The 48362-nt window shown below is 34.7% G+C and carries 44 protein-coding genes, 1 pseudogene and 1 riboswitch; of the genes and pseudogenes, 3 read left to right on the top strand and 42 right to left on the bottom strand.

Annotated features, from left to right (window positions below; all coding sequences use genetic code 11):
* From LY60_RS17215 to LY60_RS17190, 6 genes and pseudogenes are all read right to left on the bottom strand, one after another.
* Positions 1–1456 (bottom strand): annotated as a pseudogene (locus LY60_RS17215) (InlB B-repeat-containing protein); the annotation flags it as partial.
* A gap of 191 nt (positions 1457–1647) precedes the next feature.
* A riboswitch (cyclic di-GMP riboswitch) is annotated at positions 1648–1731 on the bottom strand.
* Between the two features lie 88 nt (positions 1732–1819).
* The gene (locus LY60_RS17210; protein ID WP_145086810.1) at positions 1820–3262 is read right to left on the bottom strand and encodes an HD-GYP domain-containing protein; all 1443 of its coding nucleotides are present in this window, start codon (positions 3260–3262) and stop codon (positions 1820–1822) included.
* Positions 3263–3517: 255 nt separating this feature from the next.
* Complete coding sequence (locus LY60_RS17205) at positions 3518–5233, bottom strand: S-layer homology domain-containing protein (protein WP_145086807.1); 1716 nt, start codon at positions 5231–5233, stop codon at positions 3518–3520.
* 363 nt (positions 5234–5596) lie between these two features.
* Positions 5597–6805, bottom strand: a complete 1209-nt coding sequence (locus LY60_RS17200; RefSeq protein WP_145086804.1) for a bacterial transcriptional activator domain-containing protein — start codon at positions 6803–6805, stop codon at positions 5597–5599.
* A gap of 117 nt (positions 6806–6922) precedes the next feature.
* Positions 6923–8800: an ATP-dependent helicase gene (locus LY60_RS17195; protein ID WP_145086801.1), complete on the bottom strand. Its 1878-nt coding sequence runs from the start codon at positions 8798–8800 to the stop codon at positions 6923–6925.
* A gap of 9 nt (positions 8801–8809) precedes the next feature.
* Positions 8810–9232 (bottom strand): C-GCAxxG-C-C family protein, encoded by a 423-nt coding sequence (locus LY60_RS17190; protein ID WP_145086798.1) that lies wholly within the window; start codon positions 9230–9232, stop codon positions 8810–8812.
* A gap of 338 nt (positions 9233–9570) precedes the next feature.
* Between LY60_RS17190 and LY60_RS17185 the strand changes: the two genes are divergently transcribed.
* Positions 9571–10431 carry a hypothetical protein gene (locus LY60_RS17185; RefSeq protein WP_145086796.1) on the top strand — a complete coding sequence of 287 codons (861 nt, stop codon included), beginning with the start codon at positions 9571–9573 and terminating at the stop codon, positions 10429–10431.
* Positions 10432–10600: 169 nt separating this feature from the next.
* Here the strand turns inward: LY60_RS17185 and LY60_RS17180 are convergent, their stop codons facing one another.
* The 26 genes from LY60_RS17180 to LY60_RS17055 form a co-directional block, all read right to left on the bottom strand.
* On the bottom strand, positions 10601–10948 hold the full coding sequence (locus tag LY60_RS17180) for a CD1247 N-terminal domain-containing protein (RefSeq protein WP_145086793.1): 348 nt from the start codon (positions 10946–10948) through the stop codon (positions 10601–10603).
* A gap of 10 nt (positions 10949–10958) precedes the next feature.
* Positions 10959–11516 carry an elongation factor P gene (gene efp / locus LY60_RS17175; protein ID WP_019228931.1) on the bottom strand — a complete coding sequence of 186 codons (558 nt, stop codon included), beginning with the start codon at positions 11514–11516 and terminating at the stop codon, positions 10959–10961.
* A gap of 47 nt (positions 11517–11563) precedes the next feature.
* Positions 11564–11995 carry a prepilin-type N-terminal cleavage/methylation domain-containing protein gene (locus tag LY60_RS17170; RefSeq protein WP_170226288.1) on the bottom strand — a complete coding sequence of 144 codons (432 nt, stop codon included), beginning with the start codon at positions 11993–11995 and terminating at the stop codon, positions 11564–11566.
* A 7-nt stretch (positions 11996–12002) separates the two neighbouring features.
* Positions 12003–12683: a PilW family protein gene (locus LY60_RS17165; protein WP_145086787.1), complete on the bottom strand. Its 681-nt coding sequence runs from the start codon at positions 12681–12683 to the stop codon at positions 12003–12005.
* Between the two features lie 145 nt (positions 12684–12828).
* Positions 12829–13377: a hypothetical protein gene (locus tag LY60_RS17160; RefSeq protein WP_145086783.1), complete on the bottom strand. Its 549-nt coding sequence runs from the start codon at positions 13375–13377 to the stop codon at positions 12829–12831.
* 57 nt (positions 13378–13434) lie between these two features.
* Positions 13435–13824 carry a type IV pilus modification PilV family protein gene (locus LY60_RS17155; protein WP_212633506.1) on the bottom strand — a complete coding sequence of 130 codons (390 nt, stop codon included), beginning with the start codon at positions 13822–13824 and terminating at the stop codon, positions 13435–13437.
* Between the two features lies 1 nt (position 13825).
* The gene (locus LY60_RS17150) at positions 13826–14401 is read right to left on the bottom strand and encodes a hypothetical protein (RefSeq protein ID WP_145086777.1); all 576 of its coding nucleotides are present in this window, start codon (positions 14399–14401) and stop codon (positions 13826–13828) included.
* Positions 14388–15860, bottom strand: coding sequence for a pilus assembly protein PilM (pilM, locus tag LY60_RS17145; RefSeq protein WP_145086774.1), 1473 nt, complete (start codon positions 15858–15860; stop codon positions 14388–14390). The genes LY60_RS17150 and pilM overlap by 14 nt, the downstream gene beginning before the upstream one ends.
* A gap of 159 nt (positions 15861–16019) precedes the next feature.
* Complete coding sequence (locus LY60_RS17140; protein WP_145086771.1) at positions 16020–16763, bottom strand: prepilin peptidase; 744 nt, start codon at positions 16761–16763, stop codon at positions 16020–16022.
* 596 nt (positions 16764–17359) lie between these two features.
* Complete coding sequence (locus LY60_RS17135; protein WP_145086768.1) at positions 17360–17755, bottom strand: type II secretion system protein; 396 nt, start codon at positions 17753–17755, stop codon at positions 17360–17362.
* A 91-nt stretch (positions 17756–17846) separates the two neighbouring features.
* A complete protein-coding gene (locus tag LY60_RS17130; RefSeq protein WP_145086765.1) occupies positions 17847–19082 on the bottom strand; it encodes a type II secretion system F family protein in 1236 nt (411 codons plus the stop codon).
* Positions 19079–20755, bottom strand: coding sequence for a GspE/PulE family protein (locus tag LY60_RS17125; RefSeq protein WP_145086762.1), 1677 nt, complete (start codon positions 20753–20755; stop codon positions 19079–19081). The genes LY60_RS17130 and LY60_RS17125 overlap by 4 nt, the downstream gene beginning before the upstream one ends.
* A gap of 261 nt (positions 20756–21016) precedes the next feature.
* Positions 21017–21397: a 3-aminobutyryl-CoA ammonia lyase gene (gene kal, locus LY60_RS17120; RefSeq protein ID WP_145086759.1), complete on the bottom strand. Its 381-nt coding sequence runs from the start codon at positions 21395–21397 to the stop codon at positions 21017–21019.
* A gap of 112 nt (positions 21398–21509) precedes the next feature.
* A complete protein-coding gene (locus LY60_RS17115) occupies positions 21510–22574 on the bottom strand; it encodes a coiled-coil domain-containing protein (protein ID WP_145086756.1) in 1065 nt (354 codons plus the stop codon).
* A gap of 44 nt (positions 22575–22618) precedes the next feature.
* Positions 22619–22948: a DUF192 domain-containing protein gene (locus LY60_RS17110; RefSeq protein ID WP_145086753.1), complete on the bottom strand. Its 330-nt coding sequence runs from the start codon at positions 22946–22948 to the stop codon at positions 22619–22621.
* Positions 22948–23880: a type II secretion system F family protein gene (locus tag LY60_RS17105; RefSeq protein WP_145086750.1), complete on the bottom strand. Its 933-nt coding sequence runs from the start codon at positions 23878–23880 to the stop codon at positions 22948–22950. The genes LY60_RS17110 and LY60_RS17105 overlap by 1 nt, the downstream gene beginning before the upstream one ends.
* A 10-nt stretch (positions 23881–23890) precedes the next feature.
* A complete protein-coding gene (locus LY60_RS17100) occupies positions 23891–24835 on the bottom strand; it encodes a type II secretion system F family protein (protein WP_145086747.1) in 945 nt (314 codons plus the stop codon).
* Positions 24836–24844: 9 nt separating this feature from the next.
* Positions 24845–26206, bottom strand: a complete 1362-nt coding sequence (locus LY60_RS17095) for a TadA family conjugal transfer-associated ATPase (protein WP_145086745.1) — start codon at positions 26204–26206, stop codon at positions 24845–24847.
* Positions 26207–26227: 21 nt separating this feature from the next.
* Positions 26228–27439: a CpaE/TadZ family protein gene (locus tag LY60_RS18365; protein ID WP_145086742.1), complete on the bottom strand. Its 1212-nt coding sequence runs from the start codon at positions 27437–27439 to the stop codon at positions 26228–26230.
* A gap of 19 nt (positions 27440–27458) precedes the next feature.
* Positions 27459–28202 (bottom strand): Flp pilus assembly protein CpaB, encoded by a 744-nt coding sequence (gene cpaB / locus LY60_RS17085; RefSeq protein ID WP_145086739.1) that lies wholly within the window; start codon positions 28200–28202, stop codon positions 27459–27461.
* Between the two features lie 42 nt (positions 28203–28244).
* The gene (locus LY60_RS17080) at positions 28245–29303 is read right to left on the bottom strand and encodes a TadE/TadG family type IV pilus assembly protein (RefSeq protein ID WP_212633505.1); all 1059 of its coding nucleotides are present in this window, start codon (positions 29301–29303) and stop codon (positions 28245–28247) included.
* A gap of 41 nt (positions 29304–29344) precedes the next feature.
* Positions 29345–29752 (bottom strand): TadE/TadG family type IV pilus assembly protein, encoded by a 408-nt coding sequence (locus tag LY60_RS17075; RefSeq protein ID WP_145086733.1) that lies wholly within the window; start codon positions 29750–29752, stop codon positions 29345–29347.
* A 95-nt stretch (positions 29753–29847) separates the two neighbouring features.
* Entirely contained in the window at positions 29848–30009 is a 162-nt protein-coding gene (locus tag LY60_RS17070; protein WP_145086730.1) for a Flp family type IVb pilin, read from the bottom strand.
* A 444-nt stretch (positions 30010–30453) separates the two neighbouring features.
* On the bottom strand, positions 30454–31122 hold the full coding sequence (locus LY60_RS17065) for a prepilin peptidase (RefSeq protein ID WP_145086727.1): 669 nt from the start codon (positions 31120–31122) through the stop codon (positions 30454–30456).
* A gap of 104 nt (positions 31123–31226) precedes the next feature.
* A complete protein-coding gene (locus LY60_RS17060; RefSeq protein ID WP_145086724.1) occupies positions 31227–32693 on the bottom strand; it encodes a hypothetical protein in 1467 nt (488 codons plus the stop codon).
* Between the two features lie 18 nt (positions 32694–32711).
* Positions 32712–33620 (bottom strand): glycosyltransferase family 2 protein, encoded by a 909-nt coding sequence (locus LY60_RS17055; protein WP_145086721.1) that lies wholly within the window; start codon positions 33618–33620, stop codon positions 32712–32714.
* Between the two features lie 189 nt (positions 33621–33809).
* Here LY60_RS17055 and LY60_RS17050 point away from each other — a divergent pair, with 189 nt between their 5' ends.
* Positions 33810–35534, top strand: coding sequence for an LTA synthase family protein (locus LY60_RS17050; protein WP_145086718.1), 1725 nt, complete (start codon positions 33810–33812; stop codon positions 35532–35534).
* A gap of 51 nt (positions 35535–35585) precedes the next feature.
* On the opposite strand, the gene dnaJ is transcribed toward LY60_RS17050, so the two are convergent.
* The 10 genes from dnaJ to LY60_RS17000 all read right to left on the bottom strand — a co-directional run bounded on the left by dnaJ (position 35586) and on the right by LY60_RS17000 (position 47735).
* Complete coding sequence (dnaJ, locus tag LY60_RS17045) at positions 35586–36734, bottom strand: molecular chaperone DnaJ (protein ID WP_145086714.1); 1149 nt, start codon at positions 36732–36734, stop codon at positions 35586–35588.
* Between the two features lie 322 nt (positions 36735–37056).
* Entirely contained in the window at positions 37057–38904 is a 1848-nt protein-coding gene (gene dnaK / locus LY60_RS17040; RefSeq protein WP_145086711.1) for a molecular chaperone DnaK, read from the bottom strand.
* A 179-nt stretch (positions 38905–39083) separates the two neighbouring features.
* Complete coding sequence (grpE, locus tag LY60_RS17035) at positions 39084–39665, bottom strand: nucleotide exchange factor GrpE (RefSeq protein WP_170226287.1); 582 nt, start codon at positions 39663–39665, stop codon at positions 39084–39086.
* A 4-nt stretch (positions 39666–39669) separates the two neighbouring features.
* Complete coding sequence (gene hrcA / locus LY60_RS17030; RefSeq protein ID WP_019228899.1) at positions 39670–40728, bottom strand: heat-inducible transcriptional repressor HrcA; 1059 nt, start codon at positions 40726–40728, stop codon at positions 39670–39672.
* Positions 40729–40859: 131 nt separating this feature from the next.
* Complete coding sequence (gene hemW, locus LY60_RS17025; RefSeq protein WP_145086705.1) at positions 40860–41999, bottom strand: radical SAM family heme chaperone HemW; 1140 nt, start codon at positions 41997–41999, stop codon at positions 40860–40862.
* A gap of 316 nt (positions 42000–42315) precedes the next feature.
* A complete protein-coding gene (locus LY60_RS17020) occupies positions 42316–43566 on the bottom strand; it encodes a dicarboxylate/amino acid:cation symporter (protein WP_145086701.1) in 1251 nt (416 codons plus the stop codon).
* 238 nt (positions 43567–43804) lie between these two features.
* Positions 43805–45043, bottom strand: coding sequence for a dicarboxylate/amino acid:cation symporter (locus LY60_RS17015; protein ID WP_145086698.1), 1239 nt, complete (start codon positions 45041–45043; stop codon positions 43805–43807).
* Positions 45044–45571: 528 nt separating this feature from the next.
* The gene (locus tag LY60_RS17010) at positions 45572–46309 is read right to left on the bottom strand and encodes a 16S rRNA (uracil(1498)-N(3))-methyltransferase (RefSeq protein WP_145086692.1); all 738 of its coding nucleotides are present in this window, start codon (positions 46307–46309) and stop codon (positions 45572–45574) included.
* Between the two features lie 10 nt (positions 46310–46319).
* Entirely contained in the window at positions 46320–47294 is a 975-nt protein-coding gene (gene prmA / locus LY60_RS17005; protein WP_145086689.1) for a 50S ribosomal protein L11 methyltransferase, read from the bottom strand.
* A 21-nt stretch (positions 47295–47315) separates the two neighbouring features.
* Positions 47316–47735 (bottom strand): OsmC family protein, encoded by a 420-nt coding sequence (locus tag LY60_RS17000; protein ID WP_145086685.1) that lies wholly within the window; start codon positions 47733–47735, stop codon positions 47316–47318.
* A gap of 137 nt (positions 47736–47872) precedes the next feature.
* On the opposite strand from LY60_RS17000, the gene LY60_RS16995 reads away from it, so the two are divergent.
* A complete protein-coding gene (locus tag LY60_RS16995) occupies positions 47873–48232 on the top strand; it encodes a DUF6954 family protein (protein WP_145086682.1) in 360 nt (119 codons plus the stop codon).
* Positions 48233–48362 lie beyond the last annotated feature (130 nt).

The following is a 48362-nucleotide window of genomic DNA, read 5'->3' as shown; positions in this document are numbered from 1 at the left end:
ATGTCGGTGTTGCTGGATATGTTGTTCCGTCTGAATTTTGCAGATAATGTTCTACCGTAAAACCAACGCTATCCACTGTGTAATACAGTTTCAATTTTGTTGTTCCGTTCGGTGCTTCCACTACCGCTGATGTTACTCCGTCTACTGCTCCGCTAACATATGTCCAGCCTGGGTAACTATTTTCATAGGTATCGTCATATACTGTCGCTCCAGTATTTGCACTGTCTGTTTCTGTATATGTCGGTGTTGCTGGATATGTTGTTCCGTCTGAATTTTGCAGATAATGTTCTACCGTAAAACTATTTTGTGGTACCGTAGACCATATTGCATATAACTCAACATCATGGTTTGGCATTTGGAATTTCTGTCCAGGATAATAATTGTCTCCGCTACCATCGGGTAATGTATTCCACTTTACAAAATTATGATTTGTATAAGTAAACCCATTATCTAACACAGTAACCCAGTCGTATTGTTCGTAAGCAAAATTAGGATCTGATGTACTACCGCCGTCAGCACCATTAGCATGGTATTCGACTGTATAGTCCAATATTTCAATCCGTATTTTTTTGTCTCCCATAGCATCAAAACCATTTTCAGCATAGTCCAATCCAATATAAAATGGATCAGAAAACGTAATTTCCCCCAAATTTATAACCAACCAATTTGTAAATTCATATGGCATATTGGTGACAGGATCATTTGGGCCATATTGAACTCCATCAATATTAATCGGCCCGTGAATTTTTTCATAAATACCTGTTAATTCATCGTAGTAATATGATGTGTCATTCATAGCCCCATCATAATATATTACGCCTATAAGAGTCTTTAGATCTACAGCAGTATTACTGGCGTTGAAAGCAACATAGAGATTCTCTGTGCCTTCCTCAACCCAAGCTAAGTATCCTACAAGATGATTATTAGTCGATTGTCCCATTGCATCCATTACACCAGCTTCGGTAGTATAAACCCCTCCGTCTCCGATTCCTGCAAGCATAACGGGGATGTTCAATGCATCTAAATTGTAATACAGTTTTACTACTGAAGATTCATCTTCCAACACCATTACTGATGTTTCTCCGTCGACCAACCCGCTTACATACGTATATCCATCATACGTAGTTTTTTGATAATCATCATCATGTACAATCTTTTCAAATGTTCCAAACTTTTCGGTTTCACTTGCAATTTCCGGGAATGTACCATCCTCCAACTGCTTATAGTGTTCTACAGTAAAGGTGATTGCTGAACCAGTTGTCACTGTTGAAATACTATTATCCAATGGATTGTCTATAATTACTGGTTCTTCAGCTGCACTTACCAAGCTGCTCGGCATTGCTGGCATCATCATCATCAACGCAATTACTAAACAAACAACTTTTCTAAACATATTTTTATTCATATAATTTCCTCCTTTCTTTAAAATTCTTGTTTCTCCTTTTGAACTATGCAAAAATTTATTAATAAACATTTCAATTTTTACACCTCCTTTCTTCAAGTTATTAATAAGTCTTGTTTTATATAGAACAACCCCCCAAGTAAAAGCAGTTGTTGCTAACTAATTTAAAGATGAGATCCTTCGCTTCCTAGGATGTCATTAAAACTAATGAAACAAAAAAGCTGCAAAATAATTATTTAAAATTAATTTGCAGCTGAACGGTCATAGCATTATGCTTTAGACTTCTCGCTTTGCGTCCCTATCTTTCAATAGGTTTGCCAATATTCAATTTTGCTTCATACATCATAGATACCACAAATAGCTAGTCTTTAAACATAAATAACATTTATACTATATTATGTTTAAAATAATGAACTTTTATACAATTTGTTCCTCTTTTTCCATTAATTTTACAAATAACTGAGCTATGGCCGGGTCAAATTGACTGCCTGCTTTTTCACTTATTTCATTAAGAGCGTCTCTCTTAGTCATAATGTTTTTGTATGGTCTGTCATTAACCATTACATCGTAAGCATCAGCAATGGCAAATATCCTGGCTACAATTGGAATTTCCTCATTTTTGAATAGACCCGGGTATCCCTTTCCATCCCATCTCTCATGATGTATTAAAATCAATTCATCAATAGGTGAAGCGTCCCGAAATTCCCGCGCAATATAGTAACCGATTTCACTGTGCCTTTTCACAGTCTCCCATTCTTCATTGTTCAATGTTCCAACCTTTTGAAGAATGTTTCTTGACACACCTATTTTTCCTATATCATGGAATTCACACAATAATCTTAATTCTTCTTTTTCTGCTTCTGTCAACTCTAGGGCCTCTGCCATCAGCATAGTGAGACCCTTGAGGCGTTCGTAATGAGATTTGGTTTCGTATGTGATTTTTTCCAGCCTGCTCTTTAAAAACTTAATCATTGAAAGCTTTGCTTCCTTGCTTTCCTTTAGTTTTTTAAAGTACATTCTGTCTTCAGCTTTCTTAAGTACCTTTTGGATATCTTCATCCATTGTTTCCTTTGTAGCAACTCCAAAACTTATGTTGATTTTTACGTAATCCAGTGTGTTCTTGTCACATTTTTCTTTTATTCTTTCAACTATATCGACGGCAGTATCACCTGTGGTTTTCGGCAATAGTACTACAAATTCATCTCCACCGATTCTACTGATAATATCTTCATCCCTGAATGAGCTTGTCATAATTTCAGCTGCTTTTTTTAGAGCATTATCACCCATGTTGTGACCAAACGCATCGTTTATGAGCTTTAAACCATTTATGTCTCCCATTATAAGGCTTATTGGCAGCTGTCTTTTCGTATCCAGCCTCGCCAGCTCTTCTTCAAAGAAATTTTTATTATACAATCCTGTCAGACGATCCTTGTAGTATAATTTCTTTATGTCTTTAATATTATAAACATTTTGTTCATTATCAGATTGGCTGTAAGGATATTGAACATTCTGTTTAATATATGTTATATCAACGTAGTATATTACAAGCAGATCATCTTGACTGCTCTTATCTGAAAACATGTTGATTAGATACCATCTTTCAATTTCCTTGATATAAATTTCAAATTTAAATTTAGATTTTGGAATCATATAAAAATATAATTCCTTAAGGCCCAGTTCGTTTGAATAGTCCACAACAATCTCTGAAAATCTTCTGCCTAAAATTCTATCCGGAACGATGTTGGCAGCTTTATAAAATGTATCACTTATGTACACAAGCTCGTAGTCAATAAAATTTCCTTCTCTGTTATAAACGGCCTTGAACTTTAAATAAAAATCATTCTTTGAAGGGTATTCCATTTCATCACCCCTGTTTCAGGAAGTATTTTTGCTTATTTATTAATCAATATTATATATTAAGTCAATTACATTTCTATTATTTAGCGATTATATTTTTATTACATTTCAATTACATTCTAATTACACCATAATCATTTGTATAAAATCTAAAAAGGTCTAACTTCGATAATACCGAATTCAGACCTTTCATCTTAAAATTCATTTTATGTTGGCAGAGTACAATTAAATTCTTTGCTGTCTAATTTTTCAATATTTCTATGGCCATACTTTGTTTGCTTTCATTCCAGTCCACAGTTCATCCCCGTCATCTTCTAGCATGTAGTCATGGCTGTTTGTAGCCTCCATTATAGCTTTGTAATACCATTGATCATTTGTAATGTCCTGCCAGAACATTGCATTTGGATGAATATTTTCTTCTGGCACTGCTCTTCCTAATACATTATTAATCAACGTCATTGCTTCAGCTCTTGTTATATCTTGTTCAGGTCTGAATGTTAAATCCGGATAGCCTTTTATCCAACCTTTTATTTCAGATGATGTAATATATTTTTCTGCCCAATGTCCTAATATATCTGTAAAATTACTTGAGCTGCTCAAATCAAGATTATCAAATTTTGCTGCTATAGTTGCAAATTCTGCTCTTGAAATAGGTTCTGACGGTTTAAATGTCCCATCAGGATATCCTTTGATTATACCTGCATTGTTCAAAGTTGATATTGCACGATTTGACCATTCATGGTTCATTAAGTCTGTAAATGAGTTTTCATCGCTTAACAATTCATTTCTGCTTTCATCAGTCAAAAGTCTATAGAAAATCATTGCAACTTCTTCTCTTGTTATATTGTTTAGAGGTCTTACATCTCCTTCTGGATAACCAATTACATATGCAAAGTGATCTGTTTTCTCTAGATTAGCCAAAGGAATTTCTATGTCTTTAATGATGGTTCCGCCGCCACCATTGCCACTTCGTCCTGACTCTTCATCGTCATCTGAATCTACAGGATCTGATGGAACTGCTGGTGTTGCTGGTTCTACCGGATCAGTTGGTTTAACTGGATTAGTAGGATTTTCAGAGTTTTCTGGGTCTTCTGGATCTTCTGGGTCTTCTGGATCTTCTGGATCTTCAGGGTCTTCTGGGTCTTTTGGATCTTCAGGATCTTCAGGATCTTCAGGATCTTCTGGGTCATCTGGGTCTTCTGGATCTTCAGGGTCTTCTGGGTCTTCTGGGTCTTCTGGATTTTCTGGTTCTTCAGGATCTTCTGGGTCTTCTGGATCTTCAGGGTCTTCTGGGTCTTCTGGGTCTTCTGGATTTTCTGGTTCTTCAGGATCTTCTGGGTCTTCAGGATCTTCCGGATCTTCTGGGTCTTCTGGGTCTTCCGGATCTTCTGGATCTTCTGGGCCTTCTGGATCTTCTGGATCTTCTGGATCTATCGGATTTTCATTTGGTGTATCAACTGTTATACCTATAAATTCATGACCATTTCCATTTACATCAATTTGAATATTGAATGTATTATTTAATGTTAATTCTCCTAAATTTGCTATAACAAAATAATTTTTACCTGTAGAATCAGAATTCTTTTTTAAAGCATCGAATTCAAATCTTCCATGGTCATTTGTGAGTATGAGTTTAGTAATATTTACATTACCATAAATTGCTGAACCAGTTACAGTCTTACTAAAACCTGAATTTTCATAATATTCTACTGATTCAACCTTCTTTGGACTCATTACTGATACAGCTACATAGAGATCATCATCGTCATACCATATGGCATGCAGCTTTGATTGATTATTAGTTGAGCTAATTCCAAGTTCAGAATACACATCACCATCTACGTCAATTTCCATAGCTTCACTTGAAGAATCTCCATCTTTAGGTTTAGCACTAACTATACTGCTTGGCATTACAGGCATAATCATCATCAATGCTATTATTGCACAAATTATTCTGTATAGATTTTTGTTCATTTTATAACCCCCTCGTCCTAAGTGTCAGTTTTATGTTCATTTAAGCAACTAATTATAAATCATTAACCGTACTTATTTTCTTCCAGTCTGCATTTAAGTCTCCGTACAAGTTGCGTTTTTGTGTTTGCTTAATATTATTATATGTATTTGTAATTACATCTCAATTTTTTAGCAGTTTCATTTCAATTTCATTTCAATTACATTTTAATTACGCCAAAAAACGACAAAAAAACAGTCTTGAAAAAGACTGTTAGTTCATTGCTATTGTGATTGTGTGCATTAGTGAATAATATCCTAGCTTAAATATGAGATTCTTCGGGCTGCGCCCTCAGAATGACACGGCAGCCTTCAAAGAGGCTGCAATTATATCAAAGTATTTTCAGACACTAAGGGCTGAAAAATCATATTTATTTCATTTTCATTTATTTTCATATAACTTTTCATATTACTTGCAATTCTGTTTTCAATAATACTCACTCCGTCTCCCCTTACGTCATGGAGCATTATGAGTATCTGACTATCGTTCCAGAATGTAAACACATCGCCCTTTCTCAAAGTAGTCTTCAGAAGCATTGCCCACTCCCTTGAAATATTTGCCAGTGACTCATGGCTGTGCAAACCTCTTTTGTTGAAGTTAATAATGCAAAGATAGTCATACTCGTTATTTCTTATGGATTTTCTTTTCTGAAGATTGAACAGAAATTTAAAATACTCAAAATTACAGTGCATTGCACCATTTTCTGCAGCCTCTTCAAGCTGCATCTTTATAGAAGACAAATCAATATCTGTGTTTTTATGAGAATTATTATGTATTTTTTTCCGCAGATCTATAAACCTATTCGAAGGCTTTGCATCCATTTCTCTTTCTAACAGATTCAATGCATATTCATAATGGTTCATTGCAGCTTTTGATTGACCAAGATTTAGCATGGCTTCCATCAGATTGATGTGGATTTCTTCTTCATAAGGTTCAGAAAGAAGCGCCTTTTCACATAATGCTATGATTTCTTCATTTTCCCCTTTATCTTTTAAGAGTTCAAACAGCTTGGACAATGTTTTTAAATATAGCCTTTGATAATAGTTCCTTGTGGGAACCAGCCATACTTCATATGCATTGTCAGACAAATATAATCCCTTATAAAGGCTTATGGCTTCTTCATAATACTCAATAGCGCTGTTTGCATTTGTAGTTCGCTCTGCATCGCCCTTTAGAATCAGCCTTTCAAACTCGTCAATATCGACAACAGTATTTTCACCTATTTCAAGACAATAATACCCGTTGGTGAAATTGATGTTGATATATTCCTCTGCATCAATACCATCCGGCAGCAGCATCTTGATTATTTTTCTCAGTCTGAAAATCTGCGTTCTGAGCATGTTTTTAGGGTCGTCGGAATCGCTTTCAGACAACAAATTATCAATGATTGTATCCGGCAGCAGCTTTTTGTTTCTAAAAGTAAGAAAATATTCAAAAAGTTTGTATATTCTGTATGTGCGGCTGGATTCTTTTAGCATTGACTGTCCATTTGCTTTTATATCAAATTCTCCCAATGTATTAATGTAAAGTTTCATACCGTGTCCCCCAATTTTAGCCTTACAATATATTACATTATATAATTATTTATTAATATTTTCAATAAAAAATAATCAATAAATTTACTTTTTATGGAAATTTTTAGGCATTTTATGCTATGCATTGTTTTTTTTGTTTGATTGAATCAGTTCATTCACAAAAAGTGACGGCGCGCCTGGGACAATGATATTAAGCACTTTTTTTGCCCTTGTCATTCCCACGTAAAAAATTCGTCTTTCTTCTTCAAGAATTTTTTCATATTCTACTTCAGACATGTTTTTCTTCTCTGAAGGAAATTCACCGCTTATGTTGTCAATCATGTACACATGATCATATTCAAGTCCCTTGGCACTGTGAATAGTTGTAAGTGTCACATTGGCATTTTTGTTTTCAGAGGCATTTTTAATAACCTCCTGAAGGTTGTTGATTTTATCTATAAATTCCCTTATATTTTTGCAGTATGAACCTATCTCTTCAAGTATCTCCAAAATATGAAGAGAATTTGACATGTTATTTCGCCCTTCCTCCTGCATTCTCTCCAGATAATTTATATATTCCAGTTCCATTTTAATGAAGCGAATTGCATCCATTGGTCTCAATTTGTTCAAATAATTGATGTCAATTTTGAATTGATGTATTTTATCATATACGTAGTGATCAAAATACCTGTAGTTATCGAGAATATCAAAGACTGTAAGGTCCTCTCTAGGGCTGTCAGTTACAATCTTGCACATACCTTTTGAAAAGTATGTGTAGCTTTTATAGTATATCCTTGAAAAGGCATCTCTGTCTTTAGGATTTAGGGCCAGATTTAAGAATGCCATGACATCATATAAAACCGGGCTGCTGAAAAATTTTGTTTTGTCTTCCTTAATATAAAAGTCTATTTTATTTTCATTGAGATTGTTGGCCAAAATCATGGCAGACATATTATATCTGAACAAAATGCCAACTGTCTGGTCATTTGCTTGCAAAAGTGCTTCAGTTATTAGTTTTGCCTGTTCGGCTCTATTCTTGACACGAATTATATTTATTTCATTTATTCTTTCATTGTCTGTATTGATTGCTTTTGCATATCTTTTTTTATTTCTTTCTATGAAGTGCCTTGCACCTTCCACAATGTTCTTATCTGACCTGTAATTGTTGTTAAGATAAAAAACTTTGCCGTCCTTGTATATGTCCCTGAATTCTAACATGAAATCCGGATAACTGCCTCTGAATGAATAAATTGCCTGGTCGTCATCTCCTACCATGAACAAATTGTCATCTGTTATAAGCTTTATGAGTTCATGCTGTATCTTTGAAGTATCCTGCATTTCATCTATCTGCACATACTGGTAAGTATTTTTTATGTAATCCCTGTAATAATCTGAACCTTTGATAATTTTGTAAGCAAAAAGAAGCATATCATCAAAATCAATAAGCCTGTTTTTTGATTTGTACGTGCGGTATGTTTCGTAAATGGTGTCAAAACCTTTTATTTCTATGCCGTAGTCTTTGTATTCAGCTGGATTTATCATCATGTTGTTTACAAAACCAATGGCTGATGACAAATTTTCAATTTCTTCATCGCTTACATAATTGAAATAAGATTTTGAATAATGAGATTTGAGTATTTCTCCAAGGATGTGATAACTGTTGGTCAATAGTTCAAAATCAATGCCTTTTCTATTGTAAAAGCTCTTCACAATTTTATAAGAAAAGGCATGAATGGTTGAAAATTCGGTTTTTGATTTATACACGCTGCCAAAATAAGATTGAAACCTGTTTTTCATGTCATTGGCTGCCATTTTTGAAAATGTAATTGTCAAAACTTTTCTGCTGCATTTGTTTTCATACAGCAATCGTCCGGCCCTGGCAATTGTTACGGTAGTCTTTCCTGAACCAGCCGTTGAAAGCACAAGGGCGTTTCCCTTATCAAATGAAGCAGCTTCCATTTGCTGACTGTTCAGATTTACGCCGTTAATTTCTTTTAAATAGTCATAGTATTCCATATTCACCTGTTAATCATTGATTACTCTTTCAAACACTTCTGCAGTTCTTATCTTCACAGGAGCACATCCTTCTGTTTCACTTCTGTGATGAGCTTTGATATTCGCACAGTCCAAAGCTCCGAATTCTTTTTCAAATTCTGCAACAAATTGTTTTGTTTTTTCTTTCATCTTATCATTTGTTGTAGGTCGTTCTTCAGTGTACATCAACCCAATTGCTGCTAAAGCTCCCAAAAGGGCTCCGCATGTGTTTTCTGTCTGAAAACCTCCGCCAAATGGGCATACAGCCTTAAAAAATCTTTCATCAAGTCCCAGTTTGTACTGTTCATCAGCGGCCATCAGCATTATCTCTGCACAGTTTTTATGGTATAATGGCTGTTCATCCAAAGGGTGTGCCAGTTCTTCTTTATTTAATTTATCAACAATATTCTTCATATGTCACTTCCTAAAAAAAGTAAATCAGCATGCTCATAAATGTGGTTATTATCATACCAAAGGCTAAAATGAAACATACGGCTCTTGTGAAGTTGCCTGCTCTTTTATATTTGTTCATTAGAATCCTCCATTTTTAAATGATATATATTATAACATATCAAATGAAATTTTAACAGCTTGAACTATAATTTTTATGTAGAAATTTATTTAAACTTTACATTCTAATATTTTACATTGCAATATTTTCATGTTGATATATAATTGATATACAAGAATTGTGCAATAACAACAGTTCCGCGTGAAATCAACTTTTGCTTAATAAACGAAAAGGACATATTATGATAAAAAAAATTAAACATAAGAAGTTAATTGCTGTAGTATCAGCAATTTTAATTATTATTGCTGCAATTGCAATATTAGAAGAAGTTATAGAGCCCTCAGGATATATTCGCCCGGACTATCAAAAGGAAGATATAAGCATCATTTTAGAAAAGGAAACTTTTACAGAGGAAGATTACAAGCAGCTTTTTTATCAGACAGGCCTAGGCAAAACAGCTGTAGACGAGCTAATGAAAAAATCTGATGGAAAATCTGAAATAATTAAGTTTCAGGAAATATTCTTCAGAGATAATGAAGTTTTATGCGAACCCATAGGAATAATCACAAGTCAGGAATCAATTGTAAATGATGAAGGAAAGCCAATGTATGGATTTAACTTTGCGCCCTATGAAAACGGATATGTTCTCATAACAAAGGCAACCCATTCTCTTGGCTGGCGCCATGGACATGCAGCCATAATAACTGACGCAGAAAGAGGAGAAACTCTTGAAGCAGTAATACTGGGAACAAACACAATGTTTCAAAACATCAACAAATGGAGAGTTTACCCCTCATTCATGATGCTGAAGCTGAAAGACACTTCACAGGAAACATTGGATGAAATAGCAAAGTTTGCAAAAAATAATCTAAATGATGTTCCCTACGGATTGTTTGTTGGTCTTTTGAGCAGCAAAAATCCTGTTCCTGAAAAACTCAAGAGCACTCAGTGCTCACATCTTGTGTGGTATCCGTTCATGCAAAATGGATATGATGTTGACTATGACGGTTCATGGCTTGTAACGCCAAAGGACATTGCCAACAGTGATTTGTTTGAAGTTGTTCAAATATACGGAGTTGACCCTGAAGAAATCTGGCCTTAATCAATTATCATATATTCTATTTCCGAAACGTAGGGTCAGACTACTGTCCTCCCGCTGAACAACTGTATTTTTCACTGCCATATGTAGGGGCGGACCTTGTGTCCGCCCGGGCTTGAGTATTGCACTAAAAAAGCATCTCCAAATGGAAATGCTTTTTTGCAAATTATTATTATTCTTCTTCGCAACCACAACCGCAATGATCTTCATCATCGAAGTCTTCATCAAATTCATCTTCGTCATCGAAATCGAAGTCATAATCATCATCATCGTAATCATCTTCGTCGATTTCCATATCACCGAACAATTCTTCTTCTACGGTTGATAAATCTTCATCTAATAAATCTAAGTACTCATTTACTTCATCTTGCTCTTCAACTATGTCACTCATACCGTCAGCTATTTCTTCGATAACATCCATCAACGCATTAAATAATTTGCCTTCTTTAGTGTCAGCCTTAACGTCTAAACCGTCAGCTAAACCTCTCAAATAAGAAATTTTTTCATACAAAAAATCCATATCTTACCTCCTAAACTCTTGATAGATATTCACCGGTTCTGGTGTCAATCTTCACTCTATCTCCTATCTCAACGAAAAGCGGTACGTTTATTTTAGCACCGGTTTCAGTTGTAGCAGGCTTAGTTGCTCCTTGTGCAGTATCTCCTTTAAATCCAGGCTCTGTTTCAGTTATTTCAAGTTCAACAAAGTTTGGCGCTGATACTTCAAATGGTTTGCCTTCATAGAATCTCATCTGTGCAAAATCATTTTCTTTCAAATATTTAATAGCTTCCTCAACTTGGTCATAGTTTAACGGAATTTGTTCAAATGATTCTGGATCCATGAAGTAATACAATTGTCCATCATTATATAAATATTGCATATCTTTAGTTTCAATACGCGCCAGCGGAAATTTTTCTGTAGGGTTGAAAGTTTCCTCTCTTATAGCTCCTGAGATTATGTTTTTTAATTTAGCTCTAACAAAGGCAGCTCCCTTTCCAGGTTTAACATGTTGAAAATCTACTATCTGCCATAATCCATTATTCCAAGATATAGTAATACCCTTTTTAAAATCACTTGCTGTAATCATTGTTAGTGTCTCCTCCTTTATGTATATTATAACCAGCACATTGCTGCTTATTCTTTAATTATAGTTCTTCCTGTGGTTGGAACTATTGATACTTCTTTTTTTTTATTTAATTTGGTATCCAATATAGAAAATGTACCTGCATTAACAGGCATCCCTTCATATGTAAATCCGATTGAATTCATATTAATGTTGCTGTAGCTTATTTTATATCTTTTCTTGAATTTGACTGTCTTGACCGTGACAGTATCCACATCAACATTGTAAAAGCCTTCAGCCATGTTGATTCGAATATTATACTCAGCACCGGGTACTTTCATACTTTCCATCTGAATATATCTTACGTCCATGGCAAATTCATTAGCCATCTTGTCCATATATGCAAAATCCATATCAAGCTTAGGGACAGCTAATGAAATCAAAATAATCAATATGAAAATTGTGACAATCGTTTCTATTAGGGTAAACCCGCTTTTACTCATAGTCCACCTAAAATATACCATAGCTTATTTTATAAATTAATTCAGTATTTGTCAATGTATTTATTTTATTGCAATGACTATTTATTTTTTTAATATAATTACAATGAGCTGAGCAATCTGTTAAAAATTTGCAAAACTCACTATCTGCAAAATTGTTATTCCTGAAACTTACAACTTGCTCTGCTTCAAATGACTGATTTCCTTTTTCAAGAAGCAGAGTGATTTTAAAAACCTTGACATTTATTAAACTATTGTTTTTCAATAATGATATGTGCATTGCTTTAACATAATTGCCAAGCTCCACAGAAGGATTTAAGTCTTTATTTCCAATGCCATAACGAATATTTTTGTTTACAATATGAAACACATAGTTTTCACTTTCCCCATCACCAAATCTAAATGATATTTTATCAGCAGGAAGCTTTAATCCTGATGCCCTGACTGATGTCATGGAATAGTAGTCCAGTGAATTTCTCATTAATGAAATGCCTTCAGATTCCATTATTTTGTCAGACATGAAATTCAATATATATTGTGCCTGAAATTGCAGCTCTGCCTCATCATTTAATTCTTTGTATGTTTTTATGTTTACAACAAAAAAAGTTACTACCAATGAAGTAACCAAGGTACTAAGTCCAAGAGCTACCAGCAGTTCTATGAGGGTAAAACCTTTTTTGTTTTTTAACATAGTCCACCTCTCTCAATATCATACAAAGGTGCTTGATTACAGACTACCCCGACGCTGTCATCCTGAACGATAGTGAAGGATCTCATCTTTATTCCTCAGAGTGACAATGTCAAAAGTTCATGGTCAGCAACCTGAATTTTATCATTTAATTTACATTAATCCAATTATCATACATAATACAATCTGCAGCATCAAAGATATTGTTTTTCACATCTGAATAGGAAGGTACCAAGACTACTATGTCAGCTTCAACATGTTTTTCTATTTTATCTGTGCGGTAGATTGATATTAGATGTGCTCTGAGACTGTTTCCGGAAAAAATTAAATTTTGTTCTGCAATTTTAACCTTTGGATTAGAATTATTTTCAGCTCTATTTTTAAAATTGACAGTTATATAATTTTTAAACTCAGCACAAAAAATACTTTCTGCCCCACCTTCATCAAGGGGATACAAATTTAAATATTCTTTTGCTTCATCAATTGCTCTGGAAGCTGCTTCATCAATTAAAATATAGACGTCTGAAAAAGCTTCATTAAGACCGTCTTCTGCCTTATAAAATGCCTGTTTTGCTTCCATGCTGTAATTTCTAATGTTGTACTGCATCATTGCTATATTTAAAATCGAAACGCCAAGCGCAATTATTACAGACATAGCAATAACAAGAAGCACCATTGTGGAACCCTTATTGTTCATACTTATTCTCCGAAATATTTCTAATATTCCTTTCTGTCATACTACATTAGAGAAGTATCAATAAAAAATTTTGCTTCCTTCAAGGATTTTTATCTCTTGGGCGCCTTGTATGATTGAAATTTTTATTGTATAAACTATTCCTTCCCCTGCTTCTATTGTTATATCAGCTCCATATCTGCTTTCTGTTTCCGGCACGAGACATTCATACTTTCCTGTGCTGGAATTATAAGAATATTTTTGTGTATCAATTTCCCTCATTGCTTTAATTTCCTCCATGTATGACTGTGCAAGCATGGAAGCTTTATACTCATTGCTGGCAGTATTGTTTATTTTAGCTGAAAATACAAACATTGACATAACAGGTGCAATCAATATGCCCAAGACTGCCATTGTCACTACCAACTCAACCAGTGTCATACCACAATTGTTTGAAATCCTTAACTTCATCCTATTCATAATCTTCATCTATTTTCAATGCATAAAAAACAAGTTTAATTGTTCCGAAAACTTCATCATTGTCATTCATCACAACTCTGACACTGCTTATTGCTACAGTGGTCCTACCGCGTTGAATTTCATCAACAAATTTAAGCATGTTATTGTAAGAAGCTGTAAAAGAAATGGTTACAGCAGCTGAAACAATTCGGTCTTTTTCATTTTCTTTGGAAATTTTTGCATCCATATTATTTAAATTTGAATATTCCAAAAAATCAATCGAAGACGCTTCAATTGAGCAGCTTGACAGATATTCATTTAATGTAGTTAATATTTGTTCCTGCCTGATATTTGATATGATATTAATGTTGTTGGCTTCATCGCAGATGTCCCTAAGCCTCTCCTCATACATCTTTTTGTTTTTTATATTTTCACACATATTTTCATAGTCTGCAATGATTTTGGTATGTTCATCATCAGTCAGGCTAAAAACACTGTACGCTGCTGATACATTGTCTTTTGCCGTGAAAAGCAAAATCATTGACAATGCAATAAAAATTACTATTTTAATATATTTATTGTTCTTCATAATCAACACCCTTCAAATAACAAGTAACTGCATAGGTAAATTTAGAAACTTCCCCTTCTTTTTTAACTTCCACATTTGTCATTTTAACATTGTCTACAAATTCAATTTTTCTCAAATTTTCTACAAACAATGCGATGCTTTTTAAGGAAATTGATTCACAATTAATTTCCACATTATTTGCATCGGCAAAAAAAGATTTTATTTTTGTGCCATTTGCAGCACAGTCTTTGATTTTTTCAAACAGATTAGAGCTAATTAAATTGTCAAGTATTGTTTTCTTTTTTGCTTCACCAGCCATTACTACATAATTTTCAAGAAACACGGTCTTTTTTTTCATGCTTTCTATTTTATTGTTCAATAAAATATTATCTTCATTGCTTAGAAATACCTTCTTTGAATATGCTTCATTTTTCAACATGCTAGTCTTAAAATAATAATTCAAAAAATTATACGAAAACCCTAGAGCTGTTATAAGAATTACTGACATGACAGCTACTCCAACAGCAAACCTATATTCCATTTTCTCTTTTTTTTCTGTTAAGAAATCAATATGATTTTTATCAAAATAAAATGAAGCAGTCAAATTAAAATAATCGTAAAAATCATCTTTTATCTCTGGTCCATGTTCGAGAACACATGGCATTTCTCCAATTACTTCAACTTCTATACCTAAGTCAGATAAATTTTCCTTAAATTCATCACTTAAATATTCTCCAATCAGATATATTTTTTTAATACTGTTGTCCTTGCTTAATGAAGTGTAATATTTCATGTATTTATGAATTTCATCAATACACTTTAACAACAAAGTGTCTTCATGATCATATTCTGCTATTCTGAAAAGCTCAGTAATTCCATTGTAAGCTATGCTAAGACACATGCTTGACTTACCTGCATAAATTACTGCTACAATGTCTTTTTTTACATGTCCATTTATATTTTCATTTAAAATGTAATTTGTGAAATTTGATGAAATATCCATTGCTGCCAAGTCCAATTTTAACCTTTCAGTGATTTCCATGTATCCCTCATACATTTTCAATGGCATGCCATATACTGTGTATCTGGCCTTTTTAACACCTTCACACATGAATATTTCCGATATTTTGTACATGATTTTATATTGATTAATATAAGATGGCTGCATCTCCTGAAGTTTGAATTTAATCATGGATCTTGTTTCCTTGCTGCTCTTTACATATGGAAGTTCCAATTTTCTTATAAATACTGAATTTGAATTAATGAGAAACACAGCTTTCTTATGCTTAACGGAATTTCCAAGTATCTTCTTGAGAACTTCTGAAACTTCATGTAAATCTTTAGGTATTCCGTCTGATAAAATGTTGTAAGGCAAATTTATTTCAGCTTTTCTGAAAATGTGAAGTATTTTCCCTTTTCTTCTGCCTTCAATAAATTTAATGCTATGGTCGCTAAATTCAAAAGCTATTATTTTTGACATGGCTATCACCTAAATTACAAATTTTGTCATCCTGAGTTAAGCGATAATCTCACACAGAACCTGGCATACATATGGCAATTATTGGATTTTGTCATCCTGAGCGTTACGAAGGATCTCTCTTTTGTTTGCGACTAGAATGACATATTAAAAGCACCTGAATTACCAAATCCATTTTAAATAAACATTTATTAATTCATTGCCGCAAAAAATATACAGCACTGCAGCCATACATATAAATGGCCCAAAAGGAATTTTATCCTTCATGCTTTTAAATTTTAAGGCTATCAACCCAGAACAAACCAGGGCACCAATGAGAAATGAAAATACTGTTATAAATAATATCCCTTTTACTCCAAAAATAAGCCCAAGGGCTGTCATGAGCTTTATGTCTCCGCCGCCCATGGCACCAGTGAAAAATGATAACATTGAAAAAATCAAAAAACCAACTGCAGCTCCTATGAGTTTATCCAAAATCAGACTGCTGTTATAAATAATAATGCTGACTCCTATTACCGTACCAACCACATTCAGACTATCAGGTATTATCATGTATTTTATATCTATCAAACTTACAGTTACCATCAGACTTACCAAAATGCAATAAGCAGCACTATAAAAACTCCAGCCGTATTTCAATGTAATCATTAAATATAATAGAGCATTCAAAATTTCAATTATGGGATACTGAGCTGAATATGAAGCATTGCAATATTTGCATCTCCCTTTGTTTGCAATGTAATTGACAACAGGTACCATATCCCTGAAGTAAAGCCTGTGACCGCAGCTGCTGCATGATGAAGGGGGATTGATAACCGAAATACCTTCCGGTATTCTGAAAATGCACACATTCAAAAATGAACCTATGACTAATCCATAAATGAAAACCATCACCAACATAATCATAAAGGGACTCCAAATTCACTTAAATTACCCATAATTTCCACCACATAATGTCGGGTATACAATTCCTCAATTATCAACACGCAATGTCGGCGCGGGTATGCAATTCCTAAATTATCAACACGTAATGTCGGGGTGGGTATGCAATTCCTAAATTATCAACACGTAGGGGCGGACCTCGTGTCCGCCCGGGTTTTGATTAAAATTTGTTACATGCGGGAGAGCAGTAACTCTCCCCTACAATCCGGGGTTTTAAATTCGTTCGCCAATCGCCAATATTTGCAATTACATTCCATATGCCATGTGAAACTCCAATTTCACTGCAATTCCCCAATTACCAACACGTATGTGCGTATTCAATTCCTAAATTATCAACACGTAGGGGCGGACCTCGTGTCCGCCCGGGGTTAATTATAATTTGTTATATGCGGGAGAGCAGTAACTCTCCCCTACAATCCGGGGTTTTAAATTCGTTCGCCAATCGCCAATATTTGCAATTACATTCCATATGCCATGTGAAACTCCAATTTCACTGCAATTCCCCAATTACCACACGTAGGGGCGGACCTAGTGTCCGCCCGGGGTTAATCTTATAAATATTATGGTCTTGGATACAGCGGAACAGCCGTTGCACCTTCACCTATTGGAACAGCACTTACAGTAACAGCTCCACTGTCGCTTTCATCAAAAGTAATTGTGCTTTCTTTTCCAATAAAATTTTTCGATACAAATTTAACTTCCGTAGTTTTTAAAGTATTTTCTAATGTACCACCATTAGCTGCATTGTCTAAATCTGTAGTCGTATGCCCATCATTAACCAAGTACAACTCTGCTGCCTTACCCAACATTGCTGCTGTAGCATAATCAGCTTCGAGTTTTGCATCCTCCTGCACGCCTAAGAACCTCGGCACTGCAATTGCAGAAATTACCGCAAGAACAGCCATTACAACAATCAATTCCACCAGAGTGAAACCTTTTTCGTTCTTTCTCTTCATAAAAGCTCTCCTTATTTTATTATTAATATTCCTTAATCAAATAGCGCGCATATTTCTCAGGAAAATTAATTTCAACTATGAAAATCAGCTATTATTGTACTGTATTGACCATATCAAACATTGGGGTTATCATGGCCAGCATTATGAATCCAATAATTGCTGCCATCAAAACAATCATAACCGGCTCAATGAGTGCAACCAATTTCTGAATAGAATTTTCAACTTCTTCATCATAAAAATCTGCAGTCTTGTTAAGAACATCTTCAAGTTCTCCTGATTCCTCACCTATTTTAATCATGTTATGGACCATTGGTGGAAATATGTTGTATTGTTCAATAGAATAAGAAAGAGAGGATCCTTTTCTCACATCCTCTCTCACACACAAAACAAGTCTCTTGATTTTTTCATTTCCAACAATCGTAGACACAGCCTCAAGCCCTGAAATAAGCGGCACACCGCTTTCAACCAGCGTTGACAATGTTCTTGAAAACCTGCTTGCAGCCAGTTTAACCTTCAATACTTTGTACAACGGAATTCTAAGCTTGAAGCAGTCAATTTTATATCGTACATTTTCATTTTTCATCAATCTGATAATAACCAGTACAGTACCTAATAAAGCAAGAGCAACGAACTGCCAGTAATTTTGAAGCCCTATGCTGAGCTTAAGCATTATCCTTGTCACATAAGGTAAAGCAACTCCTGAGCTATGGTATAAATCAACAAAAGTTGGCATTACATACATAAGCAGAAATATGACAACAACAGTTGCAACAACAGCCAATACAATTGGATATGTCATTGCAGATTTCACTTTACTTTCAGTCTTGTATTCTTTTCCATATTGAACAGCAAGCCGTCCCATTACCAGTTCAATATTTCCACTCATTTCACCAGCACGTACCATTGAAAGAAACATTGCAGGGAATACTTTTTTGTTGCTGTCAACTGCTTCAGAAAATGTGCTGCCTGTCAGGAGTTTTTTATGCATATTTTTAAGCACTGTGCAAAAATTTTTATCTTCTGTCTGCATGCTTAATATTTCAATGCATTTCTCTATAGCAATTCCTGATTTGAGCATAGAATTCATCTGCCTGCAAAACATGGAAAGTTCCTTGAGTTTTATTTTTCGCGAGTTTTGCGCTATATGAACCCTCTCTGACAATTTTTTATGACTTTTTATCTCAGTAACTATGAAATTATTTTTTCTTAATTCAGCAAGAATGTCTTCTTCAGAGAATGCATCAACCTTTAATAAATGTCTTTCTCCGGAACTGTTGAACACCCTGCATTTGTACAAAGTCATTTCTTCCTCCAGTTCGTTTATCACAGTTTGTAGACCACCTGTGAATATTCCTCAACAGAAGTAATTCCTTCAAGCACCAGCTGCCTGCAATTATCTTTTAATGTTGCCATTCCGTTATTTATTGCTTCCTCCGTAAGTTCATCTGTAGAACCGCCTTTGTAAATTTTATTTCTCATATTCTGATCTATTTTCATAACCTCGTGTATTCCAATTCTCCCTGAGTAACCTGTATTGTAACATTTGGAACAACCTGTTCCCTTATACAAAACAACACTGTCTTTAAGTTCAAGCAAATTGTTCTCAAAACTGTTTGACATGTATGATTCCTTGCAGTTTGTACATATTTTCTTCACAAGCCTCTGTGAAATTACTCCCCTAAGAGAAGCTGCAACCAGAAATGTCTTTATTCCCATATCTTCAAGCCTAATGACAGCAGAAGGAGCATCATTTGTGTGGATAGTGCTGATTACAAGATGACCTGTTATTGCTGCTCTCACTGCAATTTCAGCAGTTTCTTCATCCCTGATTTCACCAATCATTATAATATCCGGATCCTGTCTTAAAATGGATCTGAGTCCCGAGGCAAATGAAAGACCTATTTTTGAATTTACTTGTACCTGATTAATGCCGTGAATTTTGTATTCAACAGGATCTTCAACAGTTATTATGTTTTTATTTATGTTGTTCAATTCATTTAAATATGTATACAAAGTTGTAGTTTTTCCGCTTCCCGTCGGGCCTGCAATCAAAATTATACCATTTGGGCATTCCATTATAGAATCAACGCTTTTTAAATTTTCATTTGTAAATCCCAGCTCATATTTTGATTTTAAAAAATTGCCTCTGTTTAAAATCCTAAGAACAATCTTTTCTCCGTACACTGTAGGCAGCACTGAAATTCTCATGTCTATAGCTATAGAGTCAACATTCATCTCAAGTCTTCCATCCTGGGGCAATCTTTTTTCAGCAATGTTCATTCCTGCCATTATTTTTATCCTTGTAACAATTGCAGAATGCGATTTAATAGGAACTTCAAGTGTTTCATGAAGTTCTCCGTCAATTCTGAACCTAACTCTTATTTTATCTGCTAAAGGTTCAATATGTATGTCACTAGACTCCATTTTCAGGGCCTGGTCTATGAGAGAATTCACAAGCCTCACAACCGGAGAATTATTTAAATATTCATCTTCTGTCTTATCATCGGCTGATTCGATTTCAGCACATAGATTGCTGATAATTTCTTTGGCTGCAATTTCAGTGTTTCTGCTGCTCATGAATTTATCTATGGCTTCAATGATTTGTGATTTTAAAGCAAATGAAGGTTCAACCTTCATGCCTGACTCAAGTTCTATGTCTTCAACATCAAAGATGTTCAAAGGATCCATCATTGCAACGAGGAGCTTTCCGCCATAAAAATTAAAAGCTATTGAATTAGTCCTCCTTGCAAGCTTTTCAGATATAATTCTTGCTGCATCCTTATTGACCTCCAAGCTGTCCATATTAATTGTCTTGATACCCGTCTGCGAGGATAAATATCTCAAAACATCCACTTCAGAAATGTATCCTTTTTTAATCAATATACTGCCTAGTTTTTCATGAGATGACGTTTGTTCGTCCAGTGCAGCACAAAGCTGCTCCAATGTAATTTCATTATTTGAAATGAGTAGTTCTCCAAGTCTTGATGAATTCTTATTCATACAATACCCTTTTAATTTTATATTTATCTATTAAATATGACTATCTGTAGCGTATATAAATTATAATTACCGTGACTGTTTTTGTAAATGATTTTATTGTTAATAATTTATCCATTATATTTACACTTCTTAATATCAATTTAAAGAAATATATAAATCTATATACATAATTTAATGTAATTATAAAATTAACTTAAAAGAAATTTAATACAAAAAGGACGATGGTTGTATAACCAACGTCCTAATGGAATTTTTTGTTAATTATTTTCTTTGTTTGTCTTTTGGAACCACGCAAGTACCTGTAGCTCTGCAAACAACAATTGGTTCTTCCAAAAAGTCACAAGCTGAATCGTTTATGTCCTTTCTTGGAACTATAACCTTTCTTGCTTCAAATTTCATTTTTCTTGAAGAATTGCCCACAGAAGTAATTTCTCCCACAGCTTCGATGTAGTCTCCTGCATAAACAGGTGCTAAGAATTCTACATTGTCATATGCGCAGAACAAACCTTCATCTCCGTCGTTCAAGATTAAAAGTTCTGTTGCAACATCTCCGAACAGTCCAAGCATTCTTGCTCCGTCCACCAATTCTCCGCCGTAATGAGCATCATGTGCGCTCATTCTCAATCTGATTAATGATTTCATTTGTACCCTCCAAATTTTTTGCTCTAGTCACTTTGCCCCGTGACAACAATATCTTAGCACTAAAACGAAGGATTGTCAATTTTATTCACTTTTTATGTATTTATAAATTGTATTAAACATTGCCTGCCAAATCAGACTTTGTTCTGTTTTCTTCAATCTTTTCGTGTAATATTATTATATCGTCAGATTTTTTTTGTTTAAGAAGCTGCATTTCCAAAGAAGTAATTTTTGCTTCAGCAATGCTTAGATTTTTCTGAGCAATAAGTCTTTCTATTGCAATGTTTGAATTTTCATTGATTAAATCTATTGACTTTTTATATTCTTCCTGCAGCTTGCATTTTAAAGCTTCATTAGCCACAAGCAGTTTATCATTTTGTTTGTTAGATGATTGCAGCGAGTTGTTCATTGTGCTTAACTTTTGCTTCAACAATGCTATTTCATCATTAAGTGTTTCAATTGTCTTTTCTTTTAAATCATTCTCAAGATTCTGCTTTTTAATGATTTCCGTCATAGAAGCCATCTGTGCGCTCAGTTCGCCTATTTTACTATTTAAATCCGCAAACTTCCCATCTGTCATTGTACTTCTTAAATATTTTACTTCATTTTTTTCTTCCTCTAACAAACGTGACAAATCAGCAACAGTATCCCTTTGTTTTTTAGTTTCTGATTTTTCAGCCTTAAGCATTGTTTTATGAGCTTCTGTTTCCTGCACTGAATGCTCAAGCTTTAAATGCAGATTATTTATTTCATCATTCCTGCGTTCTACTTCATTTTCCAGAGCTTTTCTCTCTCTGTTGTATTTCTTTACTTCCTCTTCCAATGATAAAATGCTGTTTTTAAGAGTTATAACTGTTTGAGCCGAGTATTCTGAATCTTCTATCTTAATGCTCTTCAATGATTCAGCCAAATTATCATATTCCGCAGACAGCTTGTTGTAGCGTGCTAAAAGAGTTTCGTTGCTTTTTTTAATAGTTTCTTTTTCTTCAAATAAAGTTTGGAGGTTTCTAGAAAATGTTTCCTGAGATGTTTGCTGTTGCTTCCGCAAAATAGTCAAATACTCATGAACAGATTGTTTTGTATATCCGCCAAATGTACTTTTTAAAACACTGCTTAAATCAGCTTCTTCAGTTTTGTCACGAATCATCCCAACTACATTTTTATTGTCACTTTCTTTCATTTAAATCCTCCGATGTAAACTGTAATGCCAATATTATACAATACTTATTCGTTAAATACAATAATATCTCCCACCGAAATTTTTTTTGCAGCCCCTTCTTGAAGCTCTAATACATGGACACAATTCTTTACCATTTTTCCTATCTTCCATGGTTTGACTGTTTCTATGTATAACACTTCCATTTCTCTTGACAAATACACAACATCAATTGTAAATTTCATAAAAAAGCAGTGTATTGAAGTACACCTCAACAGTAACAACCCTTCGTCGGGTTCAATTGATTTTCTATCCAAAAGACCTACTAGCCTTGTTTTAAATGTATCAGCCCTTTTAACACTTATTATCACTTCCGAATTATTAATAAAAGCCTTCATTACATTCCACCAAACATTTCCATTATGGATACAACTGCCGGTCCCATTAACACTATAAATATTACAGGAAATATGAATATTACCATAGGAAGCAGTATTTTTATGGACATTTTATGTGCTTTTTCTTCTATCTTGCCTCTTCTGCTTTCTCGTATTGCTGAAGCTTGAGTATGGAGTACGTTTTTCAAAGATATACCCAGCTTGTTTGCCTGAATAACAGATCCAGTAAATGACTTCAAATCATCTATACCACATCGCTCACCAAGCATGGTCAGTGCATCCTTTCTGCTCCTGCCCATTGTCATTTCTCTGTATGTAATGTTTAATTCATCAATGAGCGGACCTTGAAAATGCTCTATAACATGAAGCATTGCCTGTTCAAAACCAAGTCCAGCCTCAACATTGACACTGAGCATATCCAATACATCCGGCATCTGGCTTTCCATTTTTTCTTTTCTTTTTGTTATGTTACTCAACAAGCTAAAACGCATAATAGCAAAAGCAGCATAGGCTCCTATTAATGGCATTAAAATCACATATGTATTATCTAAATTGAGTATGAACGATAACAAGAAAAACAGAACTGATGTGCCGATTATCACAATAATTTTAATGGCAGAATATTCGCTTGGCATCAATGACATACCTGCCTGGCGCAGCATTTTTCTTAAATTTTCAGACTTCTGATTGTTGGTACCGGTATCAGGAACAAATTTACCCAATGTTTTCACGATGGAATCCATCATAGGACTTAAAAATCTTTCTGACAGTGATTTATTCAATTCGTCATCAATAACAATTTTTTTCTCAGCACTGCCTATATTTGAGATGCGGTTTCTGACCCTGTCAACATTCACACCATAGTTGTTCAACAATACAACTACAGCACAAAATATACTAATCGCTAGAAATAAAGATATATATATAGCCATTACCGCCACCTCACATTTTTATGTTGACTATTTTATTAATAAATGCAAACCCTATTGCTTCCAAAATAATAGAAACAACAACAAGTATCTTTCCTATGTCTGACTCAAAAAATCCCGCAAAATATCCCGGGCTTATTACCATCAACGCTAATACCAGTACTAAGGGAAGAAGACCTATTATTAGTCCTGATACTCTTCCCTGAGCAGTAAGAGTCTTTATTTCCATTTTAATTTTTATTCTGTCTCTAATGGTTGATGAAATGGTATCCAGAATTTCAGATAAATTACTTCCAACCTGTGCTGAAGTCAAGACTGCTGAAACTAATAGTTCCAGGTCCTTGTTTTTAGTTCTTTCCACCATATGATTAAGGGCATCTGACTGCTTCACCCCATAATGAATTTCTCTTAATACTCTCGCAAATTCTGTTGATATAGGAGGCTGCATGTCTTCTGCAACGCTTTCCATGGACTGCAAAAATGTAAATCCTCCCTTTATGCTGTTTCCCATCAATATGGTTGCCTGTGCAAGCTGGGCATTAAATAAATCTTCTCGTTTTTTTCTTGCGTTGCTGACAATAAAAGGAGGTACGGCAATTCCAATTATGACAAGAGCAAAACCAGTAATTATGCTTCCACCAAACAGCACAACAATAATCATGGGTATCAAAGTTAAACCTGCCCAAAACACTATAAATTCATTGGCTTTGAGTTTTATGCCTGATGAAGCTATATAGTTTGAAAATTCCTGGCTGGCAAGTTTGAATCTCTGCTTCTTTCTTTTATTTTCTTCCTCTGTTTTTTCTCTTATAAACTGTTCCTGCACATCATCAACATTGTTTTCCTTAAAATATCTTGATAGTCTGAACCTTACCTGCTCAGTGCTGTTTGAAGAAAGAACTGAATATAAAACAAGATAAATCAATATGGCAATGGTTATTGATATCAATATTTCCATGAAACCACCTCAGTTCGTAAACCATTCATCTCTAACCAGAATGCCGCTGGAAGAGATTTTTTCAAGAAAGTTCGGGCGTATACCTGTTGAAACATAACTGCCTCTGATTTTTCCGTATGAATCAACACCTTCTATTTTGTACACAAATATATCCTGTAATGTTATTGTGTCACCTTCCATACCAACAACTTCAGTTATATTTACAACCTTTCTGGAACCGTCTCTCAGTCTTGACTGATGAACAATTATGTTTAGAGCAGAATGTATTTGTTCTCTGATAGCCCTTACAGGCAATTCCATACCAGACATCAACACCATTGTTTCAAGACGTGACATAAGTTCTCTAGGAGAATTGGCATGGGCAGTTGTGAGGGATCCATCATGACCTGTATTCATAGCCTGCAGCATGTCCAGGGTTTCTCCGGAACGGACTTCTCCTACTATAATTCTGTCAGGACGCATACGCAATGAGTTACGAACCAGGTCTCTTATTGATATTTGACCTGAGCCCTCCAGGTTCGGCGGTCTGCTCTCCAATGTAACAACATGATCCTGCATCAGCTGTAGCTCTGCAGCATCTTCTATTGTTACTATACGTTCATTGTTAGGTATACAGCTTGACAGCACATTTAACAGTGTAGTTTTTCCACTGCCGGTACCACCTGAAACTATTATGTTCATTTTGCCTTTTACGCAGGCTTCCAGAAAAGCAACCATCTTAGGAGAAATGGAGCCAAATCTTATCAGGTCATTTGCAGTATATGGCTTCTTTGAAAACTTACGTATGGTCATGGATGGGCCTATCAAAGACAATGGCGGTATTATTGCATTAAAACGAGACCCGTCATGAAGACGAGCATCAACCATAGGACTTGATTCATCAACACGCCTGCCTACTGACGACACTATGCGGTTTATAATATTCATTACATGTGCATTGTCTTTGAAAACTACATTTGACAGTTCCAATTTGCCTTTTCGTTCAACATAAACCTGATAAGGACCGTTTACCATTATTTCAGAAACTTCTGCATCATTGAGCAGAGGCTCAAGAGGACCTAAACCCATAACATCGTTGTATATTTCTTTCAGCAGACGTGAACGTTCTGCCCTTGTCAAATTTGAAGTCTTTGATTCAACAATTGACTCCATAATTTTTTGAAGTTCCTGTTCCTGTTCCCCTTTGATATTGAAAAGATTTACATCCTGCTGATTCACTATTTCTATAAATTCTTTATGAACACGACTTTTTAGATCTGCATATTCATCCTTAAACACGCTGACATTTTTGTTCGTTGCAGCTGTATCTGTTGCTTTGTCATCTGCTGTTGCAGCCATTTTTTGCTTTTCAAGACGATCAAGTAAGCTCATGCCATTTCCCACCCTTATGTATTATTTTTTCTTAAACGGCATTATTTTTTTGCCCATATTCAACTTCTTTTTACCCTTGTCCAATATATCATAATTAGTTGTACCGCTAATCAATATGTTAGCAAGAGTTGTAACAGATTCACTCAGCTTGCTGCTTGGAGCACCTGTTACAAAAGGAACTCCTCTGTTCAATGCATTTACTGCAACTTTATAGTCGCTTGGAATTTTAGCCCATATAGGATAACCTATGATTTTTTGCACATCATTAACCGTGATGGAATTCATGTCAACAGCCCTGTTGACAATAAGCCTGATTTTATCCATTTGCTGCAGTGATTCTAATATAGATACACTTAATTTAGAATTTCTGAGAATTGAAATGTCAAGACCTGTTACAAAGAAAATTATAGAGGATGCTTCAATGGCAGTCATCGTAACTTCTGAAAAAGAAGGAGAAGTATCTACAATAACATAATCATAATAACTGCGGAGTAAACTCAGCAAGCTTTGAATTTTTTCTGCCGAAACAAGTTCAGCATATTCAGGGCTCTTTGGGGCACACAATAAATGAACACCGCTTGAGTGGACAGCCATGTAACTTCGAACCGAGTCAATGTTTGGAGTTATTACATCCTGAACCAGCTCAATAATAGTATCTTTAGGTTCTATATCAAGAAATATATGCAAATCACCAAACTGCAAATCAAGGTCAATGAGTGCTACTTTTTTTCTTTTTTCAGCCAGCTTTACTGCAAGGTTTGCAGCTATTGTACTTTTGCCAAGCCCTCCCTTGGCTCCAAATACAGTTATTACTGTTGAAGACCACAAAAGAGATTCTTTTTCGCTGAGTGATTTAATTCTTATTGATTCGTTGTGATAAACAGTCTTTATATATTCAGCAAATTCCTTAGGAGTTGCAGGCATTTCAGTTATGTTATGACATCCAACCTTCACAGCGTTTTGCATGGTTTCTACATCCAGATTCTCAGCAACCAATACAACAAATGTACGAGGTCTGTGCAGAATTATTCTTTCAGCCAGACTCAAGACGTCTGTGTCCCCTGCTCCCAACGTCATCAGGATTATATCTGGAGATGTGTTTTCTATTTTATCAAGAGCAACAGAGCCTCCAATAGAATCACCAATTATACTTATTTCTTCATCATCAATCATAGACTTAAGCGCACCAATATTTCTTTCCATCTTGCTGATAATCAATACTTTTATTTTCATGTGAATGCCCCCTTGTCCACTAATTGATAATTATATCGTCAAATTTAATAGTCTTTTGGTTTGTTAAATCTTCATCCAGTGGTGATCTCATTATTAATCTCATCTGACCCTTGTATTCAGACATGCTGATTTCCATTGCCTGAGCAGGTGTCACCTGCAATGTAACTGTCGTATATGAAATTCCGGTTTCAGCATTGATTGCTTTTCCTTCCTGTGATAGTATATCATCAACTGCAAGAACCTTAATGTTTTCGGCAATCATAGTCGTATAATTTGTAGTTTTTTCCTGTTCTGTGCCTTCATTTTCAATCTTGTCAAACTGTACAATTATATCAACTGTGTTCTGAGGTTTAATCATACCTACAAGACCGGATAAATTGCTGACACCAATAGAAATTGCGCGCATTCCTGGTTTTATTGCATATGCCAACGTTCCATCGCCACCGCCGCCTTCCGGTGATATGAGTTTTGTTGACAGAACCTGTTCACCGGCAGTGATTTCATATTTAGAAAACTTTCCAACTGCCGCAGTTTCGTTCACAACTGCTTCCTTATGGGCAGCCTCAACAGGAATCTGTGTTATCTCAACCATATCCTCAGTAATAGTGGTATTGGGAGGAATATTGACAGAAGCTGTCAAAACTCCAGTTTTAACAACTTCAGCTTTCTTTTCCGCCTCTTCACTAACTGAACTCAAAAAATTATATAAAAGGACAGCAGCAATAACTGCTGTCACCAATGCCAAAACCTTGACCTTTTTCATTTGTCCCTCCAGAATATTAATTCAATCATTTACTTGATTGAATCAGTCAACTAACCTAGGAGAATAAAACCCAAAATTTCTGTCTTCAGGGATATCTCCTGTTGATGCATTAGGTACTAATGTTTCTTTTATAAATGTAACCTTTATATCACCCTTATTTCCCGTAAGCTTTATTTCACCGCTCTTATAGTATGCGCTGTCTAGTTCTACAAATATGGATGCGTATGAAATCACTTCAAGATAATCAACCCTTTTATTATCTTCTGTCATATGAACTTTTACTATAGGTACAGTGCAAATACGCGGGCAATTGCTTCCACAGCTTGCAGTTTGAGTTGCAGAATTATATGTACATGCAAAATGGTCTACAAAACGAATGTTAAATCCATCTGCTGTAGGTCCGACTTTATTACCGCCTACTAAGTTTAAAGTGTCACCAATGTCCAGGGGTACTGTTGAACCGGCAGCTATTTTTGCAGTATATTCTGAGGCAGAACTACTGCCATTTCTGTCAATATCCACTGGTCCAAACCATCCGTTACCAAATTCAGCATCAGGATCAGCAATATCCAAATCTGCATCAGTCTTAATAGTGATCAAATTTACACTTCCGGATTTTATTCTTTTCATAGATTCTTCATCTATTACAAACGGCAGTAATCCCTTTACACCACCATCTACTGATCTTATCTCAGCAGTTGAAGATAATGCTACATTACCTTTATCCGATCCGAAAATACTGGCAAAATTATAAGGAACATCAACGTTGCTGCTTACTTTTATGCCAATAATTTTTGTTTTTTCACTATTTTCTACCTTTTCTGTGTTAACGCTGGCTAATCCGTTTAACTCAGCATATTTTGCAGCAACTGCAACTGCTTTTCCCCATTCACTTTCAGTTGTTGCAGGTAATTCACTAACAGCAGCTAATGCTATTGAATCCAAATCCTTCTGCAGTTCTGCTTTTTTGTTAAATGCAAGGCCTAAATCCAAAACTAAAGCTGCCAATCCAATTAAAACGGTCATGAACGCTGCTATAATGACTATTACTGCGCCATCTTGATTAGTTCTGAATTCTTTAATTAATTTGTTACATTTCACCATATCCCTCCTTTTATATAGTTATATAATTTCCGTGAGGATTAATTATTTTCAACTCTCATAGTACATACTGATTTTACAGTATGTTCTTCTCCTAATATTGTTGATAAAATAGGTGTCAAAACTTTCATTTGACCAGTAAAACTTACAGTAACCTTGTATCCTTCCTTACCATCAGGAACAGCCACAATTTCTGAAACTGAAGGTGATGTTATAACAGGACCAACTTTATTCTTTATATTGGCTGCAGTATCAGTTTCCAAGTCAGGATCATCTTTGACAGTGTAATAATGAATAGCAATATCACGTGCTTCTTCTCTTGTTGCATTATTAACCAGAATTTGATTGTGAAAAATCCAGCCAAAGTCAATTATCCCACCAATAAACAGCAATAATATAGGGAGCACCAATGCAAACTCAACCATTGCCTGCCCGTTTTCTTTTTTCATATGTTTAAGTTTCACAAAATCACCCCCATAAGTGCAAAAAGCACCATACCCGACCAAACGGACGAGCCGGTGCTTTACATGCCTTAATACTTTGATTATAGAGCTTTGTTTACATTTTCGAATACATTGTTGACTTTTTTACCCAGTTGAGTTAATACTGCAATTACGACAACTGCAATCAAAGCTAGTATTAAACCATACTCAACCATACCTTGACCACTTTCTTCATCTTTTAACCAATTCAACACTTTTCTCATTTCATTAACCCCCTAGTTATGAATTTTTATACCTTTGGAATATTATATGACATATTCCATTTTATTTCAAGAATTTTTTAACAATTCATGAATATCAAGCTAAAAATTATATTTATGTATAATTAGTTCCTTATAATTACAAAATTAAAATCTTCAATATTGAACACTGAAATTGTTTTCACTAAATTTCAATAAGTTTTTAATACATGAATAAATTCTACCCAATTATCTTCATTTAAATGTTTTAGATAACCATATTAATTCTATGCTTAAGGTAATTTAGTTGCAACTACATTGTATAAATTGTAAGTAACCTTGCCTAATAACTCTAATCCAACAATACATGATAATACCAATAAAACAAGTATTAAAGAATATTCTACCATACCTTGACCGTCTTCTTCAGATATTATCCAATAACAATTATTCATAAATTTCACCATCTCAATACCATATTTTAAGGACAAATCCTAAATCAAATACCAAAGATAATAATGAAAATATGTATCCGGACACCAAAAATGGTGCTAGAGGAAGCATTGTTGTCAGTTTGATCTTTCTTATTGCTAAACCGACCAAAATATAAGAGAGAAGTACAATTGCCATAATGCCCATAGCTGTTGAAACAAGAGGATATCCCAAAGCAAATCCAATTGCTCCTGCAAGTTTAACATCGCCTGCTCCAACTTTTCCCATTCCCATAAAATTAGCCAATGCTGTAAATACAATCATAATAAAAATCATACTCATTATGGAACCTATCAATCCGTACATTCCGTAAAAAATAGTTTGAAAAATTATACCCACAATAATTATGGTTAAAACAAGTTCATTTGGAATTATTCTAATTCTAATATCAATATAAGCTATTACTATGCCTAATGTAATCTGAAAATTTATTAATAATGCATTCAATACATTATCAATAAATAGCCCGGATAAAAACCATATTACACCATTAATCAAATAAAAGCATATTTTTATAGCCAATCCTTCATTGATTTTATACTCTTCACCTTTTTTCCGCTTCATCAACCTTTGAGATACATTATAACTCAACCATCCCAAACAAATCCCTAACATCCCATAAGCAATACCAACTTTAATATGCATTCAACCCTCACACATTATATATTATGTATATTATATATCTTGTTAATTACATTTTAATTATATGCAAATTATTTTTCATTTTTTTCTATTACAATATTATATATCTAACTAACTTTTTTAAATAAATCGTAGCTATCATTTTCATAAATGATTTCATAATTTTCATCTTTCATTAAATAGATATCCAATAGCTCGCCTTTCTTCAATATAAGGTGAGTAAAATTATACTTGTCTAAAACTTCCTTGTAGTAAATCTTCCCACAAACCAAATCAAAATACTCATTAAATATATCTTCTTTCTTATTATGACTTTTAAAATATACTTCCGCTCTTGGATCAATATATGACTTAATGCCTCTAAACTGAACTAAACTACCATCATTAAATCCAGTATAAAGGATCATATTATGCACATCTTCTTTTTCTAAAATATAATCAATTGTATTATTTAATTCCAAATATCCTGGTTTTTCTTTTCTATTAATTTCATTTATATTGTTAAAAACTATCAACAATACTAATATAACTGAAATCAGTAACATCCGTAGATATTTATTTGAATTTTTTGATTTCATTTTTACTATCAGAGTAAAATCTCTTAAGTAGTATGACAAAGGAAATAAAGTACATACTGCAAAATATGTAATATTCCTTATTGAAGTCAAAACCATGTAAATTGTACCTATGCTCAACAAAAAATATCTTATTTTTGAAGTGCCTTTTTTATAAAAAATATATATAGCCAAGATTATTGCAATATATGTATATATCAAAGCACCTGCAACATCATTAATATAAGGAGGCTGTAATTCAATTATTTTTTTCATATATGGATAACCTGTTGACCTTAACAGATATGTCATTGCATCAATCCCGTATGGATTAATAAAAGCTGAAAAAAACATCGCAGCAACTGCTAATAACAAGTATTTGGTATTATACGCTTCATTTGAAAAAATACCAACTTTAATTCTTAACGAATCAACAATATACGGCAAAATCAAAATAAAAAGTATGGGCCACAATGCAGCATGCAAATTAATCATCATAATTGATAAAAACGGAAGTATCAATAGAACTTTCCTATTGCCATCTATAACGAATTTTTCTAATACATTTAGCTCTATCATGACAATTACTAGTGTAAAAATAGTAGGTCTTGCAACCATGTATGTGTATACTAATATGTTGCAGAGCATCGTAATAGCATATGAAACAAAAAAATTCTTACTGGATGCTCTCATGGTTAGCTTATACATAAGAAATATGATAATTGAATAACATACTATTATAGTTATATACAGTCCAATTTCTCCTAATCTGTCATAAATGTTCCAAAATATCACATCTGTCATCCACTGTTGCATTACAAACTCCATGTTTTCATGAATAGAAAACGGTTCGATGTGTGGTATTCCATTATTCATAACGTATCTACCGCTATTTAATAGAAACCAGGTATCATTATCCAATCCTCTTGTTACAAGTAAGCATGGTATAAATAGTAACACTAATAAAACTATTTTATCATTATAATTTACACTATTATTAAATGAATTCTCTTTCTCCATATCAATATCCTTACTTTATTATTTATTTAGCAAGATTTCATATAGCTGTTTATGTTTACTTACGATTACTTCCAATATAATGCCACAGATCCACATTAATATTGAAATGATATATATTGTAACCGAAACAATCAAAGTAGGAAACCTTGGGACTATACCAGTATTCAAAAATTCGATAATAATTGGTACAAATAGGATAGTAGCTATTAAAAAACCAATTATTGAAATACTTGAAAAAAAAGCATAAGGTTTATATTCTCGAAATAACTTAGCTATCATTTTTAATACTTTATATCCATCTGAAAAGGTATTTAATTTAGATAAACTACCTTTAATTCTGTCTTTATATATAACTGGAATTTCTTTAATAGTAAAATTTTTATCTAGGGCATGAATAGTCATTTCTGTTTCTATTTCAAAACCTTTAGATATGACCGGATAGTTTTTGACAAATAGTCTACTTAATGCTCTATACCCTGTCATAATATCCTTGATGTCACTTTTAAATAACGTATTTATTAAGTATCTTACTAAACGATTTCCTGTATTATGAAACAGCCTCTTGTTTTCATTGAAATATGTAGATGAAAGTCTGTCTCCTATAACCATATCAACATTTTCATTCAAAACAAAGTTGATCATAGTTTGAGCATCTTGTGCAGAATATGTATCATCTCCATCGACAACCAAATAACAGTCAGCTTCGATTTCTCTGAACATCGTTCTCATGACATTGCCTTTACCTTGTCTTTTTTCAAATCTAACAATCGCTCCGGAATCTCTTGCTATTTCAGCTGTTTGATCGGAAGAGTTGTTATCATACACATAAATGTCTGCTTCTGGCAAATACTTTCTATAATCAGTTATTACATTTTTAACTGTCATGCTTTCATTATAACAAGGTATCAAAATAGCTATTTTAGGCATTAAATTTCCCCTTTTGTAACCAGTGTAATTATATATTTCTGTATAATTTGTAAATATTTACAATAAAAATATTATAACATGAAATTTAAATTAAATAAATATTAATTTATACACTAGAGATAAATTTATTTATTGATTTTTTTTACTCATCAATATAAAATTTATGTATAATACTAAGAGGTAATCTATATGCACGAAAATAAAGTAAGCTTAAAAGCATTCTCTTTGACATGGATTTTTATCTTTGTAATACTGACTTTCAAATCCATATTTTTATTGGATTCAATATATTCTTATGATTTAATTACTATTATTAGTTTTTGTATTTTTAATTGCATGCCCACAATATTTCTTATCTCATTTTCATTTATTTTTGAAGATGCTAAGTCAATTAGATATCTCGTAATACTAGATTTAATCTTATCTGTTATTTTCCTAGTAGATATTATCTATGCGAGAGCTTTTCATAAATTAATTAGTGTATATATGATATTTTCAAAGGGCGTATTAATTGATATGGATCAAAGTATAACTTCTCTGATAAAAGCATCTGATTTTTTAATCCTTATTGATATACCTTTTCTATATATTTTTTTTAAATCATCAATTAGTGAACAAATCATAGTTAATCGAAAGCTAAAATTATTCATTTTTATTTTAATCTCAAGCGTGGTATTAATACCACTACAATTTGAACAATTAGAAAGTTCAAAAGTACTTGGGAATTATAGATTACATCCTTTAGTCATGTCTCCAGTTGGTAATCATATGTTTGATATTTTTAGATTTGCTTATGAGAAAGGTGAACATTTGAATGATGATGAAATTACATCAATAAATAATTGGTTAGAAAAAAACTCAGAAAATAATATTCCAAGTAGTGAATATAAATTTCTAGCGGGACTAGCAAAAGATAAGAATGTGATTGCTATTCAATTTGAGTCTTTGGAAAACATTTTAATTAACCAGTCTTATTATAATCAGGAAATAACGCCAAATATAAATAGTATATTAAAAAGCAGTATATATTTCAATAACATTTATGATCAAGTCAGAGAAGGGAATAGTTCAGATGCTGAATATATGTTTAATACATCTATATATCCTATAAGTAATGGGAGTACATTTTTAAGATTTGGTAACAATAAATATAATTCTTTACCTTTCATCTTAAATTCCTACGGATTTACTTCTATTGCAATACATGGAGATGATAAAGAATTTTGGAATCGCGACCGTGTTTATCCAGCATTAGGTTTTAATGGCTATATCCACGAAGATAATTTTAGTTATAAAAAAATCGATGGTATGGGTATCGCTGATGAATCATTATTTTTACAAACTTATGATGAATTAAAAAAATTAAGAAATCCATATTACATGTTTGTTATTACATTAACTTCGCACATGCCTTTTAATATATCTGATGATTTTCGATACTTGGAATTACCGAATACTGATTATTCCTGTAATTATCTACAGAGTATTCATTATACTGATAAGGTCTTGGGTGATTTCTTTGATAAATTAGATGAAAATGGTATGTTGGATAATACCATTTTCATTATTTACGGAGATCATGAAGGCGTGCATAAATATTATGATACATACTTGCCAGACAATAATGGTCGAGTACCTTTCATAATTTACATTCCAGGTATTGACGGTTTTGTAGTTGATAAAATTGGTGGACAAATTGATATGATGCCTACTCTTCTCTATTTACTAGGCATTGACGAAAATGATTATAATAAAAGTTTAATGGGTAATAATCTATTTAGCAGTTCACCAGGTTCAGTTTTACTTCCAAGCGGAGATATAATTGGAAAAACAGAAAATGAAGATCATCTAAATAATGCTAACCTTATTTCTGACTTAATTATAAAGGGTAATTACTTTTCAATTAATAAATAAAAGATGTAATTTCAAGTAAAAGACGCCTTCAGGCGTCTTTTACTATGATTGTTAATCTTTAAACGCATCCTTCATTTTTCCAAAAAAGCCTTTTTTGTCGTTGTCAGGTTTTTCGCCCATTTCTTCTGCGAATTGTTCGAGGATTGTTTTTTGTTTGTCTGTAAGTTTCTTAGGTACGTCAATTTTAATTCTTACGTACTGGTCGCCCTTGCCGGCGCCTCTTAGGTTCTTGATTCCTTTGTTTTTCAGTCTGAAAACTGTTCCCGGCTGCGTTCCTTCAGGCACTTCATATTTCACTTTGCCTTCGAGGGTCGTAACTTCTATGGAACCGCCCAGAGCTGCTTTGGCAAATGATATTGGTATTTCACACCATACGTCGTTGCCGTCTCTTTCAAACAGTTCATGTTCCTTGACGTTGATGTATACGTACAAATCTCCTGCAGGGCCACCGCGTTCTCCGTGGTTTCCTTCGCCTCTCAGTGGTATTACGCTACCTGTGTCAACACCTGCAGGAATGTTGATTGAAAGTTTTCTGGATTTCTTTTCCTTTCCTGTGCCGCTGCATGATGTACATGGTTCTTCCACCACTTCTCCGGTTCCGTTGCATGTTGAGCATATTTTTGTGCTTGCAAACTGTCCGAAAGGTGTTCTTTGTACTGTCTTAACGCTTCCTGCTCCGTTACATGTTGGACATGTTTTCTTGCTTGTTCCTTTTTTAGCTCCTGTACCGTCGCATACGTGACATTTTTCAATACGATTTATCTTAATTTCCTTTTTAGTTCCAAATGCTGCTTCTTCAAATGTTATGTCCAGCTTGATTTTAAGGTCTGAACCTGCCTTAGGACCTGTTCTTTGAGCTCTTGAGCTGCCGCCTCCGCTGAATCCTCCTCCAAAGAAATCACCAAATATATCGCCGAATATGTCTCCGAAGTCGTTGAATCCTGCACCGCCTGCTCCTCCAAAGCCCTGGCTCTGGTCAAACGCTGCATGTCCGAACTGGTCATATTTAGCTTTTTTATCCGGGTCACTGAGAACTTCATAGGCTTCATTTATTTCTTTGAATTTAGCTTCTGCTTCCTTGTTGTCCGGGTTAAGGTCAGGGTGATACTGCTTAGCCAGTTTTCTGAATGCTGATTTTATTTCTTTTTCATCTGCGCCCTTTTCAATTCCCAGGACTTCATAATAATCTCTTTTTGCCATAAATTTCTCCTCACCACCTCTGTTATATCAGAAGGACATGTTGCCCTGCCTGATTTATTGGCAGGTATAACCAGCCAAAATATCTTTTAGAAATGATACATTTATTGTTCATGATACGGGAGGACACGAGGTCCTCCCCTACATATTGTACTATTTATAAGTGCTGTTTTTACATTAACCAAGCTAAATCTTAAAAAGATTTAGCTTGGTTACAACTGTCATTTTATTTAAAAGATGAGATTCTTCGGCTGCGCCTCAGAATGACACGGCTTACGCCTTATGTTTCCAGCTACTGTCGCCTCAGAATGACATAATTTGCTTATTATTTGTCGTCGTCGTGGATTTCTTCAAATTCTGCGTCTACTACATTGTCGTCAGGTCCTTGTGAACTCTGGCTGAAGTCTGCTCCACCTTCAGCTCCTGCCTGAGGACCAGCTTGTGCATAAAGCTTTTGAGCCAAATCATTGAATACTTTTGTCAGTTTTTCAGTTTTATCTTTCATTTGAGCTGTGTCATTGCTTTCGATAGCTTTTTTCAGTTCATCAGCTGCTGATTGAGCTGAGGCCTTTTCTTCTGCTGAAATTTTGCCTTCTAAGTCTTTCAATGTTTTTTCTGTCTGATATACAAGAGTGTCTGCATTGTTTTTGATTTCAATGTCTTCTTTTCTCTTCTTGTCTTCTTCTGCATATTGTTCAGCTTCTTTGACTTTCTTTTCAATATCAGCGTCTGACATTTTTGTAGAAGCAGTGATTGTGATTTTTTGTTCTTTTCCTGTTCCTAAATCTTTTGCGCTTACGTTAACTATACCGTTAGCATCTATGTCAAATGTTACTTCGATCTGTGGAATTCCTCTTGGTGCAGGTACTATTCCTGACAATTGGAATCTTCCCAATGAAATGTTGTCATTTGCCATTTGTCTTTCACCCTGGAGAACGTGGATATCAACTGCAGGCTGGTTGTCTGCTGCTGTTGAGAACACCTGGCTCTTCTTTGTTGGTATTCTTGTGTTTCTGTCTATTAATTTAGTGAATACTCCGCCTAATGTTTCAATTCCCAGTGACAATGGAGTTACGTCTACAAGAAGTATGTCGTTTCCGAATTCTCCTGTCAATACACCACCTTGGATAGCTGCTCCCAAAGCAACGCATTCATCAGGGTTAATTCCCTTGTGAGGATCTTTTCCAGTAAGTCTCTTAACAGCTTCCTGTACTGCAGGGATTCTTGTAGAACCACCAACAAGCAATACTCTGTCAATGTCATTAGCTGTAAGTTTTGCATCAGACATTGCTTTCTTAACAGGTTCAACTGTTTTTTCTACTAAGAATGCTGTAAGCTCATTGAATTTTGCTCTTGAAAGATCCATGTTTAAGTGTTTTGGTCCTTCTTGTGTTGCTGTGATAAATGGCAGATTGATTGTTGAAGTCATTGCGCTTGACAATTCCTTCTTAGCTGTTTCTGCAGCTTCTTTCAATCTTTGAAGAGACATTTTGTCTTTTCTTAAATCAATACCATTTTCTTTCTGGAACTGGTCTGCTAAGTAATTTATGATTACCTGGTCGAAATCGTCTCCGCCAAGTCTGTTGTTTCCTGCTGTTGCTTTAACTTCAAACACGCCTTCGCCTATTTCAAGTATTGAAACGTCAAATGTACCGCCGCCAAGGTCATAAACCATGATTGTCTGCATGTGGTCTTCTTTGTCGATTCCGTATGCAAGTGCTGCAGCTGTTGGTTCGTTTATAATTCTTTTTACTTCAAGGCCTGCAATTTTACCTGCATCTTTTGTTGCCTGTCTCTGGCTGTCTGAGAAGTATGCAGGAACAGTTATAACTGCTTCCGTTACTGTTTCTCCCAAGTAGCTTTCTGCGTCAGCTTTTAATTTTTGAAGTATGAATGCTGATATTTCCTGTGGTGAATATGATTTTGCATCAATTTTTACCTTGTGGTCAGTACCCATTTCTCTTTTAATAGAAGAGATTGTTCTGTCAGGGTTTGTAACTGCCTGTCTTTTAGCTGTTTCTCCAACCAATCTTTCTCCATCTTTTGTGAATGCTACGATTGAAGGAGTCGTTCTTTTACCTTCCACATTTGCTATAACAACGGCTTCTCCGCCTTCCATAACTGCTACACAAGAGTTAGTAGTTCCTAAGTCAATACCTATAACTTTGCTCATTTTTTCCTCCATTTATGATTAAATTTAAATTTTACTTTACTTTATTTTATTTTATGAGATCCTTCGCTTATGCTCAGGATAACTTTTGATTCTGATGCGGGAGGACAGTAGTCCTCCCTACGTGTTGATTATTTGGGTATATTGCTGGAGGACAGTAGTCCTCCCCTACATTTTTTATTTTATTTTTTGCAGATTCTTACCATTGCTGGTCTTACAAGCTTGTCGTTTACTGTGTAGCCTTTCTGAAGAACATCAAGTATAATTCCGTCTTCAAATTCATCGCTTGCTTCAAATGCAACTCCGTAATGGACATTGTGGTCAAACTGCTTATGTAGTGATTCAACTTCCTTCAATCCTTTTTTATCCAGGATTCCCATAAGCTGAGTGTAAACCATCTGCACGCCTTCTTTGAAAGTGTTGTTTTCTGAATTTTCTGCTGCAAGAGCTCTTTCAAGATTATCTACAACCGGCAGAAGTTCCAGAATCATGTCTGAAACAGCATTGCCGTATGAAGACAGCTTTTCTTTTTCAGTCCTGCTCTTATAATTAAGGAAGTCGGCTTGAAGTCTCAACAATCTGTTGTTTAAGATTTCCACCTCTTCATTGTTTGATTCCTTTTTATCTTCTATTTCTGTTTCCTTATTATTTTTATTTTCTTCATTTTCCTTTGAAACTGATTCTTCATTTGCTGCATTTGAAGTTTCGTTGTCCTGTTGCTTTTCTGTTACCTTTTCTTCATCATGCTTTTTAGCCTTAGCCATTTCTTCACTCCTTATTTTCATCGTCAAAGTTCTGATTTATAATTTCATTCATTGCTTCAGACATTGATTTTACAGTGGAAATAACCTTGCTGTAATCCATCCTTGTAGGACCGATTACGCCGATTTTCCCGATGAGTTTTCCATTGAATTTGTATGTTGCAGTTATTAAACTGCAGTCTCTCAATGCCTCATATTGGTTTTCATGTCCGATAGTTATTGCCAAGTCATTTTCGCCGACAAACTGCAGCAATTTTGCAATGCTGCTCTTGTCTTCTACAAATGAAATAAATTCTCTTGCTTTGACAACGTCATTATATTCAGGCAAATCCAAAATATTTGTAATGCCATCAGAATACACATTAATTTCTTCCAGCTTGCTGATTTGATCCATGAGATACGGCAAAAGCTCCATCAATGAATCGTTGCTGTGTTCTCTAACATGGTACAGCTGTTCTATTAAGCTATCCTTAATTGAATCAACATCTTCAAGCTTATATCCGTACAGCTTTTCAGATAGAGCAGCAGAAATTTTGTCCATCTGGTCAAAAGGTATTGGACTGCTCATTCTAAATGTAACCTGCTTTACAATATTGCTTTGAAGTATTATTAGAAGCAATAATTTTGTATCAGTTATGGGAACAAGTTGAATTCTTTTGATAACTGACTGCTTGAGCTGTGGTGCTACTATAAATGATGTATATTTAGTAAACTGAGACAAAATTCTAACTGAATTCTTAAATACTGAATCCAGTTCATTTGATTTGTCTTCGATTATATTCCTTAACTGATCCAGATTTGTGTTTGACGGATCCTGAACTTTTTTCCACAAATCATCCACATAGTATCTGTAAGCTTTGTCAGTTGGTATTCTTCCAGCTGATGCGTGAGGCTGAACAAGAAAACCCATTTCTTCCAGATCAGACATTTCATTTCTGATTGTGGCAGGACTGACACCAAGTTCATATTTCTTTGAAATTGTCCTTGAGCCGACAGCTTCAGCATTATCGATGTAACTGGAGATAATTGCTTTTAAAATCTTCACTTTTCTCTTATCCAAAGACATTTCATCACCTCATTTGCTTTGTTAGCACTCATCAACGTCGAGTGCTAATCTCTAGATATAAGATACTACTTTACATTTATTTTGTCAATAGATAAAATTAATTTTTTTGTCAATATGTGATGATGTTACAATCATTCCATGAACTCTTCAAAGACATAATTTGATATATCCATTCCTCTTTGGGTTAGCTTCACAATACTCTCGTTGTATTCAATGAGCTTGTTGTCTGTGAGATATTTTATTTGTTCACTATATTTCTCATTAAAATCAACATTGAATTTTTTTTTGAATTCTTTAGCATCAAGACCTTCCGTAAGCCTTAATCTAAGCATTATATATTCAAACATCAGCTCTTTGTCATTCATCTCTTCCTGAATTATTCTGTTAAAATTATTTTCTATCGAATTTTTGCAGTACAAATTCAAATCTGAAGGGTTGCTGTACCTTATGCTGTTCATGAATGAATGGGCTGACGGACCTATTCCTATGTATTCCTCCTGATTCCAGTACTTAAGATTATGTCTGCACGAAAAACCCTCAACTGCAAAATTTGAAATTTCATATTGAAACAAATTGTTTTTTTCCATGACAATTCTACCCTTGTAGTACATGTTTCTTTCTTCGTCCTCGTCGGGCATAGTGATTAAATTTTTCTGTTCCATGGAATACAATGGCGTTCCCTTTTCTAACTTCAAAGAATAAAAGGAAATATGTTTCACTCCTCTTTCTATTATTCTTGTCAGTGTGTCTTCAATATCTGAAGTAGTCTGGACGGGTATGTTAAACATAGCATCTGCGTTTATATTTTCAAATCCATGTTTCTTAGCCCTGTCTATGGCCTCAAGGGCTTCTTTGCTGTTGTGAATTCTTCCTATTTTTTTTAGTATTTCATCGTTAAGGGACTGAATTCCTATGCTGAGGCGGTTAATTCCTGTTTCTCTGTACTGTTTTAAATTTTCATCAGTCAACGTGTTTGGATTTGCTTCCATGCTTATTTCTGCATCTTTGTCAATATCTGCAACAAGACTGATGCTGTCTAAAATTCTTTTTAAATTTGAAGGCTTTATAATTGTTGGAGTTCCACCTCCAAAATATACGGTATCAACTATGTACTTATGTCCCAGCATTTCTTTGTAACTTTTAATTTCATGTATAACTGCTTCTGTATATTTAGTTTCCCATTCATCATCCCACTTCACAGAATAAAAATCGCAGTAATTGCACTTCTTTTTACAAAATGGAACATGTATGTATACTCCAAGTTTTTTCATTTTTTACCTCTCTTTTTGATGCTTCAGCCCTTGTCAGTAACTTATTTAGCGTTTTACGCTTTTCCCGGGAAATTTCTACCGTCAATAATATATCTTAATTTTCTGCCAGTTAATTTTATTTATAAATAAAAAGGAGCTGAATTTCAGCTCAGTTTGATGACAAAGTTATTTCATCTTTGTAGTAACGAAAGGCCTCGTGTCTCCAGCGGGAGGGCACAAGACCCTCCCCTACGATTGGTAGAATTAAGTCTTTGTCTCGTCTGTGCTTTTTCAGCTCCAATTATATCATTATTATAATGTTAATACAATTTTATATTTATTTACATGACTTGTTTTCGAAAACTGATCTGTCAAGTTCTCCTTCAGTTGCAGAAACAATTACTGCACATGCAGCATCCCCTGTAACGTTTATGCATGTTCTCATCATATCCAGAACTCTGTCAACTCCTGCAATGAGTGCAATACCTTCTATCGGAAGACCTGCTGACTGCAGAACCATTCCAAGCATTATCATTCCTGCTCCAGGTACTCCTGCAGTTCCTATTGATGCCAGCGTTGCAGTAAGGATTATTGTAAGCTGTGCTGAAATGGGAAGATCAATTCCATAAACCTGAGCAATGAAGAATGCGCACACTCCTTGATATATGGCAGTACCATCCATGTTAATTGTAGCTCCCAGTGGAAGCACAAAGCTGCTTATTGATTTAGAAACTCCTAAATTTTCTTCTGAACGCTTCATTGTTATAGGCAGTGTTCCTGAGCTGCTTGCTGTTGTAAATGCAAATACAGTAGCTGGTGCAACTCCCTTAAAGAACTGAACAGGGCTCACCTTTGCAAACAGGCTCACTGTTGAAGAATAAGTGAAAACAGCATGCAGTATACAGCCTGCATATACTACCAATATCAATTTTAATAGCGGCAGCAATACTCCAGGTCCGTTTTGGGCAACAACAGGAGTAATAAGTGCAAATACACCTATTGGAGCATATTCCATTATTACTGCAATAATTTTATACATTACTTCTGCCATGGCATCGAAGAAATTAAACAATACCTTTCCCTTTTCCCCAATTCCAATTATGCCTGCTCCTACAATGAGAGCAAATGCTATAACTTGAAGCATGTTTCCTTCAACAAGCGCTTTCAGCGGATTTGAAGGTATGATGTTTAACAGTGTGTCAATTATACTTGGAGCCTCTGCAATTTCAACTGTTGCATCCACAGGAATGCTGAAGCCTCCTCCTACATTGCTCACATTAGCTAAAATAAGTCCGATTGTAACAGCAAATGCTGTTGTAAGCATGTAATAAGCCACTGTCTTTCCGCCGATTCTTCCAAGCTTTCTGACATCATCCATGCTGCATGCCCCAACTACCAATGAAGAAAATACCAGCGGCACAATTACAAGTTTAATAAGGTTTAAGAATAAAGTTCCTAATGGTTTAACGTAATTAACAGCAATATCCGGATTCGATTGAAGGGCAATTCCAAGGATAATGCCGGCTGCTAAACCGATGAAAATCTTAGTTGTTAATTGTAGCTTTTTACTTTGTGTTTTATCATTCATGTTGTCATTTCTCCTCTTTATTTTGATTATCAAATATTATAACTTATTTTGTTCTTCTTGTCTTTATAATTTTACAAAAAAAATGATTTTTCATTAGAAAAATCATTTTTTATCATTAATATTCAACAATTTCAAAATTATGGAATTAAAATGCATCGCCAATTTACATCGACTGTGGCATTTTTTTAACAAAATTCAGAAATTTACTTTTTATTTTTATGCAATTATATGTGCTATACTATTTAGCAGAAGAAGCAGGTTTTTCATATACTGATCTGTTCAGTTCGCCTTCTGTTGCTGCTATTATAGTTGCACAAGCAGCATCTCCAGTGATGTTTATCATCGTTCTCATCATGTCGAGAATTCTGTCAACGCCTGCTATTAGAGCAATACCTTCTATAGGAAGACCAACAGACTGAAGAACCATACCAAGCATAATCATGCCGGCCCCAGGAACTCCTGCAGTTCCTATTGAAGCAAGTGTAGCAGTAAGTATTATTGTAAGCTGAGCTGAAATCGGAAGATTAATTCCGTATACCTGAGCTATGAAAAATGCACAAACTCCCTGGTAAATTGCTGTTCCGTCCATGTTGATTGTAGCTCCCAGAGGAAGAACAAAGCTTGTTACTGATTTTGGAACCCCAAGATTTTCTTCTGAACGCTTCATGCTTATTGGCAATGTTGCTGAACTGCTGGCAGTGGTAAATGCAAACACCATGGCAGGAGCTATTCCTTTGAAGAATTTAACAGGGCTAACCTTTGCAAACAGAGAAACTGTTGCTGAATAAGTAAACAATGCGTGAATTGCACAGCCTGCATAAACAACAACTATGAGTTTTAAAAGAGGAAGAAGAACACCGGGTCCGTTTTGTGCAACAACAGGAGTAATAAGAGCAAAAACTCCTATTGGTGCAAATTCCATGATTACTGCTATGATTTTGTACATAACATCAGCCATGGAATCAAAGAAATTGAACAAAACTTTGCCTTTTTCTCCGATTCCTATTATTCCTGCTCCTATAATCAGAGCAAATGCAATTATCTGAAGCATGTTTCCATCAACAAGTGCTTTTAATGGATTTGAAGGAATAATATTAAGTAGAGTTTCAATAACGTTTGGAGCCTCAGCAACTTCTACCTTGGCATCAACAGGTATGCTGAAACCTCCGCCTACATTGCTTAAATTTGCAAGAATTAGACCAATTGTTACTGCAAAAGCAGTTGTGAGCATGTAATAGGCTACCGTTTTCCCACCTATTCTGCCAAGCTTTCTTACATCGTCCATGCCGCATGTTCCAACAACAAGAGAAGAAAATACCAGTGGTACAATTACAAGTTTAATTAGATTCAAGAACAATGTTCCGAATGGCTTGACAAATTTTACTGCTATGTCAGGGTTTGGTTGAAGAATAATTCCTAATAAAATACCTAGCGCCAAGCCAATAAAAATTTTGGTTGTTAATTGTAGTTTTTTCATTTCTAACACATTCCTCCTTATTATTTAGATTACTTACAATAATTATAACCCATTTTTAATGTTTTGTCTCCTAATTTTTCCAAAAAAACCATTTTTCTAAAGCCATTTTTCAACATTATAATGCGTAGGGGCGGACCTCGTGTCCGCCCGTTGTTATTGTTTCAATAAATTTATTACCTGCGGGAGAACAGTAGTTCTCCCCTACAAACTGGAATTCAAATTCACCGCCAAATGTCAATATTGCAACGCGTAGGGGCAGACTACTGTCCGCCCGTTGTTATTTATACAATAATTTTTTTCTGCGGGAGAACACAAGGTTCTCCCCTACAATATGAAATGCAGATTCACTACATACGTCATATCGATGCGTAGGGACGGACCTCGTGTCCGTCCGTTGTTATTGTTTCAATAAATTTATTACCTGCGGGAGAACAGTAGTTCTCCCCTACAAACTGGAATTCAAATTCACCGCAAAATGTCAATATTGCAACGCGTAGGGGCAGACTACTGTCCGCCCGTTGTTTTAAATTACACCATTTCGTCACAGGCGTACATTACAACAGAGGCTGCTACAACACCTGCAGTTTCCGTCCTTAAAATTCTTTTGCCCAATGTGACAATGTTGGCTCCTATTTCCTTGAACATTTCTATTTCCTTGATGTCAAAGCCACCCTCAGGACCTATTATAATATAGTAATTATCTTTTGGCTCCTTAAGCACATCTTTAAGAATTTTCATGTCTTCAAGCTCATATGGAACTATTATTTCAGCATCTTCCTGCTTCAAACGTTCAACAAGTTCCTTGACGGTTGTTATTTCCTCAACCTGGGGAATTATGTTTCTTTTGCTTTGCTTTGCAGATTCCTTTGCTATTTTTTGCCATCGGTCAAGCTTTTTTTGCTCCCTGTCCTTGTCGTTAAGCTTTACAACAGTACGTTCTGTTATTAAAGGAATGAAGCTTTTTACTCCAAGTTCCACGTTTTGCTGAATTATTGTTTCCATCTTTGTTTGTTTTGGAATGCCCTGACAAAGTGTTATGTTGATTTTTGATTCATTGTTTCTTTGTATTTCTTCAATAAGGCTGCAAACTATGTCGTCCTTGTTGATTGCTTCAATCCTTGCTTTATATTCGTTGCTGTCTGTTACAACCGAAATGATGTCACCTTCCTGAGCGCGCAAAATTGTCTTTAAATGTCTTGCATCCCCTCCGGTAACACTCACCGAATTGTTTTCAATGCAGTCATCTGAACAAAAATATCTGAACATTTTTACCTCACTATCTGAGTATCGCAGTTACGCAAACCCATTCTTCGCTATCGTTTATTTCTATGACTTCAAAACCCAATTCCTTAAAGTTATCCAGCACATCCTGCAGATATTTTTTGATTATGCCTGAAGCTATTACAAGTCCGCCTTTTTTCAGAAACTTTGGAAACGTCATGCTCATTCCCATTATAATCTGGGCTATAATGTTCACAGCAATCATATCGTACTTGTTGTTCCCTATTTTTTCCTGGAGCTTTTCATCATTTGTGACATCTCCGCAGTAAACGGTGAAGCGGTCTTCAAAAATGTTGTTTAGTTCTGCATTTTCCTTTGCAATTCTCACTGCATTTTCATCGATGTCAACTCCAACGCAGTCTTCTGCTCCAAGCAGTATTGAAGCAATTGACAAAATACCGCTTCCGCAGCCCATGTCAAGAACTCTCATTCCTTCTGTCATATGCTTTATTATTTGTTCAATGCAAAGGCGCGTTGTGTGATGCTGGCCTGTTCCAAAACTCATTCCAGGATCGATTTCAAGAATTAATTTTCCTTCTGTTGATTCATTGTATTCTTCCCATGATGGCTTGATTATTATTTTGTCTGAAACCGTAAAGGGTTTGAAATACTGTTTCCAGTTGTTTGCCCAGTCTTCTTCATTCAATGTTCTTGTTGTTATTTCAAGCCTTCCAAAATCAACATCCATATATTCTGTTTTAAGATTTTCAACAAACTTTTTTATTTCATTGAAGAGCTCATTACCCTGGCTGTTGTCTGCAAGATAAACCTTGATACAGCTTTCGCAGTCCTTCATTTTTGTGAGTTCTTCATCATAATAATCCCAGTTCATTGTGTCATCGTGGAGAAAATCTTCAAAAACACTGGCATCTTCAATTACTGCATCATTAATTCCAAGTTTTATCAACGCTCCGTTTATTATTTCAATTCCATTTGTAGTGGTATATATTGACACTTCAATCCAATTCATTTTTTTCTCCTGTTTATGATACTATTCTTCTATTTTGATTTCGTAAGTTATGGGAACTGCCTTTTCAAGCATTGCAGCCACTCCGCAGTATTTTTCCATGGATAGCTTCACAGCTCTTTCAAGCTTGTCGTAGCTCAAATCTTTTCCCTTGAACCTGTAGATTATTTTTATGTAATTGTAAATTTTAGGATCTTCTTCTCTCGTTTCAGCTTCAATATCCACATTCACATCTTCAATTTCTAATCTCATCTTTTTTGTTATTGTCATTACATCTATTCCTGAACAACCAATTAATCCTGCCAGCAAAAGTGCCTTAGGACTTGGTCCAAGATTGTTTCCGCCATTTTCTACTGTTGCGTCCGTTGTTACTTTGTGACCATTGATTTCCATTTCAAAGGCCATGTTTCCTTTAAGACTTGCACTGATATTTGTTTTAGCCATATTCTCTCCTATCCTGAATTTATTTTTTAATTGCTATATTATATCATATTTAATTTTTAATATCAGTATTTTTTATTGACTTTCATATATTATAATATATAATTAAAAAAACTTTTAAAATAACTGGCGGTGATATTATGAAGGATGTTGTTAAATCAAATGTTCTAGGAAGTTTAATAACCTTGGTTGCCGGAGCACTCATAGGATTTTTCGGAGTATTTGTGTCGGTTTTTTCAGATGGGCTGGTATATGAGAGGCTGGTTACAATATTAATTGTGTTGATAATTTACGGAATAGTGGGCATTGTTCTGGGATTTTTAAAACCAACTTACACATGGCTGTACATGCTGTCTTTAAGCATGCCGGGCGTAATAATTTTAGCATTGTACTCTTCAAGAGAATTTAATATTCTTTATGTTGCATACATAATATTGATTTTAGCTTTTTCTTTCTTTGGAACAAAGACAGGAAAATCAATGAAACGAAAAAAGAAGTAAAATTCATCGTCATATGTTAATATACGATGCGTAGGGGCGGACCTCGTGTCCGCCCGCTGTTATTGATGCAATAATATTTTTATTTGCGGGAGAGCACAAGGCTCTCCCCTACACACTGGAATTTCAGATT

Source organism: Sedimentibacter saalensis, assembly GCF_007830175.1.
Classification (GTDB): Bacteria; Bacillota; Clostridia; order Tissierellales; family Sedimentibacteraceae; genus Sedimentibacter; species Sedimentibacter saalensis.
This window is presented reverse-complemented; position numbering and strand designations above follow the sequence as displayed.

Bases quoted from the DNA above. Each gene is read 5' to 3' on its own strand.
- LY60_RS17135 (WP_145086768.1), bottom strand. From the start codon at position 17,755: ATGAAGAGAAAGAACGAAAAAGGTTTCACTCTGGTGGAATTGATTGTT.
- LY60_RS17150 (WP_145086777.1), bottom strand. From the start codon at position 14,401: ATGAAGAACAATAAATATATTAAAATAGTAATTTTTATTGCATTGTCA.
- LY60_RS17065 (WP_145086727.1), bottom strand. From the start codon at position 31,122: ATGCATATTAAAGTTGGTATTGCTTATGGGATGTTAGGGATTTGTTTG.
- LY60_RS17055 (WP_145086721.1), bottom strand. From the start codon at position 33,620: ATGCCTAAAATAGCTATTTTGATACCTTGTTATAATGAAAGCATGACA.
- pilM (WP_145086774.1), bottom strand. From the start codon at position 15,860: ATGTCAAAAATAATAGCTTTTGAATTTAGCGACCATAGCATTAAATTT.
- LY60_RS17110 (WP_145086753.1), bottom strand. From the start codon at position 22,948: ATGAAGGCTTTTATTAATAATTCGGAAGTGATAATAAGTGTTAAAAGG.
- LY60_RS17210 (WP_145086810.1), bottom strand. From the start codon at position 3,262: ATGGAATACCCTTCAAAGAATGATTTTTATTTAAAGTTCAAGGCCGTT.
- LY60_RS17205 (WP_145086807.1), bottom strand. From the start codon at position 5,233: ATGAACAAAAATCTATACAGAATAATTTGTGCAATAATAGCATTGATG.
- LY60_RS17125 (WP_145086762.1), bottom strand. From the start codon at position 20,755: ATGAATAAGAATTCATCAAGACTTGGAGAACTACTCATTTCAAATAAT.
- LY60_RS17185 (WP_145086796.1), top strand. From the start codon at position 9,571: ATGATAAAAAAAATTAAACATAAGAAGTTAATTGCTGTAGTATCAGCA.
- cpaB (WP_145086739.1), bottom strand. From the start codon at position 28,202: ATGAAAAAGGTCAAGGTTTTGGCATTGGTGACAGCAGTTATTGCTGCT.
- dnaJ (WP_145086714.1), bottom strand. From the start codon at position 36,734: ATGGCAAAAAGAGATTATTATGAAGTCCTGGGAATTGAAAAGGGCGCA.
- dnaK (WP_145086711.1), bottom strand. From the start codon at position 38,904: ATGAGCAAAGTTATAGGTATTGACTTAGGAACTACTAACTCTTGTGTA.
- LY60_RS17200 (WP_145086804.1), bottom strand. From the start codon at position 6,805: ATGAAACTTTACATTAATACATTGGGAGAATTTGATATAAAAGCAAAT.
- LY60_RS17100 (WP_145086747.1), bottom strand. From the start codon at position 24,835: ATGGAAATATTGATATCAATAACCATTGCCATATTGATTTATCTTGTT.
- LY60_RS17170 (WP_170226288.1), bottom strand. From the start codon at position 11,995: ATGAGTAAAAGCGGGTTTACCCTAATAGAAACGATTGTCACAATTTTC.
- grpE (WP_170226287.1), bottom strand. From the start codon at position 39,665: ATGGCTAAGGCTAAAAAGCATGATGAAGAAAAGGTAACAGAAAAGCAA.
- LY60_RS17140 (WP_145086771.1), bottom strand. From the start codon at position 16,763: ATGATTATGTTGGTGATGGTTTTCATTTATGGATTAGTCATAGGTTCA.
- LY60_RS17180 (WP_145086793.1), bottom strand. From the start codon at position 10,948: ATGGATTTTTTGTATGAAAAAATTTCTTATTTGAGAGGTTTAGCTGAC.
- efp (WP_019228931.1), bottom strand. From the start codon at position 11,516: ATGATTACAGCAAGTGATTTTAAAAAGGGTATTACTATATCTTGGAAT.
- LY60_RS17015 (WP_145086698.1), bottom strand. From the start codon at position 45,043: ATGAAAAAACTACAATTAACAACCAAAATTTTTATTGGCTTGGCGCTA.
- LY60_RS17095 (WP_145086745.1), bottom strand. From the start codon at position 26,206: ATGAGCTTACTTGATCGTCTTGAAAAGCAAAAAATGGCTGCAACAGCA.
- LY60_RS17155 (WP_212633506.1), bottom strand. From the start codon at position 13,824: ATGAAGTTAAGGATTTCAAACAATTGTGGTATGACACTGGTTGAGTTG.
- LY60_RS17070 (WP_145086730.1), bottom strand. From the start codon at position 30,009: ATGAGAAAAGTGTTGAATTGGTTAAAAGATGAAGAAAGTGGTCAAGGT.
- LY60_RS17050 (WP_145086718.1), top strand. From the start codon at position 33,810: ATGCACGAAAATAAAGTAAGCTTAAAAGCATTCTCTTTGACATGGATT.
- hrcA (WP_019228899.1), bottom strand. From the start codon at position 40,728: ATGTCTTTGGATAAGAGAAAAGTGAAGATTTTAAAAGCAATTATCTCC.
- LY60_RS17190 (WP_145086798.1), bottom strand. From the start codon at position 9,232: ATGAAGAATATTGTTGATAAATTAAATAAAGAAGAACTGGCACACCCT.
- LY60_RS17115 (WP_145086756.1), bottom strand. From the start codon at position 22,574: ATGAAAGAAAGTGACAATAAAAATGTAGTTGGGATGATTCGTGACAAA.
- LY60_RS17000 (WP_145086685.1), bottom strand. From the start codon at position 47,735: ATGGCTAAAACAAATATCAGTGCAAGTCTTAAAGGAAACATGGCCTTT.
- LY60_RS17195 (WP_145086801.1), bottom strand. From the start codon at position 8,800: ATGGAATACTATGACTATTTAAAAGAAATTAACGGCGTAAATCTGAAC.
- LY60_RS17010 (WP_145086692.1), bottom strand. From the start codon at position 46,309: ATGTTCAGATATTTTTGTTCAGATGACTGCATTGAAAACAATTCGGTG.
- LY60_RS17075 (WP_145086733.1), bottom strand. From the start codon at position 29,752: ATGAAAAAAGAAAACGGGCAGGCAATGGTTGAGTTTGCATTGGTGCTC.
- LY60_RS16995 (WP_145086682.1), top strand. From the start codon at position 47,873: ATGAAGGATGTTGTTAAATCAAATGTTCTAGGAAGTTTAATAACCTTG.
- hemW (WP_145086705.1), bottom strand. From the start codon at position 41,999: ATGAAAAAACTTGGAGTATACATACATGTTCCATTTTGTAAAAAGAAG.
- prmA (WP_145086689.1), bottom strand. From the start codon at position 47,294: ATGAATTGGATTGAAGTGTCAATATATACCACTACAAATGGAATTGAA.
- LY60_RS17165 (WP_145086787.1), bottom strand. From the start codon at position 12,683: ATGTTAAAAAACAAAAAAGGTTTTACCCTCATAGAACTGCTGGTAGCT.
- LY60_RS17020 (WP_145086701.1), bottom strand. From the start codon at position 43,566: ATGAATGATAAAACACAAAGTAAAAAGCTACAATTAACAACTAAGATT.
- LY60_RS18365 (WP_145086742.1), bottom strand. From the start codon at position 27,439: ATGAAAATAAAAGTATTGATTATCAGCAAGATGGAAAGAAATATTGGT.
- LY60_RS17160 (WP_145086783.1), bottom strand. From the start codon at position 13,377: ATGAACAATAAGGGTTCCACAATGGTGCTTCTTGTTATTGCTATGTCT.
- kal (WP_145086759.1), bottom strand. From the start codon at position 21,397: ATGAAATCATTAATCAGATTGAGAATGAGCGCACATGATGCTCATTAC.
- LY60_RS17060 (WP_145086724.1), bottom strand. From the start codon at position 32,693: ATGGAGAAAGAGAATTCATTTAATAATAGTGTAAATTATAATGATAAA.
- LY60_RS17105 (WP_145086750.1), bottom strand. From the start codon at position 23,880: ATGGCTATATATATATCTTTATTTCTAGCGATTAGTATATTTTGTGCT.